The organism is Pseudomonas sp. PAMC 25886, assembly GCF_000242655.1.
In the GTDB taxonomy this organism is placed as follows: Bacteria; Pseudomonadota; Gammaproteobacteria; order Pseudomonadales; family Pseudomonadaceae; genus Aquipseudomonas.
In genome coordinates this window covers 1-57,305 of the sequence record NZ_AHHC01000015.1, presented here as the reverse complement: position 1 = coordinate 57,305, position 57,305 = coordinate 1, and the positions used below count along the sequence as shown (strand labels likewise).

49 protein-coding genes (1 of these 49 running past the window's edge) are annotated in these 57,305 nt (G+C 62.1%); 28 read left to right on the top strand and 21 right to left on the bottom strand.

Going from position 1 to position 57,305, the window contains the following annotated elements; translation table 11 throughout:
• From MUM_RS0103635 to sodC, 3 genes are all read left to right on the top strand, one after another.
• Positions 1-3,097 carry the 3' portion of a type III effector HrpK domain-containing protein gene (locus MUM_RS0103635; RefSeq protein ID WP_010167052.1) on the top strand. It extends 122 nt beyond the left edge of the window, so only the last 3,097 of its 3,219 coding nucleotides appear in the window; its start codon lies off the left edge, out of view; its stop codon occupies positions 3,095-3,097.
• Positions 3,098-3,169: 72 nt separating this feature from the next.
• Positions 3,170-3,622, top strand: a complete 453-nt coding sequence (locus MUM_RS0103630; protein WP_010167049.1) for a winged helix-turn-helix domain-containing protein — start codon at positions 3,170-3,172, stop codon at positions 3,620-3,622.
• 116 nt (positions 3,623-3,738) lie between these two features.
• Positions 3,739-4,260: a superoxide dismutase family protein gene (sodC, locus tag MUM_RS0103625; protein ID WP_010167047.1), complete on the top strand. Its 522-nt coding sequence runs from the start codon at positions 3,739-3,741 to the stop codon at positions 4,258-4,260.
• Between the two features lie 840 nt (positions 4,261-5,100).
• Here sodC and MUM_RS0103620 read toward each other — a convergent pair.
• Both MUM_RS0103620 and MUM_RS0103615 read right to left on the bottom strand, forming a co-directional pair.
• Positions 5,101-5,967: a Dyp-type peroxidase gene (locus tag MUM_RS0103620; RefSeq protein ID WP_010167046.1), complete on the bottom strand. Its 867-nt coding sequence runs from the start codon at positions 5,965-5,967 to the stop codon at positions 5,101-5,103.
• 28 nt (positions 5,968-5,995) lie between these two features.
• Positions 5,996-6,223, bottom strand: coding sequence for a hypothetical protein (locus MUM_RS0103615; RefSeq protein WP_010167044.1), 228 nt, complete (start codon positions 6,221-6,223; stop codon positions 5,996-5,998).
• 191 nt (positions 6,224-6,414) lie between these two features.
• Here MUM_RS0103615 and MUM_RS0103605 point away from each other — a divergent pair, with 191 nt between their 5' ends.
• Together MUM_RS0103605 and MUM_RS0103600 are read left to right on the top strand one after the other, a co-directional pair.
• The gene (locus MUM_RS0103605) at positions 6,415-8,040 is read left to right on the top strand and encodes an NADP-dependent glyceraldehyde-3-phosphate dehydrogenase (protein ID WP_010167042.1); all 1,626 of its coding nucleotides are present in this window, start codon (positions 6,415-6,417) and stop codon (positions 8,038-8,040) included.
• A gap of 164 nt (positions 8,041-8,204) precedes the next feature.
• Positions 8,205-9,266, top strand: coding sequence for an FUSC family protein (locus tag MUM_RS0103600; RefSeq protein WP_010167040.1), 1,062 nt, complete (start codon positions 8,205-8,207; stop codon positions 9,264-9,266).
• Here MUM_RS0103600 and MUM_RS0103595 read toward each other — a convergent pair whose 3' ends face one another.
• Positions 9,267-10,130 (bottom strand): LysR family transcriptional regulator, encoded by an 864-nt coding sequence (locus tag MUM_RS0103595; RefSeq protein ID WP_010167038.1) that lies wholly within the window; start codon positions 10,128-10,130, stop codon positions 9,267-9,269.
• A 105-nt stretch (positions 10,131-10,235) separates the two neighbouring features.
• On the opposite strand from MUM_RS0103595, the gene MUM_RS0103590 reads away from it, so the two are divergent.
• A complete protein-coding gene (locus tag MUM_RS0103590; RefSeq protein ID WP_010167036.1) occupies positions 10,236-11,081 on the top strand; it encodes an alpha/beta fold hydrolase in 846 nt (281 codons plus the stop codon).
• A 230-nt stretch (positions 11,082-11,311) separates the two neighbouring features.
• Here the strand turns inward: MUM_RS0103590 and MUM_RS0103585 are convergent, their stop codons facing one another.
• Positions 11,312-12,064, bottom strand: coding sequence for a TetR/AcrR family transcriptional regulator (locus tag MUM_RS0103585; protein WP_003211721.1), 753 nt, complete (start codon positions 12,062-12,064; stop codon positions 11,312-11,314).
• Positions 12,065-12,427: 363 nt separating this feature from the next.
• Between MUM_RS0103585 and MUM_RS0103580 the strand changes: the two genes are divergently transcribed.
• Genes MUM_RS0103580 through MUM_RS0103565 form a run of 4 tightly spaced genes read left to right on the top strand, consistent with a single transcriptional unit; the run spans position 12,428 to position 17,060 of the window.
• Positions 12,428-13,135 (top strand): ABC transporter ATP-binding protein, encoded by a 708-nt coding sequence (locus MUM_RS0103580; protein WP_029615767.1) that lies wholly within the window; start codon positions 12,428-12,430, stop codon positions 13,133-13,135.
• The gene (locus tag MUM_RS0103575) at positions 13,132-14,331 is read left to right on the top strand and encodes an ABC transporter permease (RefSeq protein WP_010167031.1); all 1,200 of its coding nucleotides are present in this window, start codon (positions 13,132-13,134) and stop codon (positions 14,329-14,331) included. Before MUM_RS0103580 ends, MUM_RS0103575 begins: the two co-directional genes overlap by 4 nt.
• Entirely contained in the window at positions 14,324-15,805 is a 1,482-nt protein-coding gene (locus tag MUM_RS0103570) for a TolC family protein (protein WP_010167030.1), read from the top strand. Before MUM_RS0103575 ends, MUM_RS0103570 begins: the two co-directional genes overlap by 8 nt.
• Positions 15,795-17,060: an efflux RND transporter periplasmic adaptor subunit gene (locus MUM_RS0103565; RefSeq protein ID WP_010167028.1), complete on the top strand. Its 1,266-nt coding sequence runs from the start codon at positions 15,795-15,797 to the stop codon at positions 17,058-17,060. Before MUM_RS0103570 ends, MUM_RS0103565 begins: the two co-directional genes overlap by 11 nt.
• A gap of 104 nt (positions 17,061-17,164) precedes the next feature.
• Here the strand turns inward: MUM_RS0103565 and MUM_RS0103560 are convergent, their stop codons facing one another.
• The 6 genes from MUM_RS0103560 to MUM_RS0103535 form a co-directional block, all read right to left on the bottom strand.
• Positions 17,165-18,583, bottom strand: a complete 1,419-nt coding sequence (locus tag MUM_RS0103560) for an FAD/NAD(P)-binding protein (protein WP_010167026.1) — start codon at positions 18,581-18,583, stop codon at positions 17,165-17,167.
• A gap of 86 nt (positions 18,584-18,669) precedes the next feature.
• Positions 18,670-19,257: an AMP-binding protein gene (locus MUM_RS0103555; RefSeq protein WP_010167024.1), complete on the bottom strand. Its 588-nt coding sequence runs from the start codon at positions 19,255-19,257 to the stop codon at positions 18,670-18,672.
• Positions 19,258-19,377: 120 nt separating this feature from the next.
• Complete coding sequence (locus MUM_RS0103550; protein WP_010167022.1) at positions 19,378-20,757, bottom strand: LLM class flavin-dependent oxidoreductase; 1,380 nt, start codon at positions 20,755-20,757, stop codon at positions 19,378-19,380.
• The gene (locus MUM_RS0103545) at positions 20,757-21,083 is read right to left on the bottom strand and encodes an acyl-CoA dehydrogenase (RefSeq protein WP_010167020.1); all 327 of its coding nucleotides are present in this window, start codon (positions 21,081-21,083) and stop codon (positions 20,757-20,759) included. Before MUM_RS0103545 ends, MUM_RS0103550 begins: the two co-directional genes overlap by 1 nt.
• Before the next feature lie 12 nt (positions 21,084-21,095).
• The gene (locus tag MUM_RS0103540) at positions 21,096-22,292 is read right to left on the bottom strand and encodes an SfnB family sulfur acquisition oxidoreductase (RefSeq protein WP_010167018.1); all 1,197 of its coding nucleotides are present in this window, start codon (positions 22,290-22,292) and stop codon (positions 21,096-21,098) included.
• Positions 22,293-22,446: 154 nt separating this feature from the next.
• Complete coding sequence (locus MUM_RS0103535; protein ID WP_010167016.1) at positions 22,447-23,010, bottom strand: helix-turn-helix domain-containing protein; 564 nt, start codon at positions 23,008-23,010, stop codon at positions 22,447-22,449.
• A gap of 92 nt (positions 23,011-23,102) precedes the next feature.
• Between MUM_RS0103535 and MUM_RS0103530 the strand changes: the two genes are divergently transcribed.
• The 10 genes from MUM_RS0103530 to MUM_RS0103485 all read left to right on the top strand — a co-directional run bounded on the left by MUM_RS0103530 (position 23,103) and on the right by MUM_RS0103485 (position 32,719).
• The gene (locus MUM_RS0103530; RefSeq protein WP_010167014.1) at positions 23,103-24,023 is read left to right on the top strand and encodes a DMT family transporter; all 921 of its coding nucleotides are present in this window, start codon (positions 23,103-23,105) and stop codon (positions 24,021-24,023) included.
• Positions 24,024-24,162: 139 nt separating this feature from the next.
• On the top strand, positions 24,163-27,084 hold the full coding sequence (locus MUM_RS0103525) for a monovalent cation/H+ antiporter subunit A (RefSeq protein WP_010167012.1): 2,922 nt from the start codon (positions 24,163-24,165) through the stop codon (positions 27,082-27,084).
• Positions 27,084-27,428: a Na+/H+ antiporter subunit C gene (locus MUM_RS0103520; RefSeq protein ID WP_003192163.1), complete on the top strand. Its 345-nt coding sequence runs from the start codon at positions 27,084-27,086 to the stop codon at positions 27,426-27,428. Before MUM_RS0103525 ends, MUM_RS0103520 begins: the two co-directional genes overlap by 1 nt.
• Positions 27,425-29,107 (top strand): monovalent cation/H+ antiporter subunit D, encoded by a 1,683-nt coding sequence (locus MUM_RS0103515; RefSeq protein WP_010167002.1) that lies wholly within the window; start codon positions 27,425-27,427, stop codon positions 29,105-29,107. Before MUM_RS0103520 ends, MUM_RS0103515 begins: the two co-directional genes overlap by 4 nt.
• Positions 29,104-29,592, top strand: a complete 489-nt coding sequence (locus tag MUM_RS0103510; RefSeq protein ID WP_010167000.1) for a Na+/H+ antiporter subunit E — start codon at positions 29,104-29,106, stop codon at positions 29,590-29,592. The genes MUM_RS0103515 and MUM_RS0103510 overlap by 4 nt, the downstream gene beginning before the upstream one ends.
• Positions 29,589-29,867, top strand: a complete 279-nt coding sequence (locus tag MUM_RS0103505) for a K+/H+ antiporter subunit F (RefSeq protein ID WP_003211751.1) — start codon at positions 29,589-29,591, stop codon at positions 29,865-29,867. Before MUM_RS0103510 ends, MUM_RS0103505 begins: the two co-directional genes overlap by 4 nt.
• On the top strand, positions 29,864-30,232 hold the full coding sequence (locus MUM_RS0103500) for a Na+/H+ antiporter subunit G (RefSeq protein ID WP_010166994.1): 369 nt from the start codon (positions 29,864-29,866) through the stop codon (positions 30,230-30,232). Before MUM_RS0103505 ends, MUM_RS0103500 begins: the two co-directional genes overlap by 4 nt.
• Before the next feature lie 105 nt (positions 30,233-30,337).
• Positions 30,338-31,267: an alpha/beta hydrolase gene (locus tag MUM_RS0103495; protein WP_010166992.1), complete on the top strand. Its 930-nt coding sequence runs from the start codon at positions 30,338-30,340 to the stop codon at positions 31,265-31,267.
• Positions 31,268-31,352: 85 nt separating this feature from the next.
• The gene (locus MUM_RS0103490) at positions 31,353-32,105 is read left to right on the top strand and encodes a 3-oxoacyl-ACP reductase family protein (protein ID WP_010166990.1); all 753 of its coding nucleotides are present in this window, start codon (positions 31,353-31,355) and stop codon (positions 32,103-32,105) included.
• Between the two features lie 26 nt (positions 32,106-32,131).
• Positions 32,132-32,719, top strand: coding sequence for a TetR/AcrR family transcriptional regulator (locus tag MUM_RS0103485; RefSeq protein WP_010166988.1), 588 nt, complete (start codon positions 32,132-32,134; stop codon positions 32,717-32,719).
• Positions 32,720-32,727: 8 nt separating this feature from the next.
• On the opposite strand, the gene lepB is transcribed toward MUM_RS0103485, so the two are convergent.
• Complete coding sequence (lepB, locus tag MUM_RS0103480) at positions 32,728-33,396, bottom strand: signal peptidase I (protein ID WP_010166987.1); 669 nt, start codon at positions 33,394-33,396, stop codon at positions 32,728-32,730.
• 161 nt (positions 33,397-33,557) lie between these two features.
• On the opposite strand from lepB, the gene MUM_RS0103475 reads away from it, so the two are divergent.
• Positions 33,558-34,109, top strand: a complete 552-nt coding sequence (locus tag MUM_RS0103475) for a dihydrofolate reductase family protein (protein WP_010166985.1) — start codon at positions 33,558-33,560, stop codon at positions 34,107-34,109.
• A 92-nt stretch (positions 34,110-34,201) separates the two neighbouring features.
• Here the strand turns inward: MUM_RS0103475 and cysS are convergent, their stop codons facing one another.
• Both cysS and MUM_RS0103465 read right to left on the bottom strand, forming a co-directional pair.
• Positions 34,202-35,590: a cysteine--tRNA ligase gene (gene cysS / locus MUM_RS0103470; RefSeq protein ID WP_010166983.1), complete on the bottom strand. Its 1,389-nt coding sequence runs from the start codon at positions 35,588-35,590 to the stop codon at positions 34,202-34,204.
• An 18-nt stretch (positions 35,591-35,608) separates the two neighbouring features.
• Entirely contained in the window at positions 35,609-37,309 is a 1,701-nt protein-coding gene (locus MUM_RS0103465; RefSeq protein ID WP_010166981.1) for a glutamine--tRNA ligase/YqeY domain fusion protein, read from the bottom strand.
• A gap of 246 nt (positions 37,310-37,555) precedes the next feature.
• Between MUM_RS0103465 and MUM_RS0103460 the strand changes: the two genes are divergently transcribed.
• Positions 37,556-38,059: a peptidylprolyl isomerase gene (locus tag MUM_RS0103460; protein ID WP_010166979.1), complete on the top strand. Its 504-nt coding sequence runs from the start codon at positions 37,556-37,558 to the stop codon at positions 38,057-38,059.
• Complete coding sequence (lpxH, locus tag MUM_RS0103455) at positions 38,056-38,805, top strand: UDP-2,3-diacylglucosamine diphosphatase (RefSeq protein ID WP_010166977.1); 750 nt, start codon at positions 38,056-38,058, stop codon at positions 38,803-38,805. The genes MUM_RS0103460 and lpxH overlap by 4 nt, the downstream gene beginning before the upstream one ends.
• Before the next feature lie 133 nt (positions 38,806-38,938).
• Here lpxH and MUM_RS0103450 read toward each other — a convergent pair whose 3' ends face one another.
• From MUM_RS0103450 to MUM_RS0103420, 7 genes are all read right to left on the bottom strand, one after another.
• Positions 38,939-40,471: a DHA2 family efflux MFS transporter permease subunit gene (locus MUM_RS0103450; RefSeq protein WP_010166975.1), complete on the bottom strand. Its 1,533-nt coding sequence runs from the start codon at positions 40,469-40,471 to the stop codon at positions 38,939-38,941.
• Positions 40,472-40,535: 64 nt separating this feature from the next.
• On the bottom strand, positions 40,536-41,753 hold the full coding sequence (locus tag MUM_RS0103445) for an HlyD family secretion protein (protein WP_010166973.1): 1,218 nt from the start codon (positions 41,751-41,753) through the stop codon (positions 40,536-40,538).
• Between the two features lie 15 nt (positions 41,754-41,768).
• Positions 41,769-43,232, bottom strand: coding sequence for an efflux transporter outer membrane subunit (locus MUM_RS0103440; RefSeq protein ID WP_010166971.1), 1,464 nt, complete (start codon positions 43,230-43,232; stop codon positions 41,769-41,771).
• The gene (locus tag MUM_RS0103435; protein WP_010166969.1) at positions 43,229-43,702 is read right to left on the bottom strand and encodes a MarR family winged helix-turn-helix transcriptional regulator; all 474 of its coding nucleotides are present in this window, start codon (positions 43,700-43,702) and stop codon (positions 43,229-43,231) included. The genes MUM_RS0103440 and MUM_RS0103435 overlap by 4 nt, the downstream gene beginning before the upstream one ends.
• 145 nt (positions 43,703-43,847) lie before the next feature.
• Positions 43,848-47,519: a translocation/assembly module TamB domain-containing protein gene (locus MUM_RS0103430; protein WP_010166967.1), complete on the bottom strand. Its 3,672-nt coding sequence runs from the start codon at positions 47,517-47,519 to the stop codon at positions 43,848-43,850.
• Entirely contained in the window at positions 47,519-49,246 is a 1,728-nt protein-coding gene (locus MUM_RS0103425; RefSeq protein WP_010166965.1) for an autotransporter assembly complex protein TamA, read from the bottom strand. Before MUM_RS0103425 ends, MUM_RS0103430 begins: the two co-directional genes overlap by 1 nt.
• Before the next feature lie 64 nt (positions 49,247-49,310).
• Positions 49,311-49,961, bottom strand: coding sequence for a GNAT family N-acetyltransferase (locus tag MUM_RS0103420; protein ID WP_010166963.1), 651 nt, complete (start codon positions 49,959-49,961; stop codon positions 49,311-49,313).
• A gap of 179 nt (positions 49,962-50,140) precedes the next feature.
• Here MUM_RS0103420 and xthA point away from each other — a divergent pair, with 179 nt between their 5' ends.
• Positions 50,141-50,953 (top strand): exodeoxyribonuclease III, encoded by an 813-nt coding sequence (gene xthA / locus MUM_RS0103415; RefSeq protein WP_010166961.1) that lies wholly within the window; start codon positions 50,141-50,143, stop codon positions 50,951-50,953.
• A gap of 97 nt (positions 50,954-51,050) precedes the next feature.
• A complete protein-coding gene (locus tag MUM_RS0103410; RefSeq protein ID WP_029615765.1) occupies positions 51,051-52,391 on the top strand; it encodes a substrate-binding domain-containing protein in 1,341 nt (446 codons plus the stop codon).
• A 196-nt stretch (positions 52,392-52,587) separates the two neighbouring features.
• Here the strand turns inward: MUM_RS0103410 and MUM_RS0103405 are convergent, their stop codons facing one another.
• Positions 52,588-53,817 carry an acyl-CoA dehydrogenase gene (locus tag MUM_RS0103405; RefSeq protein ID WP_010166957.1) on the bottom strand — a complete coding sequence of 410 codons (1,230 nt, stop codon included), beginning with the start codon at positions 53,815-53,817 and terminating at the stop codon, positions 52,588-52,590.
• Between the two features lie 150 nt (positions 53,818-53,967).
• On the opposite strand from MUM_RS0103405, the gene MUM_RS0103400 reads away from it, so the two are divergent.
• The 3 genes from MUM_RS0103400 (at position 53,968) to MUM_RS0103390 (ending at position 56,281) form a co-directional block, all read left to right on the top strand.
• Entirely contained in the window at positions 53,968-54,903 is a 936-nt protein-coding gene (locus MUM_RS0103400; protein WP_010166954.1) for a LysR family transcriptional regulator, read from the top strand.
• A 67-nt stretch (positions 54,904-54,970) separates the two neighbouring features.
• Positions 54,971-55,369, top strand: coding sequence for a MerR family transcriptional regulator (locus MUM_RS0103395; protein WP_010166953.1), 399 nt, complete (start codon positions 54,971-54,973; stop codon positions 55,367-55,369).
• A 12-nt stretch (positions 55,370-55,381) separates the two neighbouring features.
• A complete protein-coding gene (locus MUM_RS0103390) occupies positions 55,382-56,281 on the top strand; it encodes a hydroxymethylglutaryl-CoA lyase (RefSeq protein WP_010166950.1) in 900 nt (299 codons plus the stop codon).
• The last annotated feature ends 1,024 nt before the right edge of the window (positions 56,282-57,305 follow it).

The window sequence follows — 57,305 nt, the reverse complement described above, 5'->3', positions numbered from 1 at the left end:
CCGTGGTCCGTCCATCCCGCTGCCTTATCAGAACGTCCAGGCACCGGTGAACAACAGCATCACCTACACCCCGCTGGGCAGCGACAAGCCGGTGACCCTCAAGCAGATCGACAACCCCAGGCTGTTTGAGCAATTGGTCAACCAGTACAACACCCAGCAAAGCGATGCGACCCTTGAAAAGAACCTGGCCGACAGCAAAAGCGCCGGCTACAAGGAAGCCGACGCCAGCACCGTGGCGCCGGGGCTGGACAACTACAAGGCGATTGGCAGCACCACCGAATTGGGTCCGGGGCTGATCCGCTACGAGACCAGCGCCGGCGACAAAATCGTGGTCAGCCAGAAGGAGACGCCTGCGCTGTTTGCCCAGGTCAGCGGCGACTCGGCCAAGCTGTTCGCGATCAACGCCAGCCAGGCCGATGGCTACCGCCTGGCCGGCCCCACCGAAACCATGGACCCGGCGGCGAACATCGGCCCGCCCGAAGAGGTCGGGCCAGGCTTGATTCGCTACACCACCGCCTCCGGCGACAAGGTGATCGTGTCCCAGGACATCACCCCGGCGCTGTACGACCAGGTGGCCAAACTGTATGCCGGCAGTACCGGTGCGGCGGGCGCCTCGGACACCTCCTGGATCGACACCTCGTCGTTCGGCGTGTCGGGCGCCAAGGACTGGGACACCATCACCGGCAACACCAGCGGCACGCCGACCAAGGAAGAACTGGACCTGAACCGCCCCAAGGCGGCTGCCCAATTGCTCTCGCAAAACTGGGACGCCTGGGGCCTGCACGGCGCACCGATCGACTTCGCCAACCCACCCACCACCCTGCCGCCGGAAGCCCAGGCGGTGCTCAAGTACGTGGCCAGCAGCCCGAGCCTGATGGCCGCGCTGGACACCGGCGGGCGCGGCAAGGCCGACAACGTCATTACCCATTCGGATGTCGACCACTTCATCGACAACGCCGGCAAGGACCTCGGCGCCGCGTCGAAATCCTATGGCAGTTTCCTCGGCAGCCACCCGGGCGACCTGGCCAAGGCCAACGCCAAGTCGGCGGCGATCCTGATGGCCAACGAGAGCCTGGCCGCCGGCGCCGGTTCGGCGATGCGCCCCGGTGACGCCAACCAGCGCAGCAATGACGGCATGCTGCGCAGCGACAACCTCGCAGCGTTGGGCAGCGATTCGGCCCTGAGCACCGAGCTGACCGGCGCGGCGGCGATGTGGTCGAAACCCGGGATGTTCCACGCCCTGGAAACCGGCGGCGACAACCCGGCCACCGGCAAGTCGGACGGCATCGGCACTCGCGACAACATCGGCGCCTGGCTGGAAAAACAGGCGCCGAAAACCGACAGCGACACCCTGACCTTCCTCGACGGCGCCGCCACCCGTGACGCCGTGGCCGGTGTCGACACCTCGGGCCTGACCGCCGACATCCTGGCCAACCCGCAGAACTACAGCGGCGAGCAAAAAGCCGCGGTGCTGGTGCAACTGACCGATGCACAAACCCGCCTGCTGGTGAGCGATTACGTGCCCCACGCCGGCCTGATGGACAAGTACACCTCGCCCAACTACGGCCTCAACCCCAACGAAGACAAGATCAAGGCACAGCTGCAAAGCGGCATCGAAACCCTCTCGGCCGACCCGGATGTGCAAGGCTTCCTGCAAAACAATCGCGGCCCGGCCCTGGCCGACATCGTCGACAGCAACCCGACGATGAAAGTCGCGATGCAGAACTACTACACCAACGATATCGAGACCGGCAAAAACCTCACCGACAACCTGAATGCCAAGGACCAGAACGGCAAGCAGATCGACATGGGCATGGGCCTGCAAAACGCCGCCAACGATACGACCATCGCCAACCTGGCGCTGGGGGGCAACGGCCATGTGGACCTGACCGGCATCGCGGACAAGGCCGGGCAAAGCGACAACATCCAGCAGTACTACAAGAACGAATTGGTGACCGGCAAAGCCTTCACCGACGCGGTGGCCGGCGGCATGGACCCGACCGTGGCGGCCAGCAGCTTCGCCGCCAGCACCGCCTCGGCCCAGGCCTTCCTTGGCGACAAAGCTTCGGCGGATGACGCGGCCACCTTGCAGGTGAATTTCAACGAAGCCCTCGGCGATGCGCTGCTTGGCGGCGCGACCACCGACACCCTGAACATCACCCTGGGGGACGGCAAGGGCAACTTCGACGAAGCCAAGGTGACCGCCGCGATCAACGACGCCCAGCAGAAAGACCCCGAGATGTTCGTCACCTCCGACGGCGGCAAGATCGACCCGGCGCAGGTGGTGTCGATGCTGCGGTCGGTGTGGGACATCGGGCGCCAGGGCGACAAAATTGCCGACGCGCTGCCCAAGGCCATCGAAGGCATGAAGTTCGGCGACGTCAGCCCGGCGTTCAAGCAAGGCCTGTTGCACATCGGCAGTGCGGTGCTGATGAGCGGCGTGCTGATGGCGCGATCGGCCAGCGGCAGCAACACGCCGGTGGCGGACGCCAACCGGGTGTCCGCCGGGCTGCAATTTGCCGGGCTGTTGATGGAAGGCGGCACCAAGTACGCCAAGGAAGCAGGCTACGGCATCACCTGGGTCAACCGTCCGGACGGCGGCACCATTGGGGATTTCCCCGGCAAGGTGCCGGTGGGCAAGGGTCCGCTCAGCCCGCAGCAAATCGCCAACCTCGGCGCGGCCGGCAAGATCATCGGCTCGGCGGGCGGGATCATCGGCGGCGTGATCGGGGTGATTGGCGGTGTCGATTCGTTGAAAAAAGGGGATTACCTGACCGGCAGTTTCTCCGTCGCCACCGGCGTGCTCGGCACGGGTGCGGCGGTGGCCGGCCTGGTGGAAGCCGGCGCCGGGTTATACGGCGCCACGGAAATCGGTGCGGTGGCCGGGACCATCAGCGGCATCCTCGGCGGCGCCACGGCTATTCTCGGCGGCATCGGCAGCGCCTTCCTGCCCTTCGCCCTGGCCGACGCCCATGGCAAGGCGCAGGACGCGTTCTACGGCCAGCTGGCGCCAGTGCTCAAGCAATACGGCTTGACCGGCGGCCCGACAGAACCCGGGGACTATCCGGACGACCCGATCCCAGCGATCAACACCTGACCCTCCCTTGCAGCCCTGCGCGAAAGGGAGCCGCGCGGGGCTGTGTCTTGAACACGCACAAAGGTTAATCACATGACGTATTCACAACGCAGCCACCTTGAAGACAGCGCTTTTGAAATTCACTTTGGTCCTTATCGACTGCTGCCCAGACGTCATCTGCTGCTGAAAAACGGTGAACCGGTGAGCCTGGGCAACCGCGCCCTGACCTTGCTGATCGCCCTCGCCTCGCGGCCTGGAGAACTGCTGGAGAAAACCCAGTTGCTGGACATCGCCTGGCCACGGCTGGTGGTGGAGGAATGCAACCTGCGGGCGCAGATCAAGGCGATCCGCCGGGCGTTGGGGGACGATGACTCGGTCTATATCGCGACGGCGACGGGCCAGGGTTATCGGTTTGTCGCACCGACCTGGGTGGAGCGCGAGGCGCTGAAAAAACCGGTGGTGCTGGGGGTTTATAGCTGTCGCCGCTGTGTGGGCAGTGAGGCGAAGCCGGTGCACAGCGTGCGGCAGGAAAGGCTTAACAGCTGAGCCGTGGTGATTATTCCGTTGGAAAAATATGTTTTTTCCAGCGGAATTATTTGGCCGGGCTGGTCGTTGTGTTTCCCGAGACTGCTCACTTTTATCAACTTTTCGGGAAACTTCTCATGAATCGTATTCATTGGCTCAGCCTGGCCAGCCTCCTCGTCATTGGCACCGCTCAGGCGGCGACCCTGCAAGTTCCGGTCAACCTTGTCAGTGCCGATGGCGCGCCGCAGCCTGTTGGTACGGTGACCATCAGTGAGTCGGCGTACGGGCTGATTTTCACCCCTGACTTGAAGTCCCTGCCGATGGGGGTGCATGGGTTTCATATCCATGAGAACGGCAGCTGTGAGGCGGGTGTGAAGGATGGCGTGAAGGTGGCGGCGCTGGCCGCCGGTGGGCATTTTGACCCGCAGAAAACGGGCAAGCATTTGGGGCCGTATGCCGAGGGGCATCTGGGGGATTTGCCGGCGCTGTATGTGAATATGGACGGGACTTCGACTAACCCGGTGTTGGCGCCGCGGTTGAAGACCATTGCGCAGATCAAGGGCCGGGCGTTGATGATTCATGCCGGGGGGGATAACCACTCCGACATGCCCAAGCCTTTGGGTGGTGGGGGTGAGCGATTGGTGTGTGGGGTGATCTGAGTTGGCGGGGGGCATATCCGTTATTTTGGTTGTGGCTGATATGGGTTCCGCTTTTACAGCGGGTCACTTTTGAAAGGAGCCGGAATGCCGGCCCAGCCAAAAGTAACCAAAAGGCTCTTGCCCCACCACTCGGCACCTCGCCTAGGCTCGGTGTGCCCGCACTCCGGCATTACTACGCGGGCCGCCGCGACGGGGCGTCCCTGCCCCGTCGCGGCTAAACCGGCGTCCTGCCGGTTTACCCGCTCCGTACTACCTGCGTTCGGCCAGCGTGGTTTAACGGGGCGCCTAAGATCAAGATCAAAAGCAGATCAACAGCACAGCGGCCTACAGGCCGGCTTGAGTGGTGTGGAGCAAAGGCAAGATCAAAATCTAGAGCGGGCACGGTCAAATGTGGGAGCTGGCTTGCCTGCGATGGCATCGCCTCGGTGTACCTGAGAGACCGAGTCGTCTGCATCGCAGGCAAGCCAGCTCCCACAGAAAAGCAGAGCTGCATCAGTTTCAGATTTGGCTTTTGATCTGGCTTCTACCACTCAAGCCGGCCTGTAGGCCGCTGTGCTCTTGCTTTTGATCTTGATCTGGCTCTGACTGCCCCAATAAGCCCGAGGCCGAACGCAGGGGGTGCGGAGCGGGTAAACCGGCAGGACGCCGGTTTAGCCGCGCTGGGCCAAGGATGGCCCATCGCGGCGGCCCGCGGAGCATCGCCGGAGTGAGGGAACACCGAGCCTAGGCGAGGTGCCGACAGGCGGGGCAGAGCCCTTTGCTTACTTTGGGGCTCTTCCAAAGTGAGTCGCTGTAAGAGCGAAACCATAAGCCGCCGTTACCTAAATAACGGATATGTACTCACCCTGAAAAAACCAAACTCAAATCCAACCGCCCTTCAAGCACCGGCGGACACCAGTAGTACCCCCCAGTCAACGGCGTGCTGATGCGATACAACCCATCAACAATCCCATCCTCCAGCCCACTCATCCGCCGCAACTGCGCTTCAAACGCATCAAACGAATGCCCAAACGCCAGGAACATCAACCCCGCCTGCCCATTCTCGGCCCAAGGCATCGACCGACGCACCACAAACGCCTCAGGGGTAAAACTCTCCTGAGCCGTACGCTTGGTGTGCGCCGACTCCGGCGCATCCTCCAGCTCCTCGTTATCACCATGGCGGCGACCGATGATGTGATCCCGCTCCAGGGCCGGCAAGGCCGCAAACCCATCCAGATCATGCTGCCACTGCTGGATCGCCGCAAAGCTCGCCCCACCCTCCGCCACCGCCGCCTCAACCGCCGCATCGTCATGGGGATTCTCAGTGCCATCCTCATAATCGGTCAGGTCAAACCCGGTCTTGTAGCGAAAACCCTCGGTCATCTGAACCAAGGCAAACCCCGGCGCCAGGGCCTTCTCAAACGCGCGGCTGCGCAACAGCAACTCACCGCGATCCACACCATGCAGCCAGACCCACAACGCCTGCTGGGTCGACGGATTCTCCGCCCCCGGCCCGCTCACGTGAGGGAACGCCCGCAACCCGTCAACCCGGGCGCCAAGGGCATTGACCAGCGGCTCACCGAAACCCACCACTGCATTCGCGTCTGCCAACTGCACCAGCGCATCCAGTGCGGCAGGTACAGCCTCCAGGGACTCAATGGCAAAAAACAGATGGCGTGCCTGCAACGGCACCGGTGCGGCAAGAATGCCCGGCTGGTACTGACTCATGTGAACTCCTTCAAGAAAGCCGCGCAGTTTAACCGGCCAGTGCCGGGTTGTGCTCAAGGTTTTCCAGGGTTCGCGGGTCGAGGTTCAGTTGCGCCTTGAGTTGCGCCCAGCCTTTGGGCGTGACCAGCACCGCGCGGGAGTTTTTCGAGCGGCGCAGCCAGTCGGCCTCGCACAGAGCATTCAGCAGGTGTACGCCCAACGGCCCGGCCAGGTGATGAGTGCGCTCGGTCCAGTCCAGGCACTGTTGCGCCGCCACTGGTGAGCCTGGGCAGCCTGGTCGCCGGCCGACTGGTCAGGGTTTGGGGCAGTGAACGCCTGATCGGTGTGGCGCTGTTCGGCGGCCTGTTGGCGGGCCATATCTGGACGTAATGCGTCTAGCCCTTGCCACACGGGCGGTTGATGGGTGAATCTCTAGTCACGTTTTGCAACCACTCCAGGGGTAGCGACATGACCACCGACAACCTGCTCGCCCAGCTGTTTCCCACTGCCGCCGAGATTCCCGAGCAATTCCGCCTCGCAGCGCCCATTGAACAACGTGATTACCTGGTAGGCGGCCAGTTGCATGTGTGGCACGGCCCCTTGGCCGAGGTACGCAGCCCGGTGCAATTGCGCGGCGCCGACGGTGACACGCCGGTGATCATCGGCAGCACCCCGCTGCTGGACGCCGACACTGCCCTGACGGCCCTCGACGCCGCCGTGGCCGCTTACGACCGTGGCCAGGGCGCCTGGCCGACCATGCGCGTGGTAGATCGCATCCAGCACGTCGAGGCCTTTTTGCGGCGCATGCGTGAACAGCGCGACGCGGTGGTGAAGCTGTTGATGTGGGAGATCGGCAAGAACCTCAAGGACTCGCAGAAAGAATTCGACCGCACCTGCGACTACATCACCGACACCATCAACGCCCTCAAGGAACTCGATCGCCGCTCCAGCCGCTTCGAGCTGGAACAGGACACCCTCGGGCAAATCCGCCGCGTACCGCTGGGCGTGGCGCTGTGCATGGGCCCTTACAACTACCCGCTGAACGAGACCTTCACCACGCTGATCCCGGCGCTGATCATGGGCAACACCGTGGTATTCAAGCCGGCCAAGCTCGGCGTATTGCTGATTCGCCCGTTGCTGGAGGCATTTCGCGACAGCTTCCCCGCCGGCGTGATCAACGTGATCTACGGCAGCGGCCGCGAGACCGTCAGCGCGCTGATGGCCAGCGGCAAGATCGATATCTTTGCGTTTATCGGCACCAACAAGGCCGCCAGCGATTTGAAGAAGCTGCACCCAAAACCGCACCGTCTACGTGCGGCGCTGGGCCTGGACGCGAAGAACCCCGGGATCGTGCTGCCACAGGTCGACCTGGACAATGCAGTCAGCGAAGCGGTGACCGGCTCCCTGTCGTTCAACGGCCAGCGTTGTACCGCACTGAAGATCCTGTTTGTGCACGAGGATGTGGTCGACAGTTTTATCGAGAAATTCAACCACAAGCTGGCCACCCTCAAGCCTGGCATGCCCTGGGAAGACGGTGTGTCGCTGACGCCGCTGCCCGAGCAAGGCAAGGTTGATTACCTCGGTGGCCTGGTGACCGACGCCCTGGCCCATGGCGCCAAGGTGGTGAACGAGAATGGCGGCGCCAGCCGTGGCTCGTTCTTCTATCCGGCGGTGCTGTACCCGGTGAACCCGCAGATGCGCGTGTACCACGAAGAGCAATTCGGCCCGGTGGTGCCGATCGTGCCTTACCGCGACCTGGAGACAGTGATCGACTACGTGCTGGAGTCGGACTTCGGCCAGCAACTGAGCATCTTCGGCACCAGCCCGGGTGAAGTCGGACGGCTGGTGGACGCGTTCGCCAACCAGGTGGGCCGGATCAATATCAACGCCCAGTGCCAGCGCGGGCCGGACAGCTTCCCGTTCAACGGGCGCAAGAACTCGGCCGAGGGCACGCTGTCGGTACATGACGCGTTGCGGGTGTTTTCGATCCGTACCCTGGTGGCGACCAAGTTCCAGGCGAGCAACAAGGAACTGGTGAGCGACATTTTGCAGGAGCGTACGTCGAGCTTTTTGACCACTGACTATATTTTCTAAACCCTGAAATAGGTCGCCGAACGCCTGTAGGAGCTGGCTTGCCTGCGATGACGGACTCACCTCCAACAGTGATGTTGGCTATGACACCGCTATCGCAGGCAAGCCAGCTCCCACCCTGAGTCGACGGCGCCTGTTCGACCGAGGCCACCTTGAGACCGTTTTCATTGCACTTGCCCCTGTTCGCCCGCCGCTTGCTGCGTCCGCTATTGGACCCGTACCGGCGCTACCGTCATGCCAAGTTGATCCACGCGGTACGCGTTTCTATTGGGTTGCTCGCCACCATTCTGCTCACCACCGGCATCAACCTGCCCCACGGTGAGTGGGCCTCGGTGACGATGCTGATCGTGATCGGCGGTTTGCAGCACCACGGCAATATCGGCAAGAAAGCCGTCGAACGCGCCTACGGTACGTTGATCGGGGCCAGCGTCGGCTTGCTGCTGGTGGTGCAGGAGACGTACCTGGGCCAGCCGCTGTTGACCTATTTGCTGATGTCGGTGGTGTGCGGGTTCTTTTCCTATCACGCCATCGGCAAGGGCGGGTACATCGCACTGCTGTCGGCGATCACCGTGTTTATCGTCGCCGGCCATGGTGACAACCCGCTGTCGGATGGATTGTGGCGCACGGTGGACATCCTGATCGGCATCGTCCTGGCCCTGGCGTTTTCCTTCGCCCTGCCGCTGTATGCGGTGTATTCCTGGCGCTACAACCTGGCCAGTGCCTTGCGCGATTGCGCGGCGATTTACAGCCGGATCATCAGCGGCCAGTCGGTGACCGATGATGAACACCTCAAGCTGCTCAATCGGCTTAACGCCGCCATGCTGCAACTGCGTTCGCTGATGCCGTCGGTGTCCAAGGAAGTGCGGATTTCCATGACCGAGCTGGACATCATCCAGCGGCACCTGCGCATGTGCATCAGCACCCTGGAGATCCTCGGCAACACCCGGCCCGATCCACGGGACAAGGAGGCTCTGGCACGGATGCAGGTGGCGTTGAAGAGCGAGCATCGACAGATACGGGTGCAGTTGATCGGCATGGCGCGGGCCTTGAAGTCTGGAGTGACCGAACGGCTGGAGCGGCCGAGCAATATGACGCCCCACGAGCAGACCTTTGAAGTGCCGGTGGTCAACGCGCTGGACGGTTACCGTTTGTTGACCCTGCAACTGGCCGCCAACATTGATGACATGCGCCAGCGCCTGGCCAAGACTGCCAGCCACTGGAAAATCTGATCAGCCCCGGTGCAGCGCCTGCACAAGCAGTTGCTGCAACGCCTGTAGCCGGGGCTCGGGGCTGTCCTCGGCGAAGCGCAATACATTGGCCACTTCAGGCAGCGCCATCTGCTGCTCGAAAGGCCGATGCACCGCCACCCGCTTGTCGAGGTGGTCGCTGCTGAGCAGGCCGACGCCCAGCCCGGCAGCGATGGCCGAGACCACACCCTCCACCGAACCACACTCCACCGCCACCTGCCAGGGAATGCCCAAGGCACTCAGGCGTTCCTGGGCCAGTTGCCGGTAAAAACAGCCAGGCCCGAACGTGATCAGCCGCACGCAGTCATCCGGTGCGTGTTGCCAGCCGGGCCGGGTGCACCAATGCACGTTCTCGCTCCACAACAACTGGTCACGCGCTTCGACGCGGTGGGTGAAATCCTGGTGCAGCGCCAGGTCCAGCTCGCGGTCCACCAGGGCCTGGCGCAGTACGTGACTCTGTTCCACCACGATCCGCACATCCAGCTGGCGATGCTGTCGGGAGAACTGGCCCAGCAGGTTCGACAGCTCGGCCATCGGCACCTGCTCGGTGGCGCCCAGGCGGATGGTGCCGTGCAGTTGCACTGGATTGAAATGCGCCAGTGCAGCGTCGTGGGCCTCAAGGATGCGCCGGGCGTGGATCAGCAATTGCGCGCCATCGTCGCTGGCCACCAGGCGCTGGCCGTCGCGCTGGATCAACGGTCGCTCCAGCTGTTTCTCCAGGCGCTTGATCTTCCAGCTGACCGCCGACTGGCTGAGGTTAAGGCGCTCGGCCGCCCGGGTGACACTGCCGGTTTCCACCACGGTTTGCAGGGCCCGCAACACATCGATGGGCAGTCGCTGGTTCATGATCGAGACCTATGACAAAAACAGGATTAGCAGAGAGTAAGTTGTCATCGGTGTCATGGCCAGCAGCACTTTAGGGTAAAGCCTTCATCACCGCGAGGATTTGCCATGACTGCCCTGCTGAACGAAGTCGCCTTGATCAACGGTTGGCGCATTGCCACAGGCCGCCATGGCGATGGGCTGCCCGTGCTGTTGCTGCACGGTACACCCGCCCACTCCATCATCTGGCGTAATGTGGTGCCGCGCCTGACGGCCGCCGGAATGCAGGTGCACCTGTTTGACCTGTTGGGTTTTGGCGCTTCGGAGCGCCCGCACCACGCGGACACTTCCGTCGCGGCGCAAAGCCAGCTGATCGGTGAATTACTCGACCACTGGGAGCTTGAGGGCGTGCACCTGGTCGGCCATGACATTGGTGGCGTCATCGCGTTGCTGTTTGCCCTGGAGCATCCACAACGGGTGCGTTCGTTGACGATCGCCGACGCGCCCAGCTATGACTCGTGGCCATCTCCCACCTGGCGCGGGATTCACCAGCGGTTCAGCGACCATGCGCGCATGGCACCTGACGAACACCGGGCACTGATGATCCGCCAACTGGCCATGGCCGTGTACGACAAACGCGTGATGCAAGGTGAGTTGCTGGAGGCGTACCTGGCGCCGATCAGCGGCGTGGTCGGCCAGCCGGCGTTCTACCAGCATCAGGTGGCGCATTACGATTCACGGTACACCGCCGATTTTGCCGAGCGCCTGCCGGGCATGGCGTTGCCAGTGCAAATTCTGTGGGGCGCCGAAGATGAATGGCAGCCGCTGGAGTATGCGCACCGCCTGCAAAGCGACATTCCTGGGGCGGTGCTGCAGGTGCTGGATAACGCGGGACATTTTCTGATGGAGGACACGCCGGCACGGGTGAGCGAGTACCTTGTCGACTTTATTCGCCGGGCTGAGCGTCTACGCTGATGGCCATTTGACGGGATCATACAAGTCAATAACTTCACACTTTCTCTTACATATTTTTCACGTTTTATTCACATCCGGCCCCGTAGTGTGAAGCCTCATCCGTTACAAATGCTGCACTTAAAAACCCGCCGCCCCAGCGGGTTTTTTTTGCCTGGGATTTGAGTTTTTACAAGGTTGTTTGATCGGCCTGGTCGAGGCTAACCGGCTCATTGAGAGCCGGTCTTGATGGTTCAGCGAGCCACCTTGTTGACAGGCGACGCCGCTTGCTCACGGATGGCACGCTGAGTATCCAGCACCCGCGCCAGGGCCGTTTCGGCTTCCGGGCTTTGCTGTGGCACGCGAATCGCCGCGGACACCAGGGTAATCAGCTTGGCCATCACCTCGGCATCCGTCGCCGGCCGTCCCAGGCTCATGGAGTTCATCAGCAAGCGCAGCTCGGTGCCGGCCATCACCCCGGAAATCGCCTTGAGGGCAAATTGCAGGCGCACCCCCAATTCGTTGCGCGGCAGGTCTGGCAGGGCCAGGGCGAACGCTTCAAAGAAACGCTGGAACACGGGCTGGTAATGCACCTTGAGGTATTCCTGGATAAACGGTGAGGTGTCGCTGTAGACCCGCCCCAGAAAACGGATGAACGAACGCCCTTCCCCACTCGCCGGGTCGCTGCGCTCCAGGCCCATGGCCGGGGCGAACAGCACGCCGAGCAAGGTGTCGCAGTCCAGCGGGCCGTCGGATTCGGCTTCGCACCGCGCGAGCAGTTCCAGGCGCTGCTCGTTGAGCGGCTCCAGGCGCTGCATCAGCAGGGTTTTCATCAGGGAATCCTTGTCCCCGAAGTGATAATTCACCGCAGCGAGATTGACCTGTGCCCTCTCGGTTATCTGCCGCAACAAAACGGCGTCATAGCCGTATTTGATGAAAAGAGCCTCTGTCGCATCCAGCAATCGGGTCTTGGTAACGTTTGGAGCGCTGAGTTTCTTCGCGACCATAGGGGTTGGGGTTCCACTGCGGAAATATTGTTTTAAAAATTAATTTGATTTTTTATACCGGGGCCGCTGCCCGAAAGCAAGTAGTGACACTGCGCCATACTATTCAAAGCCAGCAGCGACGGGCTCGTTGAGGGTAGCTGATGGATTTTTCCGGCGCCTGAAACGCCCCTTTAAAGAATCGTTTCAAAGGGTAAAACCGCTCTATATCCATGGCTGGCGGAACGGCTGGATCGCGGTTAGTATTCAAACAATATTTTAAAAACAAGAAATAAAACCAGTCCGTGACGTGTGCCAGGCAGCTCCTGAACTTGTTACAAGGATTTTCAGGGAAAGCACGGTACTGTCGAGACTGCAGGCGTAGTCATGATGACAGATACCCCCGCGCACCCAGGCTTTATCTCCCTGCAAGGCATCGGCAAAAGCTATCAGCTGGCCGGTCAACACCTGTCGATTCTCAATGATGTATGCCTGGCCATCGAAACCGGTGACAGCTGCGGCATTCTCGGCGCGTCCGGTTCCGGCAAAAGTACCCTGCTCAATATTCTCGGCCTGCTCGACCTGCCCGACTGCGGCCACTACCGGTTTGCCGGCCATGACGTCTTCAGCGCCAGTCCCGATCAGCTGGCGGCGATCCGCAATCAACAAATCGGTTTCGTTTTTCAAAGCTTCAACCTGCTGCCGCGCCTCAGTGCCCTGGACAACGTCGCCCTGCCCCTGAGCTACCGAGGTGTGTCGCGGCATGCCTCGGTGGAACAGGCCCTGCGCATGCTCGACCAGGTGGGCCTGGCCGAGCGCGCCCACCATCGCCCGGCCGACCTGTCGGGCGGCCAGCGCCAACGGGTCGCCATCGCCCGCGCCCTGGTGGGCAACCCCTCGGTGATCCTCGCCGACGAGCCCACCGGCAACCTCGACAGCAGCACCGCCCAGGAGATCATGGACCTGCTGCTGGCGCTCAATCGCGAGCAGCAGGTGACGCTGATTATCGTCACCCACGACCCGCACATTGCCGAGCGCCTGAACCGCAAGATCCTGGTGCGCAATGGTGTGGTGCAAGAGGCCGGGCGCCTATGAGCCTGCGGGTCGAACAAAGCCTGAGCCAATTGCTGCACGAGGCGTTTGTCAGCCTGCGCACCCTGGGCAAGCGCTCGATCCTGGCCCTTTTAGGCATCGTCATCGGCAGCTCTTCGGTGGTGGCGCTGATCAATATCGGGCACAACGCCGCCGAAGACGCGGCGATGATATTCAAGGACATGGGCACCGACACCCTGGTGGCGCAGTTCCCGCCCAAGGGCACCAGCATTGCCCCCATGCCTGCCAGCCTGGACCTGGAAGCGGTGCGCCGCAGCGTGCCCGGCATCGCCCATATTGGCGCGATTTCGATGTTCAGCGGTCCGGTGGTGTTCCATGGCCGCACCTTCAATGCGAGCTTCGTCGGCAGTACGCCAGACCTCAAGGACGCCATGCGCCTGTCGGTGCGCGACGGGCGTTTCCTGTCGAACTTCGACGCGGGCGAAACCTACGCGGTCGTCGGCGAACAGGTGGTCCAGGCCTTGAGTGCCCCCGGCGACCCCCTGCAACTGGGCGACCGGGTGCGCATCAACGACTACCTCTACCTGGTGGTGGGCATCCTTCATAACCAGCCCCGGGCAATGCTGATCCCCGTACAGGCCAACGAATCGCTGTTCGTCCCCGCCCCGGGCATGCGCCGGATCTACTTCAGCCCGCAAATCGGCAATGTGATTATCCGCGCCACTCCCGGCCAGGACATGGACCGTGTCGCCCGGGACGCCGCCGCGGCGCTGCAAAACCAGATCACCGACCACAATGTCGACATTCAGGTGCCCCAGCAAATGATCGATGGCATGACCCGGCAGAGCCGCACCTTCGCTTACCTGCTGCTGGCCCTGGGCGCGATTTCCCTGGTGGGCGGCGGCGTCGGCGTGATGAACGTGATGCTGATGAACGTCTCGGAGCGGCGCCGGGAAATCGGGATTCGCATGGCCCTCGGTGCGCGCCAGAGAGACATTCGCAACCTGTTCCTGCTGGAGGCCGTCACCCTGACCGCCGTCGGTGCCTTATGCGGCGCGGTGCTGGGCATGACCGCCGCCTATCTGTATGCCTGGCTGTCCGGCTGGCAGTTTTCCCTGGCGGTCGCCGCACTGCCCCTCGGGGTGGGCAGCACGTTGCTGGTGGGGCTGTTTTTCGGGATCTATCCGGCGGTGTCGGCTTCACGGCTGCAGCCGGTGGAGGCCCTGCGCGATGAATAAACGGCTGCTGTTATCGCTGGCCCTGGTGAGCCTGCACAGCATGGCCGCCGATGTGGTGATTCGCCCCTCGGCGCCCAGCACCACTCGCAGTGGTTATGAACGCAGCGTGTCGCTGAATGCCCAGTCCACCACCCTGACCCTGGGTGACGCGGTGTACCTGGGCCTGCGCAACAACCCGGCGATTCGCAGCGCGTACCTGCAACGGGTGGCGCAGAAATTCGACCTGCGGGTGGCCGAAGACACCTTCAACCCCAAGCTGACCCTGAACAGCTATTACCGCGCGACCAAAGGCACCGACGACAGCGCCCGCAACGCCAACCTGGCGCCCAACGCCACCTTGCTCGGCGAGTACGGCACGCGCTTGAGCATGAACTGGACCCAGCAACTGAACAACGCCGACCGCGCCGGACGCTTCCGCAGCGACGGCCTCGACCTGTCGGTGATCCAGCCCCTGATGCGCGGTGCCGGCTGGGACGCCACCACCGCCCCGTTGCGCCTGTCACGCCTGTCGGAACAGGCCAACCGCCTGAACCTCAAGGCCAACGTGGCGCAGACCATCAGCAACATCATCACCACCTACCGCGAGTTGCTGCGGGCCCAGGAACAGTTGAGCATCGTGCAGGACGCGCTCAAGCGCTCAGACACCTTGCTGGAAGTGAACAAGGCGCTGATCAGTGCCGGGCGCATGGCCGAATTCGAGATTGTGCAGACCGAAGCCGATATCGCCACCCAGCAACTGGGAGTCGAAGAAGCCCAGAACCAACTGGACACCAGCCGCCTGGCCCTGCTGCGCCTGCTGGCCCTCGACCTGTCGACGCCGATCCGCGCCACCGAGGCCCTTGAAGCCAAGCGCATGGACATCGACAAGCACCAGGCTTTCGTCCTGGCGCAGAACCAGCAACCGGGATACCTCGCCACCCTGCTCGGCAGCCAGCAGGCCGACCTCAACCTGGTGATCGCCAAGGACTCCGGGCGCTGGCAGGTGGACCTGGTGGCTGGCGCGAACCAGATCCGGGCCGCCACCAACGACGATAACGGCTACAACAGCAACCGGCGCTGGGACAGCTACGCCGGCGTGCAGGTGCAGATTCCCATCGGCGATATCAGCACCCGCCAGGCCGAGGTGCATGCGCGGGTCGACGTGGAGAACCAGGAAATCATCATCGCCGACGCCCGCCAGCAACTGGAGCGCGACGTCAACGATGTGGTACGCGACCTGGGCACCCGTTGGCGTCAGTATGAAATCTCCCAGCGGGCGGTGGAGCTGTCCAGGCGCAAGATCGAAATCGAACGGGAAAAACTCAGCGCCGGGCGCTCCACCAACTTCCAGGTATTGAGTTTCGAAAACGACCTGCGCAACGCCGAGAACTCACGGCTCAATGCGTTGATTGCCTATTTGAACGCCCAGACTCAGTTCGACCTGACCCTGGGCATGACGCTGGAAAGTTGGGAAATCGCCCTCAATGACTACTAATAAAAAGCGCCTGCTGGGTGCCGTGTTGATTGTGCTGGTGGCCGGTGTCGGCATCACGCTGCTCAGCCGCCAAAGCCCGGCCGCGAACCCGCCCGGCAATGCCGAGCAATGGCTGGCGGTGAAAGTCGACCCACTGGTGCACCAGATCGGCCTGGTGGGCAAGATCGAACCCGATACCACCATCACCCTCACGGCGCCCTTCGACGGCAATGTGCAGGCCAACCTGGTGGAACAGGGCCAGCGGGTCGAGGCCGGCCAGGTGCTGCTGCGCATGGACCCGGCCACCCTCGAAGTGCAACTGCGCGACGCCCTCTCCGCGCAGCTCAAGGCCCGGCGCACCGTTCAGGAAATGCAGGACTGGGACAGCGGCCAACAAGTCGGCCGTGCCCGCCGCAGCCTGCGCACCGCCGAAATGACCGCCAGCAACACCCAGCGCAAACTCACCGAAAGTGAAAACCTGTTCAAGCGTGGCATCATCCCCCGCAACGAACTCGACGACCTGAAACAGCAGACCGCCCAGCAACAACTCGACCTGGTGGCCGCCCGCGGCGAACTGCAACAGGCGATCGAACAAGGCAAAGGCGAATACCGGCAGATCGCCGATATGGAGCTGACCAATGCCACGGTGAAATATGACGCCCTGCACACCCTGCTCGATGGCAAGGAGGTCAAGGCACCGTTCTCCGGCATCGTGGTGCCTGCGCCGGGCAGTAACTCGTCAGGCCCGGGCGGTGGCAACAACAATGCGCCGGTCCAGGCCGGGAGCAAGGTCAGCCAGGGCCAGGTGCTGTTTGGGCTGGCGAATATCGAGAAGCTGAAAATCGTCACCAAGGTGTCGGAGCTGGACATCAACCAGTTGCACCAAGGGCAGGCGGTGGAGGTGCTGGGTGACGGGTTTGACGGCGAGCGGCTGACGGGTTCGGTCAGTGTGGTCAGTGGCTTGGCGATTGCCAGCGACAGCCAGGGCAGCGCGCAGTTTCCGGTCACCCTGTCGATCCCCAAGCTGACCCCGCAACAGCTGCAACGGGTGCGGCTGGGGATGAGTGCGCGGTTGACCATTGTGACCTACAACAATGACCAGGCGATTGTGGTGCCGGCCCAGGCGATCAGTCGCGGGGACGGGGTAATGACGGTGGAATATCGGGCAGCGATGGATAAACCGGTGGAGCGGGTCACGGTAACGACCGGGCAGTCGACGGCGCAGGGGGTTGAAGTGTTCGGGTTGAAGCCGGGGTTTGTGAAGGTCGGGCCATGAACCCCGACCGGTAGGAGCTGGCTTGCCTGCGATAGCAATCTGTCAGTTGATAAGGATGGACCTGACCCACCCCTACCACAGGCAAGCCAGCTCCCAGATTAGATTTAGAGGTGCGCCAACCTGGCGGCGAGCGCCTTGGCCTGAATCGCCACGTCCGTGACCGCGGTACTTTCCCACCACATCCCCCGCAACGGCGGGCCCATCGCAAACAGCCGCTGGCTGACCTGCCCGTGGGCATCCAGCACCGCCCCCGACACATCCGCCGCAATCCCCAGCGCCAACGGCCCGGGTTGAATCAACCCACGCTTGAGCAACTGCCGGGGCAACGGCCGGGCCACGCGCCGCCAGTCGTATTCAATCCCGCTGGAGTTGATCAGCGCCGCCCCCGATACCTGCACCACGTCCTGTTCACCACGACGACGCAGGCGAATCGTGACATCACCGTCTGAGGGCACCAGCCCCTTGTACGATGCCGCCTGAATCCGCAACCGCCCTTCCCCGTGCAACCGAGCCACCAGCTCGGCACTCAAGGGCGGCGAGCGGTGGTGATGGCTTTCCCACCAGGGCCGAACATGCCGTACGAACTGGCGTTTCTCGCCCTCGCTGGCCTGGCTCCACAAACGCCCGATGTGGGCACGCACGGTGTCCAGCGGGGCTTGCCAGTCAATCCCCTGGTCCAGCGCAAGCCGGCATTGGCGCCGCACTTCCCGCAGCAATTGCCGGGGGCTGCGCAGGCGGTGGTCTTCGCCCAGGAAGTCGACCCAGGCCGGTGGCTGCCGGCGCACATGGGGCAACAGGCCGTGACGCGAAAAAATCTCGATGGGCCCACGGTGACCGGCCTGTTCCAGGGACACCACGGCGTCCACCATGGTCAGCCCGGAACCGATGATCAACACGGTGGATTGCGGGTCCAGTTGGGTCATGGCCTGCACGTCCCACGGGTCGACCGCAGCCGCGTTCAAGCCGCTGGATTCGGTCTGGGGCGTACGGGCCGCCGGGAACATGCCGGTGGCCAATACCGCAACGGCACCGCGCAGTTGCTGGCCGTCACTCAAGGTCAGCAACGTGGCGTGTTCGTCCACCTCAAGGTCTGTCACCTCGGCGCGGACATGCTCGACGGTCGAGGCCGACCGCGCCTTGGCTTCTGCCAGCCGTTGTTGCGCGTACAAGCCAAAAATCCCGCGGGGCGGAAACAGTTCGCTGATGGGCACGTGTTGCTGGTCTGACTCCGGCCAGCCGCCGTCGGCGATGTAGGCGGTGAGCCACTGGGTCAGGTCATCGGCGTTGTCCGGGTCGACGCTCATGCGTGCGGCGTTGCCGTTCAAGGTGTGGCCCAACTCCACCGCGCTGTAGGCCTCGCCGCGCCCCAGTTCCTGGCGCGGTTCGATCACCAGGATCTGCCGCTTGCCCGGCAGGCGCAGCAACTGCACCGCGAGCATCGTCCCGCTCAGGCCGCCGCCGACAATCAGCACATCAGCGTTGCGAATGGCGCTCGTCGCCTGTCCGCGTTCGGTTTCACTCATGAAATTGCGCCCTTACTGTCTGCCTGAATGGTTGTGGTAAAAATCGCCCCGTGCAGTATCCAGCACATCGACCCGGGGCGCCTAGCTCAGCCCGACTGCGGGAACCCCAGGCTCTGGCCGCTGTTCAGCCATTGCGCCAGCACCGCCGCCAGGCCGCCTTGCCCGTGGGTGCTCTCCTCGCTCCACAGTTCGGTCTTGCCGGAAGGCTGCCACCAGCGGCAGAGCCGTTGTGACGTGTCCACGGGGTCGACCCGTTGCACAACGCCCACCGGTTGCAGCCCCTGGATATAAGCGTGGGTAGGCCGAATGCGCCACAGCTGTTGCTGCAAGGCGGCAGGCTCCAGGTCGTCAGCCAAGGTCAGGATTTGCCCACCGATGACCTGGGCAGCCAGGGCCAGCAGCAACAAATGAGGCTCGAAAGCCCCGCTGAGGGCCAGCCGCGAATCTTCGGTAAAGCCCTGCTGACGCAAACCATCCGCCTGGCGCTCGACATCGCGCAGCGCATCAATCCAGCGCCAGGCGTACCACTGGCCGTCACGCTTGTGGCGCAGGGCACTGTGCAACGGCGTCACCTGCGCCCAGTGGTGCAACTGCACCAACGCCCTGGGCAGCACCGCGACCCGTTCAGCGGGCCATTCCAACTCCAGCGGACGTTCAAGTTCATGCACGCTCATAGGTAATGCTCCTATTGGTGAAACAAGCATGCGGTGGTCCGCTGGCCGAAGTCGTTGGCTTGATGAAGATCACCTGTGGGAGCTGGCAAGCCAGCGCCCACATTGATGTGGTTTCTCCCGTCAGATCGCTGTGGCTTTAAGGTCGCGATAGCTGGCACCCGGGTGGTTGTCCAGCAAACGTGCGCCTTCGCCGAACAATTTCTCCCTCAGCGTGCCCTGGGCATATTCAGTCTTGTACACCCCGCGCTTCTGCAGCTCCGGCACCAGCCAGTCGACCGCGTCGATAAAGGTCTCGTGGGTCAGCGCATAGGCGAGATTGAAGCCATCCACATCGGTCTCTTCCACCCACTCCTGCAACAGGTCGGCCACGGTTTCCGGGCCGCCGACGAACAACGGGCCGAAGCCGCCGATGCCGACCCAGTCCGCCAGTTCGTTGGGGGTCCAGACCTTGTTCGGGTCTGCCGTGGAGAACGCTTCCACCGCCGATTGAATGGCGTTGGTGTGCACATGCTTGAGGGGTTCATCGGGCTTGAACTGACTGAAGTCGATACCGGTCCAGCCGGAGATCAGGGCCATCGCGCCTTCGTAGCTGACGTAGGATTTGTACTCCTCGAACTTGGCCTTGGCCTTGGCGTCGGTTTCGCCAACGATCACCGTCTGCAAGTTGAAGATCAGGATTTTCTTCGGATCACGGCCGGCTTCTGCCGCACGCCGGCGGATATCGGCGACGGTTTTCTTCAGCAGGACTTTCGACGGCGCGGCCACGAAAACGCACTCGGCCTGCTCGGCGGCGAACTGTTTGCCCCGGCTGGAGGCACCCGCCTGGTACAGCACGGGCGTGCGTTGTGGCGAAGGCTCGCAGAGGTGAATGCCAGGCACCTGGAAGTGTTTGCCGACGTGGCGGATCTCGTGGATCTTGCTCGGGTCACTGAAAATCCGTCGCTCACGGTCGCGCAGAACGGCCCCCTCCTCCCAACTGCCTTCCCAGAGTTTGTAGCAAACCTCCAGGTATTCCTCGGCGTAGTCGTAGCGCGCATCGTGTTCGGTCTGGGCTTTCTGGCCGAGGTTCTTCGCGCCGCTTTCCAGGTACGAGGTGACGATGTTCCAGCCCACGCGGCCCTTGGTCAGGTGGTCGAGGGTGGAAAGGCGCCGGGCGAACGGATACGGGTGTTCAAAGGACAGCGAAGCCGTCAGGCCAAAACCCAAATGCTCGGTGACCAGTGCCATGGGCGCGATCAGCGACAAAGGGTCGTTGACCGGCACCTGGGCCGCCTGGCGAATCGCCGCGTCGCCGTTGCCGTTATAGACGTCGTAGATGCCCAGCACGTCGGCGATGAACAGGCCGTCGAACTTGCCGCGCTCAAGGATTTTCGCCAGGTCGGTCCAGTATTCCAGGTCCTTGTACTGCCACGAGCGGTCTCGCGGGTGAGCCCACAAACCGGGGGATTGGTGGCCAACGCAGTTCATGTCGAAGGCATTCAAGCGGATTTCACGGGACATCAAAGCACTCCGTTGAGGTGGTAGTTGCCGACAATCTGATATTTCCAGCGCAACGGGTCATCGAGGGTCGGTGGCAATGCGGTGCGTTGGCCGGTGAGTTCGAATTCGGCATTGCTCGCGGCGATGAGGGCTTCGGCAGCCGCGATCTGCGCTTCAGTGAGGGCCACCGGGCTCGGGTGGGTTTCGGCACGCTCAAACAAGGCGGCCGCGACGTCCACGCGAATCTGCAAATCGCCAAAGCGGCTGATCACGTAGGGGTCATCACTTTTCTCGACAAAACGCCGGGTGCTTTCCAGCAGTTGGCGCGCCAGATTCAGTGCGGTCATGGACAAAGCTCCTCAGTTCCAGGCATGGCGTGCAGGCTTGACGCCGTTGAGCACAAAGTTGCCGATCAGGTGGTATTTCCAGCGGGCCGGGTCGTGCAGGGTGTGGGTGCGCGCGTTGCGCCAGAAGCGGTCGAGGTTGTGCTTGCCGGACACCGAGCGGGTACCGGCCAACTCGAAGAGTTTGCTGCTGGCAAGCAACGCGGTTTCCGTCGACAGCACTTTGGCTTGAGCGACGACCAGGGAGGCATTGGCCACCGTGTCTTCATTGGGGTTGGCCAGGGCCTGGTCGACGGCAACGCCTGCCTTGGCGAGGATCGCTTCGGTGCCGTGGACCCGCCATTCCAGATCGCCGATGGCGGCAATGGTGAACGGGTCTTGCCAGCCGTGATCCTGCTGGCTGTCGATCCAGGGCCGGGCCTGGCGTGCAAAGATCTTGGCTTGTTCCAGGGCACCAAGGGCGATGCCGGTGTCGACGGCCGCCTGGATGATTTGCGAAATGGGGCCGTTGGCAGTGGGCTGGTCGAAGGCCTGGTGGGCAGGAATCACCGCACTCAACGGCACCTTCACGCCGTCGAGGGTCACGCCGCCGCTGGCGGTGGTGCGTTGGCCGAAGCCGTCCCAGCTGTCGATCACTTGCAGGCCGGGAGCATCCCGTTCGACAAAGGCGATGAACGCCTGGTCATTTTCGTTGACCCCCACCGCCGGCACGATATGGGCGAACAGCGCGCCGGTGCAGTAGAACTTCTCGCCGTTGATGTACGCGCTGTCGCCGTCGAAGCGCACCTGGGTGTCAAACGTGCCGGCGTTTTTGCTCTTGGCTTCGGAGAAGGCGTTGCCAAAACGGTAGCCCTGCAAGACCTTGGCGAAGTAATGCTGCTTTTGTTCCTCGCTGGCGGTTTGCAGGAGGATGTCCACCACACCCAGGTGGTTCTGCGGGATTTGCCCCAGGGACGGGTCGGCGGCAGAGATCAGCTTGATCACCTCGGCCACCGTCACATAGGAAACCCCGGCGCCGCCGTAGGCCTTGGGAATGGTGATGCCCCACAGGCCACTGGCGGAGAATTCGTCCAGCTCGGCCAACGGCAGGCGCCGCTCGCGATCGCGTACGCCCGCTTCCACGGCAAAACGCTTGGCCAACTCGGTGGCAACGGCGATGGCCTCGGCGTCCGAGCGGATGATGTGGGCAGGGTGTTGGGGTTGGGCTGACATGGGCCGACTCCAGGCTCCAGAGAGATACTGGAGTAATTGCAGGAGTCGTGCCTGAATCCAATGACCAATAAAATCAGCGGGTTGCCGGCGATTCAGCGGTATAGCGGGCGGTTCAAAACAGCAAAGTGTCCAACCACTGTTGCGCTGCCAACAGTTAGATCACCACGTTGCGTACAAAGCGCACCGCCACCTCGCCGTCATTGCGATAGGCGTGAAGCTGGCGGCTGGCGAACATCAGGAACTCACCGGTGGCGACGTGTTTTTCCTCGCCATCCAGCACCAGCGTCAGCACACCTTCGAACACAAACAACTGCACGCTCCAGCCCTCGGGGTCCGGTTCGGGCATATACCGATCACCCGGCTCCAGGCGCATCTCCCACAGTTCAACCTCGCGGCGAGCAGTGGCCTTGGCCAGCAGCACGGCCTTGCTGCCGAGGATTTCACCGGCCCAGGCCAGTTCGTTGATGCGGCTGTGATCGGGAGCATCCGGGGCCTGGATCAGGTCGCTGAAGGCTACGTCCAGGGCTTCGGCCACCCGGTCGAGGGTCGACAGGCTGACATTTTTCTCCCCCGCCTCGATCGCCACCAGCATGCGCCGGCTGACGCCGGACTTTTCGGACAAGGCCGTCTGGCTCAACTCAGCCGCATGGCGCAGGCGCCGGACGTTCTGGCTGACGTGTTGCAGGACCGAAGCCCGTTGCGGATTTTCTTTGTGCACTATATTGCTCACAGGGTGGAGTTGCGCAGTATACTGCCCAGCTTGCGGCGCATTGTGCGGTCCGCGCCCCTCCTGTGCAAGACCGAGCCGCCATGACCACCTCCTCGTTGTTTTCCCGTTTCAGCAAAGCCGAATGTGTATTGGTGGTGATCACCATGATTTGGGGTGGCACCTTTTTGCTGGTGCAGCACGCCATGGCCGTGAGCGGCCCGATGTTTTTTGTCGGCCTGCGGTTTGCGGCGGCGGCGCTTATCGTCGGGGCGTTCTCCCTGCGCAGCCTGCGGGGCCTGACCCTGTTTGAGTTGAAGGCCGGGTGCTTTATCGGCGTGGCGATCATGTTCGGCTACGGGTTGCAGACCATTGGCTTGCAGACGATCCTGAGCAGCCAGTCGGCGTTTATTACCGCGTTGTATGTGCCGTTTGTGCCGCTGCTGCAATGGCTGGTGCTGGGACGGCGGCCGGGGTTGATGCCCACCATCGGCATCATGCTGGCGTTTACCGGGTTGATGCTGTTGACCGGCCCGGCGGGCGCCTCGCTGAATTTCAGTCCCGGGGAAATCGCCACGTTGATCGGTGCAGTGGCGATTGCCGCCGAGATCATCATGATCAGCGCCTTTGCCGGGCAGGTGGATGTGCGCCGGGTGACGGTGGTGCAACTGGCCACGGCGTCGGTGCTGTCGTTCCTGATGGTGGTGCCGATGGGCGAGGCGCTGCCGGGGTTTTCCTGGTTGCTGCTGTTCAGCGCGGTGGGCCTGGGGCTGACCAGCGCGGTGATTCAGGTGGCAATGAACTGGGCGCAGAAAAGCGTCTCGCCGACGCGGGCTACCCTGATTTATGCCGGTGAGCCGGTGTGGGCCGGTGTGGTCGGGCGGATTGCCGGCGAGCGCTTCCCGCCGATTGCCATGGTGGGGGCGGCGTTGATTGTGGCGGCGGTGATTGTCAGTGAGATGAAGACGCGGGGGCAGAAGGCTGTCGAGTTGGCAGAAGAGATGGAACAGGAGCGTCAGGGTTAAGGTCTGTGCATGGGCCAACTGAAACAATGCCAAACAGCCTTTTTCAGCCTACCTTGTAGGATCCTGCCACATCTTGCCGTTTGGTGATCAAGATTCCGGCACGTATGATGCATCCCAAACTCCCGCAGATTAGAAGCCTATGTCCCTGATAGTTCTACTGCTTCTGCCTTTTATCGGCAGCTGTCTGGCGGCCTTGCTGCCGCACAACGCACGTAACACAGAGTCCCTGTTGGCCGGCCTTGTGGCCCTGGTCGGGACGGTTCAAGTCGCCCTGCTCTACCCCCAGATCGCCCACGGTGGCGTGATTCGCGAAGAATTCATGTGGTTGCCCAGCCTCGGGCTGAACTTCGTGCTGCGCATGGACGGTTTTGCCTGGTTGTTCTCGATGCTGGTGCTGGGCATCGGGACCCTGGTGTCGCTGTACGCCCGTTATTACATGTCGCCGGAAGACCCGGTGCCGCGCTTCTTCGCGTTTTTCCTGGCGTTCATGGGCGCCATGCTCGGCCTGGTGATCTCCGGCAACCTGATCCAGATCGTATTTTTCTGGGAACTCACCAGCCTGTTCTCGTTCCTGTTGATCGGCTATTGGCACCACCGCGCCGATGCCCGGCGTGGCGCCTATATGGCGCTGATGGTCACCGGCGCAGGCGGTTTGTGCCTGCTGGCGGGGGTGATGCTGCTCGGGCATATCGTCGGCAGCTACGACCTGGACCAGGTCCTGGCTGCCGGTGACCAGATCCGTGCCCACTCGCTCTACCCCATCATGCTCGCGCTGGTACTGATCGGCGCCCTGAGCAAAAGCGCGCAGTTCCCCTTCCACTTCTGGCTGCCCCACGCCATGGCTGCACCGACACCGGTGTCGGCCTACCTGCACTCGGCGACGATGGTGAAGGCCGGCGTGTTCCTGCTGGCCCGCCTGTGGCCGTCGCTGTCCGGCAGCGAAGAGTGGTTCTGGATTGTCGGCGGTGCCGGCGCCATTACCCTGCTGCTCGGCGCTTATTGCGCCATGTTCCAGAACGATCTCAAGGGCCTGCTGGCCTACTCCACCATCAGCCACCTCGGGCTGATCACCCTGCTGCTGGGCCTCAACAGCCCGCTGGCCGCCGTCGCCGCGGTGTTTCATATCCTCAACCACGCCACCTTCAAGGCGTCGCTGTTCATGGCGGCGGGGATCATCGACCACGAAAGCGGCACCCGTGACATCCGCAAGCTCAGCGGCCTGTTCAAGCTGATTCCGTTTACCGCCACCCTGGCGATGGTCGCCAGTGCGTCCATGGCCGGCGTGCCGCTGCTCAACGGTTTCCTGTCCAAGGAAATGTTCTTCGCCGAAACCGTGTTCATCTCGGCCACCGCCTGGGTGGAAATCGCCCTGCCGGTGATCGCCACCATCGCCGGTACCTTCAGCGTGGCCTATGCCCTGCGCTTTACCGTGGATGTGTTCTTCGGTCCCAAGGCCACCAACCTGCCCCACACCCCGCACGAGCCGCCACGCTGGATGCGCGCACCGGTGGAGTTGCTGGTGTTTACCTGCCTGCTGGTGGGGATTTTCCCGGCCCAGGTGGTCGGTTCGATCCTCGCCGCGGCCGCCCTGCCGGTGGTCGGCGGCGAGCTGCCGGAATACAGCCTCGCCATCTGGCACGGCTGGAACGCCCCGATGATCATGAGCCTGGTGGCCATGTCCGGCGGCGTGGTGCTCTACCTGCTGCTGCGCAAGCAACTCAAGCTGGGCCGTTTCAAATACCCGCCGATCATCAGCTACTTCAACGGCAAGCGCGGCTTCGAGCGCTGCCTGGTGGTGATGATGCGCGGGGTGCGCAAGATCGAAAAACGCATCAGCACCAAGCGCCTGCAAACCCAACTGTTCCTGCTGGTGCTGGCAGCGGTGATCGCCGGGTTGATCCCGATGCTGCACAGCGGCATCAGTTGGGGCGACCGGCCGAAGATCCCGGGCTCCATCGTGTTCGTCACGCTGTGGTTGCTGGCAATCGCCTGTGCCCTGGGCGCCGCGTGGCAAGCCAAGTACCACCGGCTGGCAGCCCTGACCATGGTCAGCGTGTGCGGCCTGATGACCTGCGTAACCTTCGTCTGGTTCTCCGCGCCGGACCTGGCGCTGACCCAACTGGTGGTCGAAGTGGTCACCACCGTGCTGATCCTGCTGGGCCTGCGCTGGCTGCCACGGCGGATCGAAGAAGTCTCGCCACTCCCCAGTTCGCTGCGCAAGGCACGCATCCGCCGCCTGCGGGACTTCCTTTTGTCCACTGTTGTGGGGGGCGGCATGGCGCTGCTCTCCTACGCGATGCTGACCCGCCAGACGCCCAACGATATCTCCTCGTTCTACCTCAGCCGAGCCCTGCCCGAAGGCGGTGGCAGCAATGTGGTGAACGTGATGCTGGTGGACTTCCGGGGCTTCGACACCCTGGGGGAAATCACCGTGCTCGGTGCCGTGGCGCTGACCGTCTACGCCCTGCTGCGCCGCTTCCGCCCTTCCAAAGAGAGCATGGAATTGCCCGCGCAACAGCGCCAACTGGCACCCGACGTGGCCACCGACCTGGTCAACCCGCGCCAGGCCAGCGACACCGCCCTGGGCTTCATGATGGTCCCGGCCGTGCTGGTGCGCCTGCTGCTGCCGATTGCCCTGGTCGTTTCGTTCTACCTGTTCATGCGCGGCCACAACCAACCGGGCGGCGGTTTTGTCGCCGGGCTGGTGATGTCGGTGGCGTTCATCCTGCAATACATGGTCGCCGGCACCCAGTGGGTCGAGGCGCAAATGAGCCTGCGGCCGATGCGCTGGATGGGCTTTGGCTTGCTGTCCGCAACGCTGACCGGGCTGGGCGCCCTGCTCGCCGGCTACCCGTTCCTGACCACCCACACCTGGCACTTCAGCCTGCCGGTGCTGGGGGATATCCACGTCGCCAGCGCGCTGTTCTTCGACGTCGGCGTGTACGCCATGGTAGTCGGCTCGACCCTGCTGATGCTCACCGCCCTGGGCCACCAATCGGTGCGCGCCCATAAACCCAGCAACCAGGCCAAAGCCGTTGCCAGCCAAGGAGGAGCCGCCTGATGGAAGAAGTCATCGCAATTGCCATTGGGGTGCTGGCGGCCTCCGGCGTCTGGCTGATCCTGCGACCACGGACGTTCCAGGTGGTGATGGGCCTGTGCCTGCTCTCCTACGGGGTCAACCTGTTCATCTTCAGCATGGGCAGCCTGTTTATCGGCAAGGAGCCGATCATCAAGGACGGCGTGCCGCAAGACTTGCTCAACTATACCGACCCACTGCCCCAGGCCCTGGTGCTGACGGCGATCGTGATCAGCTTCGCCATGACCGCGCTGTTCCTGGTGGTGCTGCTGGCGTCCCGGGGCCTGACCGGCACTGACCATGTGGACGGCCGGGAGCCCAAGGAATGACCTGGATGAATCAACTGATCATCGCGCCGATCCTGCTGCCATTGCTGACCGCCGCGCTGATGCTGATGCTCGGCGAGAAACACCGTCCGCTCAAGGCGCGGATCAACCTGTTCTCCAGCATGGTGGGCCTGGGCATCGCCGTGCTGTTGCTGTACTGGACCCAGAAAGGCGGTCCCGGCTCCATCGGCGTGTACCTGCCGGGCAACTGGCAAGTGCCGTTCGGCATCGTGCTGGTGGTGGACCAACTGTCGGCCATGATGCTGGTGCTCACCGGGATCATCGGCGTCAGCGCCCTGCTGTTCGCCATGGCCCGCTGGGACCGCGCCGGCACCAGCTTCCATGCGCTGTTCCAGATTCAGTTGATGGGCCTGTATGGCGCCTTCCTCACGGCTGACCTGTTCAACCTGTTCGTGTTTTTCGAGGTGCTGCTGGCGGCGTCCTACGGCCTGATGCTCCACGGTTCCGGCCGGGCGCGGGTGTCGTCGGGGCTGCATTACATCGCGATCAACCTGCTGGCCTCGACCTTGTTCCTGATTGGCGCGGCGCTGATCTACGGCGTCACCGGCACCCTGAACTTTGCCGACCTGGCGCTGAAAATCCCCCTGGTGCCGGAAGCCGATCGTGGCTTGCTGCACGCCGGTGCGGCGATCCTCGCCGTTGCGTTCCTGGCCAAGGCCGGCATGTGGCCGCTGAACTTCTGGCTCGCGCCCGCCTACTCCTCGGCCAGCGCGCCGGTGGCGGCGATGTTCGCGATCATGACCAAGGTTGGCGTGTACACCGTGCTGCGCCTGTGGACGTTGCTGTTCTCCGGCCAGGCCGGTGCCTCCGCACTGTTCGGTGGCGACTGGCTGATCTACGGCGGCATGGCCACCATCGTCTGCGCGGCGCTGGCGATGATCGCCGCGCAACGCCTGGAACGCATGGCCAGCCTGAGCATTCTGGTGTCCGCCGGGATCCTGCTGTCGGCGGTGGGTTTTGCCCAGCCAAGCCTGACCGCCGGCGCGCTGTTTTACCTGGTCAGCTCCACCCTGGCGTTGAGCGCGCTGTTCCTGCTGGCCGAATTGATCGAGCGTTCACGCTCGGCCAACGACGTGCCCCTGGACGATGAAATCGAAGCCCTGCCCAAGGCCATGGAATCCCTGCATCCACCGCCCGGCACCAACCTCGACGACGAACAAAAAGCCGTGGTCGGCCAGGTGATTCCCTGGACCGTCGCCTTTCTCGGCCTGAGTTTCATTGCCTGCGCCCTGCTGATCATCGGCATGCCGCCGCTGTCGGGGTTTATCGGCAAGCTCAGCCTGCTCAGCGCCTTGATCAACCCGATGGGCCTGGGCAATGCCATCGACGAGCCCGTCCGCCCGGCAGCCTGGGGTTTGGTGGCGCTGTTGATCTTCTCCGGTCTGGCCTCGCTGATCGCCTTCGCCCGCCTCGGGATCCAGCGCTTCTGGACCCCGGAAGAGCGTCCGTCGCCACTGCTGCGCCGCTTCGAATGCGTGCCGATCTTCTTCCTGCTGGGCCTGAGCATCGCCCTGACGTTCAAGGCCGAGCCGCTGATGCGCTACACCCAGGCCGCCGCCGAAAGCCTGAACAACCCGGAACACTACGTGATGGCGGTCATGGCAACACGCCCGGTGCCGAGCCCTGAAGCCAAGGCCGCCGTCGTGGAGGTGCAGCCATGAAACGCCTGTTCCCTGCCCCGTGGCTGTCATTGGCGCTGTGGTTGTTGTGGCTGGTGCTGAACCTGTCCGTGAGCCCCGGCAACCTGCTGCTGGGGGCGATCCTCGGCGTTGCCGCGCCACTGATGATGGCGCCGCTGCGCCCGCTGCCGATCCGCATCCGCCGTCCGGGCGTGATGATCCGCCTGTTCTTCCTGGTGGGCCGCGACGTGATCGTCTCCAACTTCGCCGTAGCGTGGGGCATCCTGGTCTGCGGCTCGCGGCCACCGCGTTCGCGCTTTATCAAGGTCCCCCTGGACCTGCGAGACGCCAACGGCCTGGCCGTACTGTCGATGATCACCAGCGTGACGCCCGGCACCGTGTGGTCGGAACTGGCCCTGGACCGCAGCATTCTGCTGATCCACGTGTTCGACCTGGATGACGAAGCGCAGTTTATCGAGCACTTCAAACACGCCTACGAACGGCCCCTGATGGAGATCTTCGAATGAGCGCCCTGCTCTCCAATGCGATCCTGTTCAGCCTGTTCCTGTTTTCCCTGGCCATGGTGCTGACCCTGGTTCGCCTGTTCAAAGGCCCCTCGGCCCAGGACCGGGTTCTGGCGCTGGATTACCTGTACATCCTGGCCATGCTGATGATGCTGGTGCTGGGCATCCGGTATGCCAGTGACACGTATTTTGAAGCGGCGCTGCTGATCGCGCTGTTTGGTTTTGTGGGGTCGTTTGCCCTGGCGAAATTCCTGCTGCGTGGTGAGGTGATCGAATGATCAATGTCGATGTGTTGCCGCTGTGGGTTGAAGTGATCGTCGCGGTTTTGCTGGTGACGAGCAGCGTGTTTGCGCTGATCGGAGCGATCGGGTTGTTGCGGATGAAGGACTTCTTCCAGCGCATGCACCCGCCGGCACTGGCCTCGACGCTGGGCGCCTGGTGTGTGGCGCTGGCGTCGATTGTCTACTTTTCGGCGCTCAAATCCGGGCCGGTGCTGCACGGTTGGTTGATTCCGATTCTGCTGTCGATCACGGTGCCGGTGACTACGTTGCTGCTGGCCAGGACTGCATTGTTCCGCAAGCGTATGGCCGGGGATGATGTGCCGGCTGAAGTCAGCAGCCGCCGGACTGACAGCGGCAGTTGATCCCGCCAGGCGCTTCAGTGGTGAAATTCGTTCTCCAATAGAATCCATAAAATAGAACCTCAATCGCTAATCCCGGTATCGGGATCACTTTATGAGGTTCTCTCCATGGCATTCACTCCCCTTGTCCAGGCCCGTCTCGATGCCTGGGTTGCATCAGCCGCTGACTTCGGGCCGTTTCTCACCGGCCAGACAACCACCCTCACCCTCGATGAGCAGCGCAAGGCTTACGAGCAGGTGCTGTGCGCTCATCCGATTCCCGCCGGTGTGCACTTTCGTGAGGTCGACATGGGCGGCGTGCCGGGCATGGTGGTGGTGCCTGACGGGCTTGAGGGTGATCGGGTGTTGCTGTACATCCACGGCGGTGGTTATGTCGGCGGCAGCCCACGGGGTTACCTGAGCCTTGCCGGCCACTTCGCCAAACTGCTGGGCGCAAAGGTCTACCTGCCCGATTACCGCCTGGCGCCCGAGCATCCGTTTCCACTGCCCCTCGATGACACATTGCAGGCCTATCGCTGGTTGCTCGACCAGGGTAACGACCCCAAATCCATCGTGTTCTCGGGGGACTCGGCCGGCGGTGCGATGGTCGTGTCGGTGATGGTCAAGGCCCGCAACGCAGGCCTGCCGTTGCCCGCCGGCGGCGCTGCGTTGTCGCCGTGGGCCAACCTGGAACACACCGGCGCCTCCCTCGACAGCCGTGACGGCCTCGACCCGCAAGCCTCCCGCGCGGGGCTGACACTGCTCGCCAAGGCGTTTCTCAATGGCGCGCTGCCGAATAACCCCGACGCATCGCCGGTCTTTGCCGACGTACGGGGATTGCCGCCGATCCTGGTACAGATCGGCGAGAACGAAGTGATGCTCAGCGATGCCATGCGCCTGGCCACCCACCTGGGGGAAAACCGGGTGCGCGTGTCGCTGGAGGTGTGGCCCGGCATGTTCCATGTCTGGCATCTGTTTGCGGGGATTTTGCCCGAGGGCATGCAGGCGCTGGAGAACGCCGCCCTGTTCCTGGACCAGGCAATGGGAGTTAAAGATTAATTAATCCAAAAAGAACTTGGCGCGTCTCTTCGAGCCTGATACTTTTTAATAGATTATTTAATCCACTAAAATCAGGCTCTCCTTCATGACTATCCCTACTCCTCGCTTCAGCAGCAAAGTCGCCCTGGTCACCGGCGGCTCCCGCGGTATTGGCGAAGCCATCGTCCGTCGACTGGCTGCCGAAGGTGCAGCGGTTGCGTTCACCTATTCCTCCTCCGCAGACAAGGCGTTGGCACTGGTAGGCCAGGTCGAAAGCGAGGGCGGCAAAGCGCTGGCGATTCAGGCCGACAGCGCGGACGCCGTCGCGATCGAGCGGGCGGTGTCCGCTACCGTTGAACGTTTCGGCGCGCTGAATATTCTGGTCAACAACGCTGGCATCCTGCAGCTGGGCAGTGTCGACGAGTTCAGCCTGGAGGACTTCGACAGGATGTTTGCGGTCAACGTCCGCGCCACCTTTGCCGCCGCCAAGGCAAGTTCGCCAGTGATGCAGGCCGGTGACCGGATCATCACCGTCGGCAGCGTGGTCGCCCAGCGTTCGGGCTTTCCGGGTTCCAGTGTCTACAGCATGACGAAGTCGGCGATCGCCGGTATGATCCGCGGCCTGGCGATTGATTTCGCCCCGCGCGGCATCACGGTCAACAACGTGCAACCGGGCCCGACCGGCACCGACATGAACCCGGCAGACGGGCCGCATGCGGGCATGATCAAAAGCTTGATCCCCTTGGGCCGTGTAGGCACCGCCGACGAAATTGCCGGCATGGTTGCCTACCTGGCGTCCGAAGAAGCGGCCTTTGTCACCGGCGCAAGCCTGACCATCGACGGTGGCTACCTGGCCTGATCCATCACCTGCAACCGAGGTACCCCATGGCAAGACCCAGAGCATTCGACCGCGACCAGGTGCTGCGCGAGGCCATTCGGGTTTTCTGCGACAAGGGTTTTGCCGCGGCCTCAACGGAAGAGCTGATGCAGGCCATGGGGTTGAGCCGCCAGAGCATGTACACCACCTTCGGCGACAAGCGCCAGCTGTACTTGCTGGCGATGGCCGAGTATCAGCGCACCGGTGTCGACGACCTGATCGAGCGCCTCAACCAGGGCCCGACGCCACTGCAGGCCCTGCATGACACCCTGCAATCCTTCGCCACCCGCGCCCTGCGCGAAGGCACGGCGGGGTGCATGGGCGTCAACGCCATCTGCGAGTTCGGCCAGGCCGATGATGAAATCAATCAACTCACCGCCCACAGCGCCGAACGCTTGCGCAACGCATTTGAACAAACCCTGGAACAGGCGCAGGAACAGCGCGAACTGGCCGCGGACACCGACCTGTCGGGCGCGTGTGATTTTCTGATGGCGACCCTCAGTGGTATGAAAATCGCCAGCAAGGGCGGCGCATCGACTGAGCAACTGGAACGCATCGCGGAGTTCGCGCTCCGCGCTCTCAGCGCGAAAGCGTGATCAGCCCACTACAGGATCGGCGCGCCAAATCGGCCCAGTCGTGGCATCCAGTGGTCCAGGATCTGCGCTGACGCCAGGATATGGTGGGCATGCCCGATCAACAGCCGACGCGGCACGAACCCGATATAGCGGGAGTCATCGCTGTTGTCACGGTTGTCACCCAACATGAAATAACTGTCGGCCGGCACCACCACCGGGCCGAAATTGCGCAGCGCCCGTACTGTCGGCATGAACTGCACCGTGCGCTGGCTGCTGTTCGCACGCTCCGTCACCTTGATCCCCGGGACCGTTTGACCAGGCGCGATGGGCTCGCTGATGTCCTGCCCGTTACTGTAGGTGGCCGGCGTACCGTTGACCCATAGCACTTCATCTTTCATTTCCAGGGTATCGCCGGGAATGCCGACGATGCGCTTGATCAAGCGCATGCCATCCTTGGGTGAGGAGAACGTCACCACATCGCCCCGCCGGGGGTTATCCAGCCTGGCCAGGGAAATATCGGTGAGGGGCAGCTTGAGGTCGTACGCCACGCGATTGACCAGTACTACATCGCCCTCAAGCAATGTGGGGCGCATGGAACCGGACGGGATCGGGTTCCAGTCGGCCAGGGACGTACGAAAAACGCCGAAGCACAGCCAGAAAATGATTGCGTAACGGTAGCGGATTAACCAACGGCGCATACATCCTCGCATCACAAAAAAGGGCATCGGCACAGGCCGGGCAGCCCGTGGTTATTTTTGGCAATGGTCGCTTATTACACCGGAAGATTAAATTAACATTAGCGCTGCCAGCCAATGGCAGCCGTTGTTTTCAAGCCCACAGAAAAGGAGTGTCACCCCCCATGGATATCAAATGCTCGGTCTTTATTGCAGCCAGCGTCGACGGTTTTATTGCCCGGCCAGACGGTGATATTGAGTGGCTTCATCGGCCAGAGTACGAAGGCGCCGAACTGAACGGCGTGACCTATGAAGCCTTCATCGCCACGGTGGATGCGCTGGTGATGGGACGCAAGACCCTGGAAAAAGTGTTGTCCTTTCCTGAGTGGCCCTATGAGGGCACGCCGGTCATCGCGCTCTCTCATCAAACGGTTGAGCTACCTGCGGCGTTGAAGGGCAAGGTTGAGGTGGTGAGCCAGGATCTGACCCGCCTCGTGGCCAAGTTAGCCGAGCGCGGGATGAAACACCTGTATATCGACGGAGGCCAGACGATTCAGGCGTTTCTTGAGGCGGGTTTGATCGACGAGATGATCATCACGCGTATTCCGGTTGTACTGGGTCAGGGAATTCCCTTGTTCAGCCAGGTGGGTGGCGAGCATGGTCTTCGGCATATCGCCACGTTTGCGTCGGGGAACGGGTTTGTTCAAAGCCGGTATGAGGTCAGTGGCAAGCGCTGATGCTCGCGGGCCAACACCCGGGAACGATCTATGTACGCACACAAAAAAACGCCCCGAACCAGTCGGGGCGTTTTTCATTCAGCAATCACCGATCAAGCCTGATCAGCCAACCGCCACGTCGTCCCGCCCTTCCCGTCTTCCAACACCACACCCATCGCGGTCAGTTGGTCACGGATACGGTCAGACTCCGCCCAGTCCTTGTTGGCCCGGGCAGTCAAACGTGCCTGGATCAGTGCATCCACTTCAGCCGCATCCACACGCCCTTCAGCGCCCGCTTGCAGGAAGTCATCGGCTTCCATCTGCAACACGCCCAGCACGCTCGCCAGCTCTTTCAAACGTGCCGCAAGACCCGCCGCCGCGTCGAGATCGCTCTCGCGCAGGCGGTTGATCTCGCGCACCATCTCAAACAGCACTGCACAGGCTTCCGGTGTGCCGAAGTCGTCATTCATTACTTCGGTAAACCGTGCCACAAACGCTTCGCCGCCCGCAGGTGCCACGGCTGGCAGGCCTTTCAACGCGTGGTAGAAACGCTCCAGGGCGCCCTTGGCGTCCTTGAGGTTGTCTTCCGAGTAGTTGATCGCGCTGCGGTAGTGGCTCGACACCAACAGGTACCGCACCACTTCCGGGTGGTATTTCTCCAGCACGTCGCGAATGGTGAAGAAGTTGTTCAAGGACTTGGACATCTTCTCGCCATTGATGCGGATCATGCCGCAGTGCATCCAGGCATTGGCGTAGGTCTTGCCGGTGGCCGCTTCGCTTTGGGCGATTTCGTTTTCGTGGTGCGGGAACTCAAGGTCGCTGCCGCCACCATGAATGTCGAAGGTCTCGCCCAGGCAGCAGGTGGACATCACCGAGCATTCGATGTGCCAGCCCGGACGCCCGGCGCCCCACGGCGATTCCCAGCTCGGCTCGCCCGGCTTGGTGCCTTTCCACAGCACGAAGTCGAGTGGGTCTTGCTTGGCTTCGTCGACTTCGATCCGCGCACCGATGCGCAGGTCTTCGATTTTCTTGCGCGACAGCTTGCCGTAGCCCATGAACTTGGCAACGCGGTAGTACACGTCACCATTGCCCGGGGCGTAGGCGTAACCCTTGTCGATCAAGGTCTGGATCATCGCGTGCATGCCAGGGATATGGTCCGTGGCACGCGGCTCCATGTCCGGCTTGAGGATGTTGAGGCGGGCCTCGTCCTCGTGCATCGCAGCGATCATGCGCTCGGTCAGCGCGTCGAACGACTCGCCGTTTTCGTTGGCGCGATTGATGATCTTGTCGTCGATGTCGGTGATGTTGCGCACGTAGGTCAGGTCATAACCACTGAAGCGCAACCAGCGGGTCACCAGGTCGAAGGCAACCATGCTGCGGCCGTGGCCGATGTGGCAGTAGTCGTACACGGTCATGCCGCACACATACATGCGCACCTTGTTGCCATCCAGCGGCTTGAAGACTTCTTTGGTCTTGCTGAGTGTGTTGTAGATCGTTAGCACAACAGTTTCCTTAAAGAATCACTGGCCCCACGAATCACGCAAGGTCACGGTACGGTTGAATACCGGAGCGCCTGGTTTCGAGTCCTTGATATCCGCGCAGAAGTAACCTTCGCGCTCGAACTGGAAACGGTCTTCCGGCTGTGCGTCGCCAAGCGATGGCTCGGCACGACAACCTGTGAGAACTTGCAGCGAGTCAGGGTTGATGTTGTCCAGGAAACTGGCGCTGTCTTCGGCCTTCTCGGGGTTCGGCGAGCGGAACAGACGATCGTACAGGCGCACTTCGCACTCGACGCTGGCCGCAGCCGGCACCCAGTGCACCACACCTTTGACCTTGCGGCCTTCCGGGTTCTTGCCCAGGGTGTCCGGGTCGTAGGAGCAACGCAGTTCGACGATGTTGCCATCGGCGTCCTTGATGGCTTCGTCGGCACGGATCACGTAGCTGCCGCGCAGGCGCACTTCGCCGTTCGGCTCCAGGCGCTTGTAGCCTTTTGGCGGCTCTTCCATGAAGTCATCGCGGTCGATGTAGATTTCACGGGCGAACGGCAGCTTGCGCACGCCGAGTTCTTCTTTCTGCGGATGACGCGGCAGTTCGAGGTTCTCGACCTGGTCTTCCGGATAATTGGTGATCACGACTTTCAACGGACGCAGCACGCACATGGCACGCGGCGCGTTCGCATCAAGGTCCTGGCGGATGCTGAACTCGAGCATGCCGAAATCGACAACGCCGTCGGAACGGTTGGTGCCGACCATGTCGCAGAAGTTGCGGATCGACGCCGGGGTGTAGCCGCGACGGCGGAAGCCCGACAGTGTCGACATGCGTGGGTCGTCCCAGCCAAACACGTGCTTTTCATCGACCAGTTGCTTGAGCTTGCGCTTGCTGGTGATGGTGTAGTTCAGGTTCAGGCGGCTGAACTCGTACTGACGCGGGTGCGCCGGTACCGGCAGGCTGTCGAGGAACCATTCGTACAGCGGACGGTGGCTTTCGAACTCCAGGGTGCAGATGGAGTGGGTGATGCCTTCGATGGCGTCCGACTGGCCGTGGGTAAAGTCGTAGTTCGGGTAGATGCACCACTTGTCACCGGTCTGGTGGTGATGGGCGTGGCGGATACGGTACATGATCGGGTCGCGCAGGTTCATGTTCGGCGAGGCCATGTCGATCTTGGCACGCAGTACACGGGCGCCGTCCGGGAACTCACCGGCGCGCATGCGGGCGAACCAGTCCAGATTCTCTTCCACCGAACGGTCGCGGAACGGGCTGTTCTTGCCAGGCTCGGTCAGGGTGCCACGGTATTCCTTGGCCTGTTCGGGGCTCAGGTCGTCGACGTAGGCCTTGCCGGCCTTGATCAGCTCGACAGCCCAGTCGAACAACTGGTCGAAATACTTGGAGGCATAGCGCACTTCGCCGGACCATTCGAAGCCCAGCCACTTGATGTCGCTTTCGATGGCGTCGATGTATTCCTGGTCTTCCTTGGCCGGGTTGGTGTCGTCGAAACGCAGGTGCGTGACGCCACCGAACTCCTGGGCCAGGCCGAAGTTCACACAGATCGACTTGGCGTGGCCGATGTGCAGGTAACCGTTGGGCTCAGGCGGGAAGCGGGTGACGATCTGCGTGTGCTTGCCCGAATCCAGGTCCGCCTGGATGATCGGGCGCAGGAAATTGACCGGGACGGCAGGTCCGGCCTTGGAATTCGAGGTAGGGTCGACAGTGGGCTTGCTCATAGGATCCTTGAACAGACGAAGTACTTGGCCGGGTGAGGCCGACAAACAAAGGGCTTATCATAGCCGATGCTGTCAAGCCCCTGACAGAGCGTGGCCAAAAACTGCTGCATTTATTGCATGGGCGGTAAAAAACCACCTCGAAATTCCCGCAGGTCACGCTAAACTGCGCGCCTTGGTTGCGGTTTTTGCCAAGCAGGTAAGGCGCAAAACGCCCAAACCCACGAATTCCTTGAAAGAGTAGTGAACATGACTCAAGTCAAACTGACCACCAACCACGGTGACATCGTCATCGAGCTGAACGCCGAGAAAGCGCCGATCACCGTCGCCAACTTCATCGAGTACGTTAAAGCCGGCCACTACGAAAACACTGTTTTCCACCGTGTCATCGGCAACTTCATGGTCCAGGGCGGTGGTTTCGAGCCTGGCATGAAAGAAAAGAAAGACAAGCGTCCAAGCATCCAGAACGAAGCGGACAACGGCCTTTCCAACGACAAGTACACCGTCGCCATGGCCCGTACCATGGAGCCGCACTCGGCCTCCGCGCAGTTCTTCATCAACGTGGCCGACAACGCCTTCCTGAACCACAGCGGCAAGAACGTGCAGGGTTGGGGCTACGCGGTATTCGGTAAAGTCACCGAAGGCCAGGACGTTGTCGACAAGATCAAAGGTGTGCAAACCACCGGCAAGGCAGGTCACCAGGACGTACCGGTAGAAGACGTTATCGTCGAGAAAGCCGAGATCGTTGAGTGATATTGCTGATTTCAGATTTGCATCTGGAAGAGGAGCGCCCGGACATCACCCGGGCGTTTCTGGATTTACTGAACGGCCGCGCCCGTTCCGCCCAGGCGTTGTACATTCTGGGGGACTTCTTTGAAGCCTGGATTGGCGACGATGGGATGACGCCCTTCCAGCGTTCGATTTGCCTGGCTCTGCGCGAGCTGAGCGACAGTGGCACCCAGATTTTCATCATGCATGGCAACCGGGATTTCCTGATCGGCAAGGCGTTCTGCAAAGCGGCAGGCGCCACCTTGCTCAAGGACCCGAGTGTGGTGCAGCTCGCAGGCGAACCCGTGCTGTTGATGCACGGCGACAGCCTGTGTACCCGCGACGTCGGCTATATGAAGCTGCGCCGCATCCTGCGTAACCCCATCACCCTGTTCATCCTGCGGCACCTGCCCTTGCGCACGCGGCACAAGCTGGCGCGCAAGCTGCGCAGTGAAAGCAGCGCCCAGGTGCGGATGAAGGCCAACGACATTGTCGATGTGACGCCCGAGGAAGTGCCAAGGGTGATGCAGCAGTTCGGCGTGCGCACCCTGGTGCATGGGCACACCCACCGCCCGGCGATTCACAAGTTGCAGATTGGCGAGCAGGCGGCCAAGCGCATTGTGCTGGGGGATTGGGACAAGCAAGGGTGGGCGTTGCAGGTGGATGAGCAAGGGTTTGCGTTGGCAGCCTTTGACTTCGTCAATCCACAATTGGCACTGCCCGGCGCCTGACTCGCAGACACAACACCGATCAAATGTGGGAGCTGGCTTGCCTGCGATAGCATCACCTCGGTGTACCTGATGTACCGAGGTGTCTGCATCGCAGGCAAGCCAGCTCCCACATTGACCGAGCTCGGCCTTTCGATCAGTGCCCCGAAGCCTCCGGCCCCGCCTTCGCCGCAAACGGTGGTTTCGCCAGCCACACAATCACGATCAACGCCATGAACATCCACCCCAGCAGCGTGAAGTAATCCACGGTGGACATCATGTACGCCTGGCTGGTGAGGATCTGGTCCAGTTGCGCATACGCCTTGTGCCCTGCCCCGCCCAGCGCCTGCAAGGCATCACGGGTGGCCGAGTCGTAGGTGGTCATGTTCTCGCTCATGTAGGCATGGTGCTGGTCCGCCCGGCGAATCCAGATCCAGGTGGTCAATGACGCCGCAAAGCTGCCGCCCAGGGTCCGCAGGAACGTGGCCAGGCCCGCACCGTCGGCGATTTGTGCCGGCGGCAGGTCGGACATCAGGATGCTCAAGGTCGGCATGAAGAACAACGCCACGCCGATGCCCATGAACAGTTGCACCAGGGCGATGTGGGTGAAGTCGACTTCATTGGTGAAGCCCGCCCGCATAAAGCAACTCAAGCCAATCGCGAGGAACGCCAGCCCGGCCAGCAGGCGCAGGTCGAACTTGTGCGCGTACTTGCCCACAAACGGCGACATCAGCACCGGCAGGATCCCGATTGGCGCCACCGCCAGGCCCGCCCAGGTGGCGGTGTAGCCCATCTGGGTTTGCAGCCATTGCGGCAGGATCAGGTTGATCCCGAAGAAGCCCGCATACCCCAGCACCAACACAATCGTACCGATACGAAAGTTGCGGTAGGCGAACAGCCGCAGGTTGACCACCGGGTGCTCGTCGGTCATTTCCCAGATCACGAACACCGCCAGGGCGATGGCCGAGATCACCGCGCCAATGATAATGAAGTTCGACTCGAACCAGTCCAGGTCGTTGCCCTTGTCGAGGATGATCTGCAAGGCACCGACGCCGACGATCAGGCTCAGCAGACCGACGTAGTCCATCGGCTGGTAGCTGGTGACCACCGGGCGTTTCTTCAGTTGGGAACGCACCACCATCACCGCAAAGATGCCGATGGGCACGTTGATAAAGAAGATCCACGGCCAGCTGTAGCTGTCGGTAATCCAGCCGCCGAGGATCGGCCCGGCAATCGGCGCCACCACCGTGACCATCGCCAGCAACGCCAGGGCCATGCCGCGCCTGGCGGGGGGATAGACCGCGATCAGCAGCGTCTGGGTCATCGGGTACAACGGGCCGGCGACCAGGCCTTGCAGCACCCGGAAGCCGATCAGTTCGGGCATCGAGGTGGAAATACCGCAGAGAAACGAGGCCAGCACAAACAGGATGGTGGCCCACAAAAACAGCTTCACCTCGCCGAAGCGACGGCTCAGCCAGCCGGTCAGCGGCAGCGCAATCGCGTTGCTCACGGCAAACGAGGTGATCACCCAGGTGCCCTGCTCCGAACTCACGCCGAGGTTGCCGGAAATCGTCGGCAACGCCACGTTGGCGATGGTGGTATCGAGCACCTGCATGAAGGTCGCCAGGGACAAGCCGATGGTGGCCATCAGCAAGCTGGGCGGCGTGAAGGAGGCGTTAGCGTTACTCATCGCGAATCCTGTGCAACATGATGGGCGCTACGGCCGCCGGGGCCGCGGCTGATGGATTGGCGAATCAGCGCTGGGCAGCCTTGGGAGCGGCAACGCTGTTGTCATGGATCAGTTGGGTGATCATGGCGTCGGCTTCAGCCAACTGGCGGTCGTACACGTTGGTGGTGAACGAGGCCTTTTGCGGCGCCTGCTGGGCCAGTACCGGGCCGCTCTGGTCATGCAGGTCGACGTTGACCACGGTGGACAAGCCCACTCGCAGCGGGTGCTTGGCCAACTCTTCGGCGTTCACATGAATGCGCACCGGTACCCGTTGTACGATCTTGATCCAGTTACCGGTGGCGTTCTGCGCCGGCAGCAAGGCAAACGCGCTGCCGGTACCCGCGCCAAGGCTGTCGACGGTGCCGCTGAATTTCACGTCGCTGCCGTAGATGTCAGACTCGATATCCACCGGCTGGCCGATACGCATATCCCGCAGTTGGGTTTCCTTGAAGTTGGCGTCGATCCACAGTTGATCCAGCGGGATTACCGCCATCAGCGCGGTGCCCGGCTGAACCCGCTGGCCCAGTTGCACGGTACGTTTGGCCACATAGCCAGTGACCGGTGCGATCAGGGTGCTGCGGGCGTTGGTCAGGTAAGCCTGGCGCAACTGCGCGGCGGCGGCCTGCACGTCCGGGTGGGACGAAATCACCGTGTCATCCACCAGGGCGCTGGTGGTCTTGAACTGTTGTTGCACGTTGGCCAAGGCGTTCTGCGCCGAGGTCAGGTCGTCACGGGCGTGGGACAGTTCTTCCTGGGAAATCGCCCCGCCGGCGGCGAGGTTTTTACGGCGGTTGTAGTTGTCCTGAGCCTTTTGCACGTTGGCTTGTTGCGCCAGTACCTGGGCTTTCATGCCATCGACGTTGCTGTACAAGCCCCGCACCTGGCGCACGGTGCGGGCCAGGTTGGCCTGGGCACTTTGCAGGCCCACGGCCGCATCGTTCGGGTCGAAGTTGATCAGTACCTGGCCTTCATGGACAAGGTCGCCATCGTCGGCGCCAATGCTCACCACGGTGCCGGTCACCAGCGGGGTGATTTCCACCACGTTGCCGTTGACGTAGGCGTCGTCGGTGCTTTCGCTGAAGCGGCCATAGAATTCGTACCAACCCCACACGCCCACGGCGCCGAGAATGACGATCAGCGCCAGGACAAACAGCATGACTTTGCGTTTGCGCGGGTTGCTGGTGTTGGGTTGTTCACCCTTGTTTGTTTCAGGAGCGTTGTTGCTGGTTTCGGCAGTGGCCATGACAAGTACCTTGAATTATTCAGTGCGCGTGGCTGGGGTGGTCGAGGCCACGTTATCGGCGTGGAAACCGCCGCCCAGGGCCTGCATCAATTGAATCGAAAGATCGATTTGCTCGGCATTCAGGGTGGCCAACTGACGTTGGGCCTGGAGAAGTTGTTGTTCGATGCTGAGCACGTCCAGGTAATTCCCGATACCTGAGCTGTAACGCTGGACCCCGGTGTCGTAGGACTGCTGGGCAATGTCCGCGGCGTGTTGCTGGGCCTGGATCTGCCGGCCGGTCTCGCGCAATTGCACGAGGGTGTTGCCGATGTCGCCCAAGGCTTGCACCAGGGTTTTGTTGTACTGGGCCACGGCCAGGTCGTAGTCGGCGTCGCGGGCATCGAGGTCGGCGCGCAGGCGGCCGCCGTCGAAGATCGGCAGCGAGATCGTCGGCGCAATGCTGAAGAAGCGGCTGGCCGAACCGAACATCGCATCCCCCAGCAACGACTCGGCCCCGGCACTCGCGCTCAGGTTGAGGTTGGGGTAGAAACGGGTCTTGCTGGCCGCGACGTTCTTGCTCGCCGCCTCCACACGCCAGCGCGCGGCGATCAGGTCCGGACGACGGCCCACCAACTCGGCAGGCAACACCGACGGCACGGCAACGGCACTCGGCTTGAGCACGTTGGGGCGTACCAGTTCGCTGCCGCGGTCCGGGCCTTTGCCGAGCAACACGGCGAGGGCGATCTTGGCGCTCTGCAGTTGTTTTTCCGCATCGATCAGTTGCGACTGGGAGCTGGCTTCCAGGCTTTCGGTTTGCTGGTACTGGTACTGGCTGTCGATCCCGGAGTTCAGGCGACGCTGGCCCAGGTCGAGCATTTGCCGGGTGCGCTTGAGGTCATCATTGGCCAGGTCACGCACGATATGGGCCTGGCCCAGGTCGCTGTAGGCCTTGGCGACGTTGGCCGCCAGGGTCAGGCGCGCAGCCTGTTGGTCGACTTCGGCAGCGCGGGCCTGGCCCAGTGCCGCCTCCCAGGCAGCGCGCTGGCCACCCCACAGGTCGAAGTTGTAATTGAAGCTGGCACCGATGTTACGCACGGTGGCGTACGCATCGCCCTGGCCCAATGGGTCCTGGTCCTTGGCCAGGCGCGAACGGCTGACACCGGCGCTGGCGTCCAGGGTCGGCATGCGCTCGGCGTCGGCAGCATAGGCGGCGGCTTCGGCCTGATGGGCACGGGCGCTGGCCACTTGCATGTCGGGGCTGTTTTGCAGGGCTTCCTGGATCAGGCCGTCGAGTTGTGGGTCGCCAAGGCTTTTCCACCAGTCGGCGGTGGGCCAGGCGGCGCTCGACAACGTCACACCGCTGAGGGATTTGCCGGTTTGCAGGTTATTGGCTTCGAGGCGTTTGCCTTCTGTGTTCAAGCCGCTGAAATTGGCACAACCGGCCATAGTCATGGCCACCAGCACAAGGCTGAGGCCGGCACGCAAGGAGCGATTGTTCATGCACTACCTACCCGCTGAATGGTGATGGGGTCACCCGCAGCTATCAGAATTTTCTTCAAGATTTTTTCCAGGGTTTGCAATTCACCCGGCTCCAGCGCACCCGCCAATTGGTTCAGGGCCTGGGCGCCGATCTCCGGCAGCATGTCGGCCACGCGCTGGCCTTCCGGGGTCAGCACCAACTGCACCTGGCGCCGGTCCTGCTCGGAACGCTTGCGCGCCAGCAGGTCCTTTTGTTCCAGGCGGTCGAGCATGCGGGTCATGGAGCCGCTGTCCAACGACAGGTTGCGGCACAGCTCGGCGGGGGTGTCGACGCCGTACTGGGCCATGATGATCAACACCTTGAACTGCGCGGCGGTAATGCCGTGGGGTTCCATGTGGGTGTCGATGATCTTGTCTTTGAGCAGCGCAGCACGGCCCAGCAGCAGGCCGAGGTGGCAGTTGTGGAAGTTTTCGGGGGTGAAGTGCTTCATCGTGACCAACCTATTAACTGCCTAAGCAGTGAATGTATGTCACGATGTTACTGCCTAGGCAGCGAATGTCAAACGAATAGTTAGGTTGCTTGCTAATTAGCGGATAAATGGTGGGAGCCGGGCTCCCACCTTTAATGTGTACGGATCAGAAATCCCGCTTGTAGAAAATATCCAGGGAGCTGGCCACACCGCTGGCCACTTCCAGGTACACCTTCTTGCTCAGCAAATAGCGCAAGGCGATGGTGTTGGCCGGTTCGAACACCCCCACGCCATAACGCAGGCTGAGCTTCTCCGAGATTTTGCCGCTGGCCACCACAGCGGTGTTGTTGCCACTGCCCTGGGTGTCGAGTTCGAAATCCTGGATGCCCAGGTTCTTGGCAATATCCGAGGTGACCCCGGCGCTGCCCATCAACCCGAGGCCCAACGCTGCCTGGGCCAGCATGTTGTTGTCTTCACCGGTGGTGCTGAGCGGTCGGCCCAGTACCAGGTAGGACAGCGCCTGTTCCTGGCTCATGGCCGGTTCCGAGAAGATCTGCGTGGTGGGCTGCTCGGCGCTGCCGCTCAGGCGGATACCGGCAGTTACGTCGTCGGTCTGGCGGATGGCTTCGATGTCGAGGTACGGCTGGTCAATCGGCCCGGCGAACAGCAACCGCGCGCGGCGCACCGTAAGGCGCTGGCCGTAGGCGCGGTAGCGGCCGTCGTTGAGCCAGAGTTCGCCACGGGTGTCCATGTTGTCGCCGATGTGCACGTGGCCTTGCAGGTTGGCGGTGAGGCCGAAGCCGGCGAAACTCAACTTGTCCTTGCCCACCTCCACATCGATGTCCATCGCCATGGCCATCGGCGGCTTGCCCTCTTCGGTCTGGCTGCCGACGATCACCGTGTCATCCGAGACCTTGACCGTCGACGGCGGCAGTTCGCGCACGGTGATCTCGCCCTTGGGGATCTGCACCTTGCCGGAGATCGCCAGCTTGTCGTTTTTCATGCTGATTTTCAGGTCGGGCGCCACTTCCAGGGCCGCGTACGGTTCTACGCTGACCGGCAGTTGCGTGCCTTGCAGCGCGATGTCCACCGCCAGGGCCTGGCCCCAGTCGATCTGGCCCTTGATAGTGCCCTGCCCGGCTTTGCCGCTGCGCCAGCCGCCATTGAGCTGCACGCTTTCGCCGGCAATCAGCGCCTGGATATTCAGGCCTTCGAAGCTGGTGGGCAGTTCCGGACCGGAGATTTCGCCGCCCACCAGGTTGATGCTGCCGTTGACCTGAGGCGCCAGCAGGCCGCCGCCGATGCGCCCGTTACCGTTGAGCTTGCCGTTGAGCTTCTCGACCATCGGCACAAACGGCCGGGCCACGGCGAGGTCGAGGCCGGTCAGAGTGAAGTTACCGGTGATCGGTTTGTTCTTCGGCAGCGGATTGATCTGCGCCTGCAACAGCAACTCGCCAAGCTTGCCACCCCGGAAGTTGAGCTGGGTATCGATGCGAGTGGGGTTGAGGGTGGTTTCCAGCTTCAGGGTGTCGTAGGGGAAGTCCAGCCACTGGTCCTTGTCCTTGACCCGCAAGGTGCCGCCGCTGGCATCCACCGACACCACGCCTTTGGGGCCGCTGGCCGGCAGGTCGAGTTGCACGTCGGCATTGAGCTTGCCCTGCCAGGCGAAGTCTTTCGGCAAAAACGCCGCCAGGCTGTCGATGGGGAACTGCTTGAGGTGATAACGCAGCTTGGGTTCGGGCATCAGGCGCTGGTCTTCGCCACACAGGCTCGCCGAGCCGGATACCCAGCAGTGGGCAGCAAAGGTCAGCTTGCCATCGGCCATGCGCTCGATTTTAGCCGGGGCTTGCAGCTTCCAGTCCTGGCCACCCGCCTGCACATCGCCGCTGGCGAGGCGCCCGCGCCAGTTGCCTTTGTCGAGGTTGCCGTCCAGGGCCAGGGCCAGCTTGAGCAGCGGGCCGGCCAGGTCGAGCTGGACTTTCTGGTTTTTGATATCGCCCTGGGCGCTGGCGGTGAAGGTGCCGACCTGGGTTTCACCGGCCTGGATGCCACTGCCTTTCAGGTCGATTTTGGCGCGCTGGGCGTTATCGAGGTTTGCATCCAAGGTCAGGTTTTGCAGGCGATTGTCTTCAAACGCGATCTGTTGGCCAACCAGGTTGAGCTTGCCTTGGGGCGCGTGCAGGGTACCGGCGACGTCGAGGCGCCCGTTCATTTGCCCGCGCAGTTGCGGCCAGAGTTGGGCGAGGCGCGTCAGCTTGATGTCGACCTGCCCGGCCAGCCGCTGTTGCAGGCTGCCGCTGCCGTAGATGCGGTTGTCGCCGAGGCGGATGTCCAGGGTGCCGAGGGTCCACTGCTCGCCTGCGCCTTCGGCCTTGGCCTGGAGCACGGCGGGTTGGCCGCGCAGGCGGCCCTTGAGGTCGAGGTCGGCGTTGAGCTTGAGCTGCTCGTTCTTCATTTCACCCTTGCTGCGCAGCGGGCCAGCGAGGGTGCCGGGCAGCTCGGCAACCCAGTACGCCGGGTTGATGGCCGACAGGTCGAGTGCCGCGTCCCAGGCAACACCGTCGGCAAATTGCAGGTTCAGGTGGCCCTCGGCCTTGCCCTGGCCGGCGGCGAGTTTCAGCTCGGGGAGGAACACTTGCTTGAGGTCGCCACTGAACGGGCTGGCCAGGCTGAACTTGCCTGCCGGGCCGTCGAGGTCGGCCTTGAAGTTGCCCAGGTAGTTGCCGTCCTTGTAGGAAACTTCGCCATTGAAGGTACGCAAGGCTACTTGAGGTTCGTCAATGACCGGGTACAGGCGATGCCAGGGGAAATCCAGCCAGTCGATTTTCGCGTCGGCGCTGAAGCCTTGCTGCCAGTCCAGATTGGCACTGAGCTTGAGGCTTTGCTGGTCACCGGCATTCAAGTCCAACCCGGCGATCTGCGCGCCCTTGGCGTCGACCTTGCCTTGCAGCAGCAAGTCCACCGGGCCTTTCTCCGCCGGAAGGACGGCTTTGCCCAGCAACTGGTAACCGTTGCTCAGGTCGCCCTTGGCCGTCAGGTCCAACTGATTGAGTTGCAGGGTATCGGGCAAGTCGGCGCTGGGTTTGAAGCCATCGGCGGTGATGTGCAACTGCGCCGGCAGGTTTTCCACCAGGGGTTGTAATTCGCCGCTGAGCTTGGCCGGCAGGTAGCCGCTGCTGTCGGCGTCGAGCTTGAGGGTTTTGAGCAAATCGCCATCGACCTTGAGCGCCAGCGTCCAGGGCGCACCGCCCGGGGCGTAGGGCAGACTCAGGTTGCCGCTGGCGGTTAACGGCCAGTTGCCGGTAGGTTGCAGCAGGCCGGATAGATCCAGCACCAGGCCGTCCCGCTGCAGGTGCACCGAGTCAATCTGCATGCCGGCAGCGGTCCAGTGCGCCGCCAGTTGCAGGCCCTGGAGTTCTTCGCTGCCGTTGAACAGCAGGCTGCCGACGCGGATGTCACCCAACTGAAGGGCGACCGGCAATTTCAGGTCCGGCAGGGTGATCGGGCCGCTGCTTTCTTCCGCGCTGGGTGGAAATTGCAGGCTCACCTGCTCCACATCCAGTTGGTTGATGCACACCGTCATGCGCATCAGGCACGCCGGCGACCAGTCGAACTTCGGTGCTTGCAGCTCTACGCGACTGCTGTCTTGTTGCCATAACAGATGGTCGGCACTCCACTGCCCGCCCAGGCGACCCTGGAAATTTTCCACGGTCAACCCCGGCACCTGGCCCAGCACCCAACGGCTGCCGACTTGGGTACCCAGCACTGTCCACAGCGCCAGCACTATCACCGCGAGGACCGCCAGCACGGCCAGCCCCGCTATTTTCAAACCACGCATCACAGCTCAGGCCCCATGGAAAAGTGCAAACGAATGCCGCCCGGATCTTCGAGGGCATGGGCCAGGTCGAGGCGGATCGGACCGACCGGCGACACCCAGCGCACGCCCACACCCACACCGGTTTTCAGGCTCGGCATTTCCAGGGTGTTGAACGAGTTGCCTTGGTCGATAAAGGTCGCGATCCGCCATTTTTCGGCGATGGAATATTGATACTCGGCGCTCAGGGCCACCATGTAGCGGCCACCGATGCGGTCGCCACGGTCATTCTCCGGCGACAGGGTCTGGTACTCATAACCGCGCACGCTCTGGTCGCCACCGGCAAAAAAGCGCAACGACGGCGGCACGGATTTGTAGCCGTTGGTGGCACTGCCACCAAACTGCGCGCGGGCCAGGAAGCGGTGGTTGTCCCACAACGTGGTCAGGCCCTTGATCGTCGCCGTGCCGTAAAGCAGGTTGGTGTCGGAACCCAGCCCTTCCTTGGCGACCTTGGCGTCGAACAACAGGCGATAGCCGTTGTGCGGGTCGATGCGGTTGTCACTGCGCAGATAGGAGTAACTGATGCCCGGCATCAGCAGCGTGCTCAGGCCCGAGTCGTTGCCCAGGCGATATTCTTCGCGCTGCCACTTGAGCGAGATCACCCGCGTCCAGCCGCTGGGCAACTTGCTGTGCCACTCGGGGCCGAGCGTGAGCAATTTACTCAAGGTGTCGGTGTTGGCGATTTCTTCATTCTGGTAGCCACCGGCGAAACGCAGTTTGTCGGTCAGGGGCGGGTCCAGGGGAATGTCGTACCACAGCCCGACGTTCTGCCGGGGCGCCGACAGCTCGGCTTCCCAACCATAACTGTGGCCCTGGGGGTTGACCCAATGGCGCGTCCAGTTGGCCTTGCCACGCGGCCCGACGTCGGTCGAGTAACCCAGGCCCAGGCCCATGGTGCGGGGCTTGCGGGTTTCGAGTTGCACGGCCACAGGAATCACGTCGTTAGTCGACGCGGCGGGAGCGGCGTCCACGCGCACGCCTTCAAAAAAGCCACTGCCTTGCAGGTTCTGGTTGAGTTCGGCGATCAGTTCGGAGTCGTAGGGTGCGCCGCTCTTGAACGGCACCATGCGTTGCAGCAGGTCTTCATCAAACGGCGTATCGCCGGCAAAGCTGACCTTGCCCAAGGTGTAGCGTGAGCCACTGTCATAAATGAGTTCGATATCGGCCACACCCGCCTTGGGGTCGACCGAGAGTTTCTGGCTGGTAAAGCGCCCGCTGAAAAAGCCGTAGCGTGACGCCTGGTTCTGGATAACGCGCTTGGCGTCTTCGTAATTGCCATGGTTGAGCACGGCACCGGGTTTGAGTTCGTCGCTGCCGGGCACGCGAAAGGCTTTGAGGTCGGCCGCCTGGCCATCGACCCTAATAGTCACATTGCGCAAATGCACCGGTTCGCCGGGGTCGATGGTGAGGATCAGGCGCGGGTTCTTGCCGCCCTTCACATCGCTGGCGATCTGCGGCTGGTAGAAACCCAACGCCTGGGCGGCCTTGCGGGCCTGCTCCTCGGCGCCACGGCTGAACCGTTGCAGGGCTTCTTCGTCACGATCGCCGACCCCGCCGATATAGCCTTCGATGTTGGCTTTCAACGCGTCGTTTGAAGGTTTGATGCGCACATCCAATTCGCTTTGCGCCAAGGCGCCGCAGCTCGTGAACAGCAGAATCAAGCCGCTGGTAAATCTTCCTGGAAACTTCATAGGCCGGGATGCTACACGAGCTTGGGAGCGGGTTAGAACCCGGATTTGTCTGAATAATTCTGTCTTAAACCGTTGCAGCCTGTAACACCTGCGGATTTGCGTGAAAGAAAACGTGCTCCAGGACAGGTCCTACAGCCACCTCGCCGATCTCTTCATAGCCCTGGCGTTTATAGAACTCCAGGTAGCGAGAATTCCCCGTGTCCAACACCACACCGGAAGAATGCGGGTCTTCGGCGCACCAGTTGTGAACCGCTTCGAGCAATTGCTCGCCGTAGTGTTTGCCCTGGAATTGCGGGTGAATCCCCAGCAGCGGCAGCACATGCACCGAGTCCGAGGGCAGGCACGCCAACACGGCCTGGTGATATTCCAGGTAGCGCCGGGTGCCACGCACCCCGGTGCTCAGCCACATGCGCAATTGCCAGGCCCAGCTTTCGGTAATGCCCAGGCGTCGCGTGGGCGGCGCGATCAGGGCGATGCCGATCAACCGGTCGTTGACCAGCAGGCCAATAGCCGGCAGGTTCTGGAAGAAGTGCTGCTTGACCAGCTCACGCACCGTGGCGCGCACCCGCTGTTCGTAGCCGGGACGTTCGGCTTCAAAGATGTAGGCGAACGTCGGCTCATGGCGATAGGCCTGGTACAGCAGGGAACGGGCTTCGCGGGAATAGCCGCTGTCGAGCATGTGAATCTGGGCGATGGCAGTCGAGGTGTCAGGCATAACAGTGAATCTCCCCTGGGCGCTGACTCAAAAAGGTTGCGCTCTTGTTAGTACGAGCCCACAGCAACCGACTCGTTCCCTCCTTTCAGACCTTAGCAGTGCCCAACTCCTACCGCCACGCTGGCCCCCGTCCGACTTGTCGGCTAGCATCGCCCTTTTGCCAGACTGGACTGCCGACCATGAAAATCGTCTCTTTCAATATCAACGGGCTGCGCGCCCGCCCTCATCAGCTGGCGGCACTGATCGAGAAACACCAGCCGGACGTGATCGGCCTGCAGGAAACCAAGGTCCACGACGACCAGTTCCCGCTGGATGAGATCAAGGCCCTGGGCTATCACGTGTATTACCACGGGCAGAAAGGCCACTATGGTGTTGCCCTGCTCTCGCGCCAGGAACCGCTGGCGCTGCATAAAGGCTTTGCCAGTGACGAAGAAGACGCCCAGCGCCGGTTTATCTGGGGCACCTTCGCCGATGCCAACGGCAACCCGATTACCATCATGAACGGCTATTTCCCACAGGGCGAAAGCCGCGACCACCCTACCAAGTTCCCGGCCAAGCAACGTTTCTACGAAGACCTGCAAACCTTGCTGGAGTCGCAGTTCAGCAATGACCAGGCCGTGGTGGTGATGGGCGATGTGAATATTTCCCCGGAAGACTGCGACATCGGCATCGGTGCCGACAATGCCAAGCGCTGGCTTAAAACCGGCAAGTGCAGCTTCCTGCCGGAAGAGCGCGAGTGGATGGCACGCCTGAAGAACTGGGGCCTGGTGGACAGCTTCCGTCACCTCAACCCGGACGTCGCCGACCGCTTCAGCTGGTTCGATTACCGCAGCCGCGGTTTTGAAGACGAGCCCAAGCGCGGGCTGCGGATCGACGTGATCATGGCCTCCCAAGGCCTGTTGCCGCGGGTGAAGGACGCCGGTGTGGACTACGACCTGCGCGGTATGGAAAAACCCTCCGATCATGCGCCGATCTGGCTGGAACTGAGCTGATCTGGCACAGAGGGCCGGGAAACCGGCCCTCGTCATATTTATGCAACCTGCCTGACTTAATCTCGCGGCACTCCCTTTGGCTTGAGAAGGTGCCGGCATGATGCTGCGCGTTCTATCCCTGCTGGCCCTGCTCAGCGCATTCCCCCTCACCGCCTTTTCCACCCCGCTGCCCTTCCCCGATCACGGCCCGGCCTTGCGTATCCAGGGTTCCAACACCATCGGCGCGGCACTGGGCCCGGCGCTGGTCAAGGGACTGATGGAGCAACAAGGTTTGCAAGGCGTGCACAGCGAGCCGTCTGACCAAGCCAACGAACAGCAGATCGTCGGCAAGACTCGCCAGGGCCAACAGGTGACGATAGAAGTGGCCGCCCATGGCTCCAGCACCGGGTTCGCCGCACTGAAAAAAGCCAACGCCGACCTCGCGGCGTCGTCTCGGCCGATAAAAGACAGTGAGTTGGTGGAGCTGGAGCCCCTGGGCGACCTGAAAAGCCCGGACGCCGAACAAGTCATCGCGATTGATGGCCTGGCGATCATCCTCAACCCGCGCAACCCGCTGAATACATTAAACACTGAGCAACTGGCGCAGATTTTCAGCGGCGACGTCTCGACCTGGGAACAACTGGGCGGTATCGGCGGCAAGATTCAGGTGTACGCGCGGGATGATCAATCCGGCACCTACGATACGTTCAAGGAGTTGGTGCTCAGCCGCCGCGGCAAATCCCTGGAGGCCAGCGCCAAACGGTTCGAGTCCAGTGAGCAGTTGTCGGATGCGGTCAGCCACGATCCCCAGGGCATCGGCTTTATCGGGCTGCCCTACGTGCGCCAGGCCAAGGCAGTGGCCATTGTCGACGGTGACTCGCAGCCCATGCTGCCGTTGAACAGCCTGATTGCCACCGAGGATTACCCGTTGTCACGCCGGTTGTTTTTCTATCTGCCGCCGGTTGCGCAGAATCCGTGGGCCAAGGCGTTGGTGGACTTTGCGCAAAGCAGCAAGGGCCAGGCGATCGTCGCCGCCAACGGGTTTATCGCACAGCAGGTGCAGGCCATGACCGTGGAGCCGCGCGCGCCGATGCCCGAGGATTACCAGGGGATTGCCCGGCAGGCACAACGGCTGACCGTGAACTTCCGGTTTGAGGAAGGCAGCGCCAGCCTCGACAACAAGGCGCGCCAAGACTTGACGCGTGTGGTGGCTTATATAAAGAGCCACCGCAAGCTGGACAAGCAGGTAACGCTGGTGGGGTTTGGGGATGCCAAAAATGATGCGCAGCGAGCGGCGCTGCTGTCGAAACTGCGGGCGATGGCGGTGCGCAGGGAGTTGGTTAAAAGTGGCGTGGTGCTGAGGGATATCCGCGGCTTTGGCGCCGAGATGCCGGTGGCGGCAAATACGGCGGATGAGGGGAGGATCAAGAACCGGCGGGTGGAGGTTTGGGTTTACTGAGATGCTGAAGTAACAGAAGGTTTCTGTGGCGAGGGGGCTTGTCCCCCGTTGGGCTGCGCAGCAGCCCCATAAGTCCACCCGCATTCTTTCAGGCAGAGTGTGGCGGCAGGTTTGGGGGCTGCTGCGCAGCCCAACGGGGGACAAGCCCCCTCGCCACAAAAGCGCCTTTGCCGCAAAAACACTGCGAGCCTCGGTTTTACTGCCCGCTGCGCATCATCTCCCGCGGTACATACTTGCCGATCTCGAACTTGCCGATCGCTGCCCGGTGCACTTCGTCCGGGCCGTCGGCCAGGCGCAGGGTGCGCTGCATGGCGTACATGTAGGCCAGCGGGAAGTCGTTGGAAACACCCGCCCCGCCGTGGATCTGGATCGCCCGGTCGATCACCTTCAACGCCACGTTCGGCGCCACCACCTTGATCTGCGCGATTTCGCTTTTCGCGACCTTGTTGCCCACGGTGTCCATCATGTAGGCGGCCTTCAGGGTCAGCAGGCGCGCCATGTCGATTTCCATCCGCGAGTCGGCGATCTTGTCGATGTTGCCTCCAAGACGGGCCAACGGCTTGCCGAAGGCGGTACGGCTGACAGAGCGTTTGCACATCAACTCCAAGGCACGCTCAGCCATGCCGATGGAGCGCATGCAGTGGTGGATACGGCCCGGGCCAAGGCGGCCCTGGGCAATTTCAAAGCCCCGGCCCTCGCCCAGCAGCACGTTTTCGTACGGCACACGGACGTTTTCAAACAGCACTTCGGCGTGGCCGTGGGGCGCGTCGTCGTAGCCGAACACCGGCAGCGGGCGCACGATCTTCACGCCGGGCGCATCCACCGGTACCAGAATCATTGAGTGCTGTTGGTGGCGCGGCGCATCCGGGTTGCTCAGGCCCATGAAGATCAGGATCTTGCAGCGCGGGTCGCAGGCGCCGGAGGTCCACCATTTTTTGCCGTTGATCACCCACTCGTCGCCGTCACGTACCGCACGGGCAGCCATGTTGGTGGCATCGGAAGAAGCCACGTCCGGCTCGGTCATGGCGAACGCCGAACGAATCTCGCCCCGCAGCAACGGTTCGAGCCAGCGTTGTTTCTGCTCTTCGTTGGCGTAGCGCACCAGCACTTCCATGTTGCCGGTGTCGGGTGCGGAGCAGTTGAACGGCTCCGGCCCCAGCAAGGAGCGGCCCATGATTTCGGCCAGGGGTGCGTATTCGAGGTTGGTCAGGCCGGCACCCAGTTCGGACTCCGGCAGGAACAGGTTCCACAGGCCTTCGGCTTTAGCCTTGGCTTTCAACTCTTCCATGACTGCGGTGGGCTGCCAGCGATCTCCTTCGCTGACCTGGCGTTCAAACACCGGCTCGGCCGGGTAGACGTAAGCGTCCATGAAGGCGGTGACGCGTTCACGCAGTTCCTGAACCTTGGGCGAATAGGCGAAATCCATGAGCAGCTCCCTTTTTGGAAGGTTGTTTAGGTCATGAAATTGATGCTAGATCAGCGCTGATAATTTACCTAACCTATTCTCGGCGTGTATTAACATTCATCACCGATATATGATCGGCGTATGGACACCTAACAATAAGAGCGCAGCGAAATGAATCTGAGCAAGGTCGACCTCAACCTTTTCATCGTCTTTGACGCGATCTACACCGAAGCCAACCTGACCCGCGCCGGGCAGATTGTCGGGATTACCCAGCCAGCGGTGTCGAACGCTCTGGCACGCCTGCGGGAGACGTTCAACGACCCGCTGTTCGTGCGCACTGCCCAGGGCATGGTGCCCACCCCCATGGCCCAGAACATCATCGGCCCGGTGCGCAATGCGCTGTCGCTGCTGCGGGTGTCGGTGCAGGAAAGCCGGATTTTCAACCCGCAGCAGGCCGCCAAGACCTACCGCATCAGCATGACCGACCTTACCGAAGCGGTGATTCTGCCGCCGCTGTTCCAGCGCCTGCGCCGCCTGGCGCCGACGGTGGTGATCGAGAGCTTCCTGTCCAAACGCCGGGAAACTACCAAGGAACTGGCCGCCGGTCGCCTGGATTTTGCCGTGGATGCGCCGCTCAACACCGACCCGCAAGTGCGCCACGTCAAGCTGATGGAAGACCGCTACGTGTGTGCCATGCGCAAGGGCCATCCGATGGCGGGCAAGGAAAAGCTCACCCTCGATGACTACTTGTCCCTGACGCACATTCATATCTCCAGCCGGCGCAATGGCCTGGGCCACGTGGACCTGGCGTTGGGCAAGATGGGCCTGCAACGCAAGATCGCCCTGCGCTCCCAACATTATTTGATGGCCTCGCAAGTGCTGCAGCAGACCGACATGGTCATGACCGTGCCGGAGCGCTTTGCCCGGCGCCATGAACTGCACTGGTTCAACCTGCCGGTGAACGATGTGCCGATGGTGGAAACCCATTTGTACTGGCACGAAAGCACCGACCAAGACCCCGCCAACCGCTGGATGCGCGAGCAAATGATCGAGTTGTGCCAGCAGGTGACGGCTCATGAGAAGAAGCTGGATAAGCAGCAGGCGTGATGTGTTGCTTGACGTTAACGTCAAGCAACCTTTAGCTTAACGCTCAAGACACTCCTTGAGCGCCCCCATGAGCACGACCTACAGCATCTCCGACCTCGCCCGCGAGCTCGATATCACCACCCGCGCCATTCGCTTCTATGAAGAACAAGGCCTGCTGTCCCCGGAACGCCGGGGCCAGGAGCGTATTTATTCGCCGCGGGACAAGGTCAGCCTGAAGCTCATCCTGCGGGGCAAACGCATCGGGTTCTCCCTGGCCGAGTGCCGGGAGCTGATCGAACTCTACGACCCCACCAGCGGCAATCAGAAACAGCTGCACAGCATGCTGGCGAAAATCGCCGAGCGCCGCGAACAGCTGGAGCAACAGTTGCTGGACATCGAACAGATGAAACTGGAACTGGACACCGCCGAAGAGCGTTGCACCCAGGCGCTGGAACAGACCATTCAGAGCCAGGTTGGCCATTCATAAAAGGTAGCTGCCATGTCCCTCCCCTCTCATGTGCGCCTGGTGGAAGTCGGCCCCCGCGACGGCCTGCAGAATGAAGCGCAACCCATCAGCGTCGCCGACAAGGTGCAATTGGTGGACGCCCTGAGCGCCGCCGGCCTGGGCTACATCGAAGTCGGCAGTTTTGTGTCGCCCAAGTGGGTGCCGCAAATGGCCGGGTCCGCCGAGGTGTTTGCGCAGATCCAGCGCAAGCCCGGGGTGACCTACGGTGCGCTGGCGCCAAACCTGCGGGGCTTTGAAGATGCCCTGGCCGCCGGTGTGAAGGAAGTCGCGGTGTTTGCGGCAGCGTCCGAGGCGTTCTCCCAACGCAACATCAATTGTTCCATCAGCGAAAGCCTGGAGCGCTTCGCGCCTATCATGGACGCGGCCCGGCAGCACGGCGTGAGCGTGCGGGGTTATGTGTCGTGCGTGTTGGGGTGCCCGTACGAAGGCCAGGTCGCGCCGGAACAAGTGACGGCGGTAGCCCGGGAACTGTTTGCGATGGGCTGCTATGAAGTGTCCCTGGGCGACACCATCGGCACCGGTACGGCGGGCGCCACCCGGCGGATGTTCGAGGTGGTCGGCGCGCAGGTGCCACGGGACAAGCTGGCCGGGCATTTTCACGACACCTATGGCCAGGCCATCGCCAATATCTACGCCAGCCTTGAGGAAGGTATCCAGGTATTCGACAGCTCTATCGCGGGCCTCGGCGGCTGCCCCTATGCCAAGGGTGCCAGCGGTAACGTCGCCACTGAAGATGTGTTGTACCTGCTCAATGGCCTGGGCATCGAGACGGGTATCGACATGGACAAGCTGATTCTGGCGGGCCAGCAGATCTGTACGGTATTGGGCCGCCCCACCGGTTCACGCGTGGCCAAAGCCCGTAACGCCACCTGAGTACCGCGCCCGTGACGATGTGTTACCTCGCGGCTACACATCGGGTAACACGGGAACATATTTTGTCGCATTTCCTGAAAGAAATTTCCCATCAAAAAATCAAGCCATTGATTTTAAAGGACTTTATAAAGTTGGCACGGCTCCTGCTTTCTCTATTGCATAACAAGAATAAAAAGCACCAAACCTAATAAAAATAAGACGTAACGACTCTGACATAACAAAAACAACACGGCAGAGACGCAGCTAACAGATTTTTTTGGAGAAGATGTGCTTTGCAGGGTACGGCTAGCCGAAACCCGCAACCGGATAGAGAAGAACAAAAAACTACCTCAAGGTAGCTACCCTCTGGTTGGATCGCGTGCGAAGAAGCAGATCAGCGTTCAAAAAAATACGTTTGCTCTTGACCCCGGATGGGGGTCGCCAAAAACAGCGGTAAAGGGCCACGGTTGCCAAAAACAACAACAGACCGCCCCTCAATAATAAAAAAAGAGCACGCAACGACAAATTAAAGGGGACCTTCGGGTCCCCTTTGTGCTTTCTCGTGGAAGGTGATTTGCGTGTATATCCGTTTTTTGGGTAACGGCTGGTATGGGTTCCGCTCTTACAGCGGCTCACTTTTGAAAAGCGCAAAAGTAAGCAAAACGCTCTTGCCCCACCACTCGGCACCTCGCTTAGGCTCGGTGTGCCCGCACTCCGGCATTACTACGCGGGCCGCCGCGACGGGGCGTCCCTGCCCCGTCGCGGCTAAACCGGCGTCCTGCCGGTTTACCCGCTCCGTACTACCTGCGTTCGGCCAGCGTGGTTAACGGGGCGCCTAAGATCAAGATCAAAAGCAGATCAAGAGCACAGCGGCCTACAGGCCGGCTTGAGTGGTGTGAAGCAAAGGCAACATCAAGATCAAAATCTACAGCGGGCACGCGGCGTTTTTCAAGGTAGTTGTCGCGTTCACCGTCGTACTACGCGGCTTTTATTACCACTGTCAGCTCCCTTTCAGGGTTCAGATACACTGTCCCGATAGGGTTCC

What these genes read in the sequence shown, in the direction of transcription:
- MUM_RS0103540 (WP_010167018.1), bottom strand. Translation starts at nt 22,292, where the DNA reads ATGTCAGCCCAACCCCAACACCCTGCCCACATCATCCGCTCGGACGCC.
- MUM_RS0103420 (WP_010166963.1), bottom strand. Translation starts at nt 49,961, where the DNA reads ATGCCTGACACCTCGACTGCCATCGCCCAGATTCACATGCTCGACAGC.
- MUM_RS0103630 (WP_010167049.1), top strand. Translation starts at nt 3,170, where the DNA reads ATGACGTATTCACAACGCAGCCACCTTGAAGACAGCGCTTTTGAAATT.
- MUM_RS0103620 (WP_010167046.1), bottom strand. Translation starts at nt 5,967, where the DNA reads ATGAGTCAGTACCAGCCGGGCATTCTTGCCGCACCGGTGCCGTTGCAG.
- MUM_RS0103525 (WP_010167012.1), top strand. Translation starts at nt 24,163, where the DNA reads ATGTCCCTGATAGTTCTACTGCTTCTGCCTTTTATCGGCAGCTGTCTG.
- MUM_RS0103505 (WP_003211751.1), top strand. Translation starts at nt 29,589, where the DNA reads ATGAGCGCCCTGCTCTCCAATGCGATCCTGTTCAGCCTGTTCCTGTTT.
- MUM_RS0103445 (WP_010166973.1), bottom strand. Translation starts at nt 41,753, where the DNA reads ATGGCCACTGCCGAAACCAGCAACAACGCTCCTGAAACAAACAAGGGT.
- MUM_RS0103400 (WP_010166954.1), top strand. Translation starts at nt 53,968, where the DNA reads ATGAATCTGAGCAAGGTCGACCTCAACCTTTTCATCGTCTTTGACGCG.
- MUM_RS0103580 (WP_029615767.1), top strand. Translation starts at nt 12,428, where the DNA reads ATGATGACAGATACCCCCGCGCACCCAGGCTTTATCTCCCTGCAAGGC.
- MUM_RS0103495 (WP_010166992.1), top strand. Translation starts at nt 30,338, where the DNA reads ATGGCATTCACTCCCCTTGTCCAGGCCCGTCTCGATGCCTGGGTTGCA.
- MUM_RS0103510 (WP_010167000.1), top strand. Translation starts at nt 29,104, where the DNA reads ATGAAACGCCTGTTCCCTGCCCCGTGGCTGTCATTGGCGCTGTGGTTG.
- MUM_RS0103560 (WP_010167026.1), bottom strand. Translation starts at nt 18,583, where the DNA reads ATGAGTGAAACCGAACGCGGACAGGCGACGAGCGCCATTCGCAACGCT.
- MUM_RS0103570 (WP_010167030.1), top strand. Translation starts at nt 14,324, where the DNA reads ATGAATAAACGGCTGCTGTTATCGCTGGCCCTGGTGAGCCTGCACAGC.
- MUM_RS0103475 (WP_010166985.1), top strand. Translation starts at nt 33,558, where the DNA reads ATGGATATCAAATGCTCGGTCTTTATTGCAGCCAGCGTCGACGGTTTT.
- MUM_RS0103410 (WP_029615765.1), top strand. Translation starts at nt 51,051, where the DNA reads ATGATGCTGCGCGTTCTATCCCTGCTGGCCCTGCTCAGCGCATTCCCC.
- MUM_RS0103545 (WP_010167020.1), bottom strand. Translation starts at nt 21,083, where the DNA reads ATGACCGCACTGAATCTGGCGCGCCAACTGCTGGAAAGCACCCGGCGT.
- MUM_RS0103465 (WP_010166981.1), bottom strand. Translation starts at nt 37,309, where the DNA reads ATGAGCAAGCCCACTGTCGACCCTACCTCGAATTCCAAGGCCGGACCT.
- xthA (WP_010166961.1), top strand. Translation starts at nt 50,141, where the DNA reads ATGAAAATCGTCTCTTTCAATATCAACGGGCTGCGCGCCCGCCCTCAT.
- MUM_RS0103485 (WP_010166988.1), top strand. Translation starts at nt 32,132, where the DNA reads ATGGCAAGACCCAGAGCATTCGACCGCGACCAGGTGCTGCGCGAGGCC.
- MUM_RS0103515 (WP_010167002.1), top strand. Translation starts at nt 27,425, where the DNA reads ATGACCTGGATGAATCAACTGATCATCGCGCCGATCCTGCTGCCATTG.
- MUM_RS0103435 (WP_010166969.1), bottom strand. Translation starts at nt 43,702, where the DNA reads ATGAAGCACTTCACCCCCGAAAACTTCCACAACTGCCACCTCGGCCTG.
- sodC (WP_010167047.1), top strand. Translation starts at nt 3,739, where the DNA reads ATGAATCGTATTCATTGGCTCAGCCTGGCCAGCCTCCTCGTCATTGGC.
- MUM_RS0103440 (WP_010166971.1), bottom strand. Translation starts at nt 43,232, where the DNA reads ATGAACAATCGCTCCTTGCGTGCCGGCCTCAGCCTTGTGCTGGTGGCC.
- MUM_RS0103405 (WP_010166957.1), bottom strand. Translation starts at nt 53,817, where the DNA reads ATGGATTTCGCCTATTCGCCCAAGGTTCAGGAACTGCGTGAACGCGTC.
- MUM_RS0103500 (WP_010166994.1), top strand. Translation starts at nt 29,864, where the DNA reads ATGATCAATGTCGATGTGTTGCCGCTGTGGGTTGAAGTGATCGTCGCG.
- MUM_RS0103575 (WP_010167031.1), top strand. Translation starts at nt 13,132, where the DNA reads ATGAGCCTGCGGGTCGAACAAAGCCTGAGCCAATTGCTGCACGAGGCG.
- MUM_RS0103425 (WP_010166965.1), bottom strand. Translation starts at nt 49,246, where the DNA reads ATGAAGTTTCCAGGAAGATTTACCAGCGGCTTGATTCTGCTGTTCACG.
- MUM_RS0103555 (WP_010167024.1), bottom strand. Translation starts at nt 19,257, where the DNA reads ATGAGCGTGCATGAACTTGAACGTCCGCTGGAGTTGGAATGGCCCGCT.
- MUM_RS0103565 (WP_010167028.1), top strand. Translation starts at nt 15,795, where the DNA reads ATGACTACTAATAAAAAGCGCCTGCTGGGTGCCGTGTTGATTGTGCTG.
- MUM_RS0103390 (WP_010166950.1), top strand. Translation starts at nt 55,382, where the DNA reads ATGTCCCTCCCCTCTCATGTGCGCCTGGTGGAAGTCGGCCCCCGCGAC.
- MUM_RS0103585 (WP_003211721.1), bottom strand. Translation starts at nt 12,064, where the DNA reads ATGGTCGCGAAGAAACTCAGCGCTCCAAACGTTACCAAGACCCGATTG.
- MUM_RS0103595 (WP_010167038.1), bottom strand. Translation starts at nt 10,130, where the DNA reads ATGAACCAGCGACTGCCCATCGATGTGTTGCGGGCCCTGCAAACCGTG.
- MUM_RS0103490 (WP_010166990.1), top strand. Translation starts at nt 31,353, where the DNA reads ATGACTATCCCTACTCCTCGCTTCAGCAGCAAAGTCGCCCTGGTCACC.
- lepB (WP_010166987.1), bottom strand. Translation starts at nt 33,396, where the DNA reads ATGCGCCGTTGGTTAATCCGCTACCGTTACGCAATCATTTTCTGGCTG.
- MUM_RS0103460 (WP_010166979.1), top strand. Translation starts at nt 37,556, where the DNA reads ATGACTCAAGTCAAACTGACCACCAACCACGGTGACATCGTCATCGAG.
- MUM_RS0103590 (WP_010167036.1), top strand. Translation starts at nt 10,236, where the DNA reads ATGACTGCCCTGCTGAACGAAGTCGCCTTGATCAACGGTTGGCGCATT.
- MUM_RS0103550 (WP_010167022.1), bottom strand. Translation starts at nt 20,757, where the DNA reads ATGTCCCGTGAAATCCGCTTGAATGCCTTCGACATGAACTGCGTTGGC.
- MUM_RS0103430 (WP_010166967.1), bottom strand. Translation starts at nt 47,519, where the DNA reads ATGCGTGGTTTGAAAATAGCGGGGCTGGCCGTGCTGGCGGTCCTCGCG.
- MUM_RS0103520 (WP_003192163.1), top strand. Translation starts at nt 27,084, where the DNA reads ATGGAAGAAGTCATCGCAATTGCCATTGGGGTGCTGGCGGCCTCCGGC.
- MUM_RS0103605 (WP_010167042.1), top strand. Translation starts at nt 6,415, where the DNA reads ATGACCACCGACAACCTGCTCGCCCAGCTGTTTCCCACTGCCGCCGAG.
- MUM_RS0103530 (WP_010167014.1), top strand. Translation starts at nt 23,103, where the DNA reads ATGACCACCTCCTCGTTGTTTTCCCGTTTCAGCAAAGCCGAATGTGTA.
- MUM_RS0103395 (WP_010166953.1), top strand. Translation starts at nt 54,971, where the DNA reads ATGAGCACGACCTACAGCATCTCCGACCTCGCCCGCGAGCTCGATATC.
- MUM_RS0103450 (WP_010166975.1), bottom strand. Translation starts at nt 40,471, where the DNA reads ATGAGTAACGCTAACGCCTCCTTCACGCCGCCCAGCTTGCTGATGGCC.